60 protein-coding genes and 1 pseudogene (1 of these 61 running past the window's edge) are annotated in these 57671 nt (G+C 29.6%); 42 read left to right on the top strand and 19 right to left on the bottom strand.

The window, feature by feature from the left end; genetic code table 11:
• Both hutG and GIL12_RS02210 read right to left on the bottom strand, forming a co-directional pair.
• A protein-coding gene (hutG, locus tag GIL12_RS02215) for a formimidoylglutamase (protein ID WP_163468683.1) crosses the window boundary here: on the bottom strand, window positions 1-648 show its 5' portion. It extends 249 nt beyond the left edge of the window; 648 of the gene's 897 nt are visible here — the first part of the coding sequence; it begins with the start codon at window positions 646-648; its stop codon lies off the left edge, out of view.
• A gap of 18 nt (window positions 649-666) precedes the next feature.
• Window positions 667-1215, bottom strand: a complete 549-nt coding sequence (locus tag GIL12_RS02210; RefSeq protein ID WP_163468681.1) for a HutD family protein — start codon at window positions 1213-1215, stop codon at window positions 667-669.
• A 234-nt stretch (window positions 1216-1449) separates the two neighbouring features.
• Here GIL12_RS02210 and GIL12_RS02205 point away from each other — a divergent pair, with 234 nt between their 5' ends.
• From GIL12_RS02205 to GIL12_RS02160, 11 genes and pseudogenes are all read left to right on the top strand, one after another.
• A complete protein-coding gene (locus GIL12_RS02205; protein WP_163468679.1) occupies window positions 1450-2130 on the top strand; it encodes a TetR/AcrR family transcriptional regulator in 681 nt (226 codons plus the stop codon).
• Between the two features lie 115 nt (window positions 2131-2245).
• Complete coding sequence (locus tag GIL12_RS02200; protein WP_163468677.1) at window positions 2246-2998, top strand: LamB/YcsF family protein; 753 nt, start codon at window positions 2246-2248, stop codon at window positions 2996-2998.
• A gap of 18 nt (window positions 2999-3016) precedes the next feature.
• Entirely contained in the window at window positions 3017-4225 is a 1209-nt protein-coding gene (locus tag GIL12_RS02195) for an NRAMP family divalent metal transporter (protein WP_163468676.1), read from the top strand.
• A 10-nt stretch (window positions 4226-4235) separates the two neighbouring features.
• Window positions 4236-4919, top strand: coding sequence for a 5-oxoprolinase subunit PxpB (gene pxpB, locus GIL12_RS02190; RefSeq protein WP_163468674.1), 684 nt, complete (start codon window positions 4236-4238; stop codon window positions 4917-4919).
• Window positions 4919-5932, top strand: coding sequence for a biotin-dependent carboxyltransferase family protein (locus GIL12_RS02185; RefSeq protein WP_163468672.1), 1014 nt, complete (start codon window positions 4919-4921; stop codon window positions 5930-5932). Before pxpB ends, GIL12_RS02185 begins: the two co-directional genes overlap by 1 nt.
• 135 nt (window positions 5933-6067) lie before the next feature.
• A complete protein-coding gene (locus GIL12_RS02180) occupies window positions 6068-6373 on the top strand; it encodes a hypothetical protein (RefSeq protein ID WP_163468670.1) in 306 nt (101 codons plus the stop codon).
• A gap of 143 nt (window positions 6374-6516) precedes the next feature.
• Window positions 6517-7416: pseudogene (gene nadA / locus GIL12_RS10200) on the top strand (quinolinate synthase NadA); the annotation flags it as partial.
• Window positions 7405-8619: an L-aspartate oxidase gene (locus tag GIL12_RS10195; RefSeq protein WP_203522486.1), complete on the top strand. Its 1215-nt coding sequence runs from the start codon at window positions 7405-7407 to the stop codon at window positions 8617-8619. The pseudogene nadA and the gene GIL12_RS10195, both read left to right, overlap by 12 nt.
• Before the next feature lies 1 nt (window position 8620).
• On the top strand, window positions 8621-9472 hold the full coding sequence (gene nadC / locus GIL12_RS02170; RefSeq protein ID WP_163468668.1) for a carboxylating nicotinate-nucleotide diphosphorylase: 852 nt from the start codon (window positions 8621-8623) through the stop codon (window positions 9470-9472).
• 25 nt (window positions 9473-9497) lie between these two features.
• Entirely contained in the window at window positions 9498-10028 is a 531-nt protein-coding gene (locus GIL12_RS02165) for a transcription repressor NadR (RefSeq protein ID WP_163468667.1), read from the top strand.
• A gap of 114 nt (window positions 10029-10142) precedes the next feature.
• Window positions 10143-10751 carry a copper homeostasis protein CutC gene (locus tag GIL12_RS02160; RefSeq protein WP_163468665.1) on the top strand — a complete coding sequence of 203 codons (609 nt, stop codon included), beginning with the start codon at window positions 10143-10145 and terminating at the stop codon, window positions 10749-10751.
• A gap of 44 nt (window positions 10752-10795) precedes the next feature.
• Here the strand turns inward: GIL12_RS02160 and GIL12_RS02155 are convergent, their stop codons facing one another.
• Window positions 10796-11812, bottom strand: a complete 1017-nt coding sequence (locus GIL12_RS02155; protein WP_163468663.1) for an aspartate-semialdehyde dehydrogenase — start codon at window positions 11810-11812, stop codon at window positions 10796-10798.
• Window positions 11813-11824: 12 nt separating this feature from the next.
• Complete coding sequence (locus GIL12_RS02150) at window positions 11825-13147, bottom strand: aspartate kinase (RefSeq protein WP_163468661.1); 1323 nt, start codon at window positions 13145-13147, stop codon at window positions 11825-11827.
• A gap of 126 nt (window positions 13148-13273) precedes the next feature.
• On the opposite strand from GIL12_RS02150, the gene thrC reads away from it, so the two are divergent.
• From thrC to pcp, 6 genes are all read left to right on the top strand, one after another.
• Window positions 13274-14755, top strand: a complete 1482-nt coding sequence (thrC, locus tag GIL12_RS02145) for a threonine synthase (RefSeq protein WP_163468659.1) — start codon at window positions 13274-13276, stop codon at window positions 14753-14755.
• Complete coding sequence (gene thrB, locus GIL12_RS02140) at window positions 14752-15627, top strand: homoserine kinase (protein WP_163468657.1); 876 nt, start codon at window positions 14752-14754, stop codon at window positions 15625-15627. The genes thrC and thrB overlap by 4 nt, the downstream gene beginning before the upstream one ends.
• Before the next feature lie 17 nt (window positions 15628-15644).
• Window positions 15645-16082 (top strand): ACT domain-containing protein, encoded by a 438-nt coding sequence (locus tag GIL12_RS02135; RefSeq protein WP_163468655.1) that lies wholly within the window; start codon window positions 15645-15647, stop codon window positions 16080-16082.
• A 172-nt stretch (window positions 16083-16254) separates the two neighbouring features.
• On the top strand, window positions 16255-16941 hold the full coding sequence (locus GIL12_RS02130; RefSeq protein ID WP_163468653.1) for a DUF969 domain-containing protein: 687 nt from the start codon (window positions 16255-16257) through the stop codon (window positions 16939-16941).
• 3 nt (window positions 16942-16944) lie between these two features.
• Complete coding sequence (locus GIL12_RS02125) at window positions 16945-17859, top strand: DUF979 domain-containing protein (RefSeq protein WP_163468651.1); 915 nt, start codon at window positions 16945-16947, stop codon at window positions 17857-17859.
• 9 nt (window positions 17860-17868) lie between these two features.
• Window positions 17869-18510, top strand: a complete 642-nt coding sequence (gene pcp / locus GIL12_RS02120; RefSeq protein ID WP_163468649.1) for a pyroglutamyl-peptidase I — start codon at window positions 17869-17871, stop codon at window positions 18508-18510.
• Between the two features lie 25 nt (window positions 18511-18535).
• Here the strand turns inward: pcp and GIL12_RS02115 are convergent, their stop codons facing one another.
• From GIL12_RS02115 to GIL12_RS02100, 4 genes are all read right to left on the bottom strand, one after another.
• Entirely contained in the window at window positions 18536-19225 is a 690-nt protein-coding gene (locus tag GIL12_RS02115; protein ID WP_163468647.1) for a Crp/Fnr family transcriptional regulator, read from the bottom strand.
• A 65-nt stretch (window positions 19226-19290) separates the two neighbouring features.
• Window positions 19291-20706 (bottom strand): cell wall metabolism sensor histidine kinase WalK, encoded by a 1416-nt coding sequence (locus GIL12_RS02110; RefSeq protein WP_239056033.1) that lies wholly within the window; start codon window positions 20704-20706, stop codon window positions 19291-19293.
• Window positions 20707-20957: 251 nt separating this feature from the next.
• Window positions 20958-21635, bottom strand: coding sequence for a response regulator transcription factor (locus tag GIL12_RS02105; RefSeq protein ID WP_163468645.1), 678 nt, complete (start codon window positions 21633-21635; stop codon window positions 20958-20960).
• Window positions 21636-21676: 41 nt separating this feature from the next.
• Window positions 21677-22525 (bottom strand): phosphate ABC transporter substrate-binding protein, encoded by an 849-nt coding sequence (locus tag GIL12_RS02100; RefSeq protein ID WP_163468643.1) that lies wholly within the window; start codon window positions 22523-22525, stop codon window positions 21677-21679.
• Between the two features lie 188 nt (window positions 22526-22713).
• On the opposite strand from GIL12_RS02100, the gene pstC reads away from it, so the two are divergent.
• The 4 genes from pstC to GIL12_RS02080 are packed head-to-tail and all read left to right on the top strand — an operon-like array spanning window position 22714 to window position 25922.
• On the top strand, window positions 22714-23592 hold the full coding sequence (gene pstC / locus GIL12_RS02095; protein WP_163468640.1) for a phosphate ABC transporter permease subunit PstC: 879 nt from the start codon (window positions 22714-22716) through the stop codon (window positions 23590-23592).
• A gap of 25 nt (window positions 23593-23617) precedes the next feature.
• Window positions 23618-24466, top strand: coding sequence for a phosphate ABC transporter permease PstA (gene pstA, locus GIL12_RS02090; RefSeq protein ID WP_163468638.1), 849 nt, complete (start codon window positions 23618-23620; stop codon window positions 24464-24466).
• 1 nt (window position 24467) lies between these two features.
• Window positions 24468-25217, top strand: coding sequence for a phosphate ABC transporter ATP-binding protein PstB (gene pstB, locus GIL12_RS02085; RefSeq protein ID WP_163468636.1), 750 nt, complete (start codon window positions 24468-24470; stop codon window positions 25215-25217).
• Window positions 25218-25238: 21 nt separating this feature from the next.
• Window positions 25239-25922 carry a PhoU domain-containing protein gene (locus GIL12_RS02080; RefSeq protein ID WP_163468634.1) on the top strand — a complete coding sequence of 228 codons (684 nt, stop codon included), beginning with the start codon at window positions 25239-25241 and terminating at the stop codon, window positions 25920-25922.
• A 43-nt stretch (window positions 25923-25965) separates the two neighbouring features.
• On the opposite strand, the gene GIL12_RS02075 is transcribed toward GIL12_RS02080, so the two are convergent.
• The 3 genes from GIL12_RS02075 to GIL12_RS02065 form a co-directional block, all read right to left on the bottom strand.
• Window positions 25966-26739 carry a family 1 encapsulin nanocompartment shell protein gene (locus GIL12_RS02075; protein ID WP_163468632.1) on the bottom strand — a complete coding sequence of 258 codons (774 nt, stop codon included), beginning with the start codon at window positions 26737-26739 and terminating at the stop codon, window positions 25966-25968.
• 12 nt (window positions 26740-26751) lie between these two features.
• Window positions 26752-27099, bottom strand: coding sequence for a hypothetical protein (locus GIL12_RS02070; protein WP_163468630.1), 348 nt, complete (start codon window positions 27097-27099; stop codon window positions 26752-26754).
• 69 nt (window positions 27100-27168) lie between these two features.
• Entirely contained in the window at window positions 27169-28497 is a 1329-nt protein-coding gene (locus GIL12_RS02065) for an MATE family efflux transporter (protein ID WP_163468628.1), read from the bottom strand.
• 348 nt (window positions 28498-28845) lie between these two features.
• On the opposite strand from GIL12_RS02065, the gene GIL12_RS02060 reads away from it, so the two are divergent.
• From GIL12_RS02060 to GIL12_RS02010, 11 genes are all read left to right on the top strand, one after another.
• On the top strand, window positions 28846-29781 hold the full coding sequence (locus GIL12_RS02060) for an ABC transporter substrate-binding protein (protein WP_163468626.1): 936 nt from the start codon (window positions 28846-28848) through the stop codon (window positions 29779-29781).
• A 198-nt stretch (window positions 29782-29979) separates the two neighbouring features.
• Window positions 29980-30897 (top strand): ABC transporter substrate-binding protein, encoded by a 918-nt coding sequence (locus tag GIL12_RS02055; protein WP_163468734.1) that lies wholly within the window; start codon window positions 29980-29982, stop codon window positions 30895-30897.
• Between the two features lie 40 nt (window positions 30898-30937).
• The gene (locus GIL12_RS02050) at window positions 30938-31786 is read left to right on the top strand and encodes an ABC transporter permease (RefSeq protein WP_163468624.1); all 849 of its coding nucleotides are present in this window, start codon (window positions 30938-30940) and stop codon (window positions 31784-31786) included.
• Window positions 31779-32570: an ABC transporter ATP-binding protein gene (locus tag GIL12_RS02045; protein ID WP_163468622.1), complete on the top strand. Its 792-nt coding sequence runs from the start codon at window positions 31779-31781 to the stop codon at window positions 32568-32570. Before GIL12_RS02050 ends, GIL12_RS02045 begins: the two co-directional genes overlap by 8 nt.
• A 438-nt stretch (window positions 32571-33008) precedes the next feature.
• On the top strand, window positions 33009-33671 hold the full coding sequence (locus tag GIL12_RS02040; protein WP_163468620.1) for a transcriptional regulator: 663 nt from the start codon (window positions 33009-33011) through the stop codon (window positions 33669-33671).
• 64 nt (window positions 33672-33735) lie between these two features.
• A complete protein-coding gene (locus GIL12_RS02035; protein ID WP_163468618.1) occupies window positions 33736-34311 on the top strand; it encodes a 2-oxoacid:acceptor oxidoreductase family protein in 576 nt (191 codons plus the stop codon).
• 1 nt (window position 34312) lies between these two features.
• On the top strand, window positions 34313-34615 hold the full coding sequence (locus tag GIL12_RS02030; RefSeq protein ID WP_163468616.1) for a 4Fe-4S binding protein: 303 nt from the start codon (window positions 34313-34315) through the stop codon (window positions 34613-34615).
• 18 nt (window positions 34616-34633) lie between these two features.
• Entirely contained in the window at window positions 34634-35815 is a 1182-nt protein-coding gene (gene porA / locus GIL12_RS02025; RefSeq protein WP_163468614.1) for a pyruvate ferredoxin oxidoreductase, read from the top strand.
• An 11-nt stretch (window positions 35816-35826) separates the two neighbouring features.
• Window positions 35827-36765, top strand: a complete 939-nt coding sequence (locus GIL12_RS02020) for a thiamine pyrophosphate-dependent enzyme (RefSeq protein ID WP_163468612.1) — start codon at window positions 35827-35829, stop codon at window positions 36763-36765.
• 160 nt (window positions 36766-36925) lie between these two features.
• Window positions 36926-38272, top strand: coding sequence for a Na+/H+ antiporter NhaC family protein (locus GIL12_RS02015; protein ID WP_163468610.1), 1347 nt, complete (start codon window positions 36926-36928; stop codon window positions 38270-38272).
• Window positions 38273-38427: 155 nt separating this feature from the next.
• On the top strand, window positions 38428-39225 hold the full coding sequence (locus tag GIL12_RS02010) for an HAD family hydrolase (protein WP_163468608.1): 798 nt from the start codon (window positions 38428-38430) through the stop codon (window positions 39223-39225).
• 55 nt (window positions 39226-39280) lie between these two features.
• Here GIL12_RS02010 and GIL12_RS02005 read toward each other — a convergent pair whose 3' ends face one another.
• The 3 genes from GIL12_RS02005 to GIL12_RS01995 are packed head-to-tail and all read right to left on the bottom strand — an operon-like array spanning window position 39281 to window position 41225.
• Window positions 39281-40201 (bottom strand): SPFH domain-containing protein, encoded by a 921-nt coding sequence (locus tag GIL12_RS02005; RefSeq protein ID WP_163468606.1) that lies wholly within the window; start codon window positions 40199-40201, stop codon window positions 39281-39283.
• Between the two features lie 18 nt (window positions 40202-40219).
• Window positions 40220-40621 (bottom strand): NfeD family protein, encoded by a 402-nt coding sequence (locus GIL12_RS02000; RefSeq protein ID WP_163468604.1) that lies wholly within the window; start codon window positions 40619-40621, stop codon window positions 40220-40222.
• Window positions 40622-40634: 13 nt separating this feature from the next.
• The gene (locus GIL12_RS01995; RefSeq protein ID WP_163468602.1) at window positions 40635-41225 is read right to left on the bottom strand and encodes a hypothetical protein; all 591 of its coding nucleotides are present in this window, start codon (window positions 41223-41225) and stop codon (window positions 40635-40637) included.
• Window positions 41226-41357: 132 nt separating this feature from the next.
• Here GIL12_RS01995 and GIL12_RS01990 point away from each other — a divergent pair, with 132 nt between their 5' ends.
• The 5 genes from GIL12_RS01990 to GIL12_RS01970 all read left to right on the top strand — a co-directional run bounded on the left by GIL12_RS01990 (window position 41358) and on the right by GIL12_RS01970 (window position 48842).
• Window positions 41358-42743: a TldD/PmbA family protein gene (locus GIL12_RS01990; protein WP_163468600.1), complete on the top strand. Its 1386-nt coding sequence runs from the start codon at window positions 41358-41360 to the stop codon at window positions 42741-42743.
• Window positions 42744-43840: 1097 nt separating this feature from the next.
• Complete coding sequence (locus GIL12_RS01985; protein WP_163468599.1) at window positions 43841-44491, top strand: hypothetical protein; 651 nt, start codon at window positions 43841-43843, stop codon at window positions 44489-44491.
• A 41-nt stretch (window positions 44492-44532) separates the two neighbouring features.
• Window positions 44533-44694, top strand: coding sequence for a hypothetical protein (locus GIL12_RS01980; RefSeq protein WP_163468597.1), 162 nt, complete (start codon window positions 44533-44535; stop codon window positions 44692-44694).
• Between the two features lie 92 nt (window positions 44695-44786).
• The gene (locus tag GIL12_RS01975; protein WP_163468595.1) at window positions 44787-47090 is read left to right on the top strand and encodes a bifunctional dihydroorotate dehydrogenase B NAD binding subunit/NADPH-dependent glutamate synthase; all 2304 of its coding nucleotides are present in this window, start codon (window positions 44787-44789) and stop codon (window positions 47088-47090) included.
• 132 nt (window positions 47091-47222) lie between these two features.
• Window positions 47223-48842: a SulP family inorganic anion transporter gene (locus GIL12_RS01970; protein WP_163468593.1), complete on the top strand. Its 1620-nt coding sequence runs from the start codon at window positions 47223-47225 to the stop codon at window positions 48840-48842.
• 35 nt (window positions 48843-48877) lie between these two features.
• Here GIL12_RS01970 and GIL12_RS01965 read toward each other — a convergent pair whose 3' ends face one another.
• Window positions 48878-49270: an META domain-containing protein gene (locus tag GIL12_RS01965; RefSeq protein WP_163468591.1), complete on the bottom strand. Its 393-nt coding sequence runs from the start codon at window positions 49268-49270 to the stop codon at window positions 48878-48880.
• Between the two features lie 8 nt (window positions 49271-49278).
• A complete protein-coding gene (lgt, locus tag GIL12_RS01960; RefSeq protein ID WP_163468590.1) occupies window positions 49279-50145 on the bottom strand; it encodes a prolipoprotein diacylglyceryl transferase in 867 nt (288 codons plus the stop codon).
• Window positions 50146-50323: 178 nt separating this feature from the next.
• Between lgt and GIL12_RS01955 the strand changes: the two genes are divergently transcribed.
• Window positions 50324-51523, top strand: a complete 1200-nt coding sequence (locus GIL12_RS01955; protein WP_163468588.1) for an FprA family A-type flavoprotein — start codon at window positions 50324-50326, stop codon at window positions 51521-51523.
• 18 nt (window positions 51524-51541) lie between these two features.
• A complete protein-coding gene (locus tag GIL12_RS01950) occupies window positions 51542-52324 on the top strand; it encodes a type III pantothenate kinase (RefSeq protein WP_163468586.1) in 783 nt (260 codons plus the stop codon).
• Between the two features lie 37 nt (window positions 52325-52361).
• Here the strand turns inward: GIL12_RS01950 and GIL12_RS01945 are convergent, their stop codons facing one another.
• On the bottom strand, window positions 52362-52997 hold the full coding sequence (locus GIL12_RS01945; RefSeq protein ID WP_163468584.1) for a GntR family transcriptional regulator: 636 nt from the start codon (window positions 52995-52997) through the stop codon (window positions 52362-52364).
• A gap of 153 nt (window positions 52998-53150) precedes the next feature.
• Here GIL12_RS01945 and GIL12_RS01940 point away from each other — a divergent pair, with 153 nt between their 5' ends.
• Window positions 53151-53957 carry an HAD family hydrolase gene (locus GIL12_RS01940; RefSeq protein WP_239056032.1) on the top strand — a complete coding sequence of 269 codons (807 nt, stop codon included), beginning with the start codon at window positions 53151-53153 and terminating at the stop codon, window positions 53955-53957.
• Window positions 53958-53973: 16 nt separating this feature from the next.
• Window positions 53974-54726 (top strand): exodeoxyribonuclease III, encoded by a 753-nt coding sequence (locus tag GIL12_RS01935; protein ID WP_163468582.1) that lies wholly within the window; start codon window positions 53974-53976, stop codon window positions 54724-54726.
• 23 nt (window positions 54727-54749) lie between these two features.
• Here the strand turns inward: GIL12_RS01935 and GIL12_RS01930 are convergent, their stop codons facing one another.
• The gene (locus GIL12_RS01930) at window positions 54750-55199 is read right to left on the bottom strand and encodes a threonine/serine exporter family protein (protein ID WP_163468580.1); all 450 of its coding nucleotides are present in this window, start codon (window positions 55197-55199) and stop codon (window positions 54750-54752) included.
• Window positions 55196-55969, bottom strand: a complete 774-nt coding sequence (locus GIL12_RS01925; protein ID WP_163468578.1) for a threonine/serine exporter ThrE family protein — start codon at window positions 55967-55969, stop codon at window positions 55196-55198. The genes GIL12_RS01930 and GIL12_RS01925 overlap by 4 nt, the downstream gene beginning before the upstream one ends.
• Before the next feature lie 218 nt (window positions 55970-56187).
• On the opposite strand from GIL12_RS01925, the gene GIL12_RS01920 reads away from it, so the two are divergent.
• Window positions 56188-57534 carry an MATE family efflux transporter gene (locus GIL12_RS01920; RefSeq protein WP_163468576.1) on the top strand — a complete coding sequence of 449 codons (1347 nt, stop codon included), beginning with the start codon at window positions 56188-56190 and terminating at the stop codon, window positions 57532-57534.
• The last annotated feature ends 137 nt before the right edge of the window (window positions 57535-57671 follow it).

The raw sequence follows: 57671 nt of genomic DNA, 5'->3' as shown, positions 1-57671 counted from the left end.
ACTATCACAATATTTTTTCAAACTTTCAATAATAAAATCTTCCCTTTGGTTTTCATCTAAAATTAAAGTATTAAATTCTTTAGCTGTTTCAATTAAACGTTTTGTATTTCCGATACTTTTATATCCAACAATTGAATATAAAACATTGTTGTCATGGTCTAGAATTTCCTTAAAGGAAGTTCCAGAGGTTCTTTCTTTAGAGTATGGTCTTATGTCCAAGTGAGTGTCAAAATTAATTAATCCTATTTTTTTATCAGGATAGGCCTTTCTTATTCCAAGATAAGATCCATAGGCTATGTCATGTCCTCCTCCAAGTCCAATTGGAAAATTTCCTTTCTTTATAACTTCAGCTACCTTATTTGAATATTCCTCTTGGGCAGCTTCTGTGATTTTATTTGATAAATTTCCAAAATCATAAATTTCCAAATTATCTATTTTAGGAAAAGAACCCATTGCCTTTCTAATTGAATCAGATCCATCCTTTGCTCCAACTCTTCCATTATTTCTTCTAACCCCTTCATCTGTGTCATAACCAATGAAACAATATCCAGAATTTTCCTTCATGTCCTTTGCTTCCCTTATTACTTGCCACAGTCTTAAATCTATTTCTTCATCTCCATCATATCTTCCGCTCCATAATGTTTTCATAATCTCTCCCCCTTAAAATTAAAGTTCAACATATCCATAAAATAATTTAGCCCCTAGGGAGGTGTAATTAATTACCTCTCCTTTGAAAATAGCTATACTCCCAGGGTCAAGTACATGGTCCCCAATTTTTATGTTTCCTAAAATACAATATATAAAGGATATGTTATTTTTAGAATCAATGGTATTTATATTATTTTGTGAAATTTCTTTAAAATGAAAGTCTCCCCTTCCATTGTTGTTTATAATTAAATTAAAATCAGTTACCCTTCCCTTGGAATAAGTTGTCCAATCTCCAGAGAATCTGTGAATCTTATAGGGATCAATTGTAACCTCACCATGATCCAAATGTTTTAAGTTCATCTTACCTTGTAAAATAGAAATAACCCTATTCATATTATTAAATTTTGTAAAGGTACTTTCTTCAACTTCAGTTGTAGCAGTGCTAATTCTAAATTTAAAATCTCTTTTTTTAAAATCACAATGTTCAGGATAGATGTATAGCTCTTTGGTTATTCCACCACTCCATTTACTTATAATCCCTTTTTTACCAGGTATTATCTTAAACATATGTCCACCTTCCCTATGAAAAATAATCTTCTAAGTAACACAGTGTCACTTAACTATTTTATGATAGCATTTTATTTTGGAAAAAACAAGAAAAAAATGTAGAAAACAGGGATATAACATATAAAAAATAAATATTATGTATTAATAAGAAACATGCTTTTTTTATTTTAACATTTGTGCTATAATTGTGAAGATTAGAATTATAAAACAATGGGAAAATTCAAGGGGTAATGTATGGATTTTGAGAGAGTTAAAAATGAGGAGCAAAGAAAAATAAGGGTGAAACAAATAAAAGACGCAGCTATCAAGATATTTGACAAGCGTAAATATTTGGACATTACCTTGGCAGAAATAGCCAAAGAGACTAATTTTACAAGGGGGAATCTCTATAAATATGTTTCTTCTAAGGAGGAGATCTATTTACTTGTTATAGCTGATGAATTTGCTCAGTTAGTGGGAGATTTACAGGTTAAGATTTGTAAAAAATTCTCAAAGGAAGTTGAAAATTTTGCCAATATACTTGCATTAACCATAAGTGAACATGAAAGGTTTTTAAAGCTTTATTCAATTTTATATGCCTTTCTTGAAAAAAATGTTTCTGAAGAAAAATTAATAGAGTTTAAGGAGAGTTTTAGTGAAGTTATGAGTGAATTTGTAAAGGTTGTACAAACTGCCTTTCCAGAACTTAATTCAAAAGAAATAAGAAAATTTATAGAGATACTAGGATGTTTTGTAATTGGGTTCTATCCATTGTCTAATCCAGATTCTATTCAAAAAAATGCTTTTATAAAATCCTCAACTGGATATTATCCTTCAAATTTTGTTGAAACTTTAAAGGAACAAATAATTTTTAATTTGAAAAATGTAACTTATTCAGAAAATAAAATATTTTCTATTCCATATAGGTTGGTCTAGGGAAAGCTCTAGAAAGACATATATATTACTGATGAATAAAAACGTTTATATTTAAAAATTATATGGTATAATATTGGAAATTTAATTTAAAATTAAGATTAAGGGGGGCTACAAAATGAAAATTGACTTAAACAGTGATCTAGGAGAAAGTTTTGGAGTTTATAAGATTGGGATGGACCAAGAGGTTTTGAAATATATTTCCTCTGCTAACGTTGCCTGTGGATGGCATGCTGGAGATTCAATGGTTATGGAAAAAACAGTGGCTTTAGCTAAAAAAAATGGAGTTGCAGTTGGTGCTCATCCAGGTTATCCTGATTTAGTTGGATTTGGAAGAAGAACTTTAAATGTTACACCTGAAGAAGTTAAAACTTATGTTAAATACCAAGTTGGTGCTTTACTTGCCTTTACAAAGGGAGCTGGAGTTAGGATGCAACATGTTAAACCCCACGGAGCAATGTATAATATGGCAGCAAAGGACTATAAACTTGCCCTAGCAATAGCCCAAGGGATAAAAGAAGTGGATGAAAATTTAGTGCTAATGGGACTTGCAAATAGTGAAATGATAAGAGCAGCAAAGGATGTTGGTCTTAAAGTTGCAAATGAAGTTTTTGCAGATAGAGCTTACAATGATGATGGAAGTTTAGTTGCAAGATCTCTTCCAGGAGCAGTAATACATGATAAAGATGTGGCAATAAAAAGAGTTATAAGAATGGTTAAAGAGGGAAAAGTTGAAAGTATAACAGGAAAAGATGTGGACATAACAGTTGAATCAATTTGTATACATGGGGATAACCCAGAAGCTTTGGAATTTGCTAAAAATATAAAGGAAGCATTAATAAATGAAGGTATAGAAATATCATCTTTATAAAAAATAGGAGGAATACAAATGACAAAAAGTAATACATCAGAGAAAAAGAAAAAAGGAGCCATAATAGGTGCAGCTTTTATTATGGCAACTTCAGCAGTAGGACCTGGATTTTTAACTCAAACAGCAGTATTTACAGAAAAGTTTGGATCTAACTTTGCCTTTGTTATACTAATGGTAACAATAGCTACAATAATTATTCAACTTAATATTTGGAGAGTTATTTGTGTATCAGGAATGAGAGGACAAGATATTGCAAATAAAGTTCTTCCAGGACTTGGATATGTTGTTGCATTTTTAGTTGCATTAGGTGGACTTGCTTTTAATATAGGAAATATTGGAGGAGCAGCTCTAGGATTAAATGTTTTATTTGGTTTAAATACAACAGTTGGAGTTCTTATTTCAGGAGCTTTAGGAGCATTTGTATTTTTACAAAAAGATATGGGTAATATAATGGATAGACTTACAAAGGTTTTAGGAGCTATGATGATAATAGTTATGACCTATGTTGCTGTGTCTTCAAACCCTCCAGTTGGAAGAGCTTTACATGATGCAGTTTTACCTGAAAGTTATGGGGCACTTACTTTTTCAATTATAACTTTACTAGGTGGTACTATTGGAGGATACATTACATTTGCAGGGGCTCATAGACTTGTTGATGCAGATACTAAGGGAATTGAAAACTTAGGGAAAATTAATCAAAGTTCTATTTTAGGTGTTTCAGTTGCATCAATAATTAGAGTTATGCTATTTTTAGCAGTACTTGGAGTTGTTTCAACAGGATTTAAATTAGATCCATCTAATCCACCAGCATCAGCTTTTAAAGCAGGGGCAGGAATAGTTGGTTATAAAATATTTGGACTAGTAATATTCTCAGCAGCTTTAACATCTATTGTAGGAGCAGCTTATACATCAGTTTCTTTCTTAAAAACTTTATCAAAAACAGTTATGAACAATGAAAAACAATTTATAATTGGATTTATTGTTTTTTCAACTGCTGTAATGGCATTTATTGGAAAACCAGTTGTACTTCTTGTTCTTGCAGGATCTTTAAATGGTTTAATTTTACCTTTAACTTTAGGAGTTATACTTTTAGGTTCTAAAAAGAAAGAAATAGTTGGAGAATACAAACATTCTCAATTACTAACTGTTTTAGGATGGATAGTAGTTGTAGCAAGTGGATATGCAGGAGTGCTATCTTTACAAAATATTATGAAAATATTTGGTTAGGGGGAAGAATATGAAATTTTTAAAGGCTGGAGATTCAGCTTTAGTTATAGAACTAGGAAATGAAATATCTCCTGTAATTAATTTTAAACTAAAGAAAATAACAGAATTTTTAGATAATTTAAATAAACAAGGAATTAAGGATTTGTTACCAACATATAGATCTATAATAGTTTATTACAATCCCTTGTTGGTTTCCTTTGATGAAATAAAAAATATAGTTGAAGAAAATTGTAATTTTGAAAATGAAAAAATAGATGAAATAGAAAAAGAAATAGTTGAAATACCTGTGCTTTATGGTGGAGAGTACGGACCTGACCTTGAAAATATTGCTAAACATAACAATATAACAACAGAAGAGGTTATAAAAATCCATACTTCAGGGGAATACTTAGTATATATGTTAGGGTTCACACCAGGATTCCCATATTTAGGGGGAATGTCTAAGAAAATTGCAACACCAAGACTTAAGGAACCAAGAACAAAGATTCCTGCAGGATCAGTTGGAATAGCAGGGGAACAAACAGGAGTTTATCCAATAGAAAGCCCTGGAGGTTGGCAGTTGCTAGGAAGATCTCCTCTTAATTTCTTCAATCCAAATAGTGATAAGCCTTTTCTTTTAAAAGCAGGTCAATACATTAAATTTGTTTCTGTAACAGAGGAAGAGTACTTGAAATTAAAAGGGAAGGAGGACTAATGGAAACTTTAAAAATTACAGATAGTGGACTTTTAAGTTCTATTCAAGATTTAGGAAGATATGGATACCAAAGATATGGAGTTTCATGTTCTGGTGTTATGGATGAGTATGCTGCTAAAATAGGAAATAAGTTAGTTGGAAATAATGAAGGTGCTGCAGTTATAGAAACTACATTAAAGGGTATTTCAGGGAAATTTTTAACAGATACTATGATCTCTGTAACAGGTGGACAATGTGATGTATTTTTAAATGGGGAAAAAATAGAGTTGTGGAAATCTCACAGTGTTAAAGCAGGGGACATTTTAAAGATGGGATTTTGTAAATCTGGTCTTAGAAACTATATTGCTTTTTCAGGGGGAATAGATGTACCAGTTGTAATGAACAGTAGATCAACTAATTTAAAGGCGAAAATTGGTGGATTTAAAGGAAGAAAACTTATGGTAAATGATGTAATATGTTCCTTTGAAAATTTAGCCAAAACAGAAATAATGAAGTTAGATGAAAACCTTATTCCACAAAATTCAGGGGAAATAGAAGTTAGAGTTATATTAGGACAACAATGTGATTATTTCACAGATGCTGGTATTAAAACTTTCTTTAATGAGACATATACAACTACCCAAGATGGGGATAGAATGGGAATTAGATTAGCAGGTGCAGAGGTTGAGCATATTAAGGGAGCAGATATAATTTCAGATGGTATAACATTTGGAGCTATACAAATTCCTGGAAACGGTCAACCAATAATAATGATGGCAGATAGACAAACAACAGGGGGATATACTAAAATTGGTAATGTAATATCAGTTGATTTACCAAAATTAGCCCAAGGTAAACCTGGAACAAAGGTAAGATTTAAAGAGGTTTTTGAAAATGAAGCTATTAGATTAATGAGGGAAAATGATGAGTTAATTAATAGTGAAAATTCCTATGAAATAGAAGGTAAGAAAAAAGTCTACTCAATAGTACTTCAAGGCAAAAAAGTACAAGTGGAAATAGAAAGAATTAAATAAAATTGAAAGAAACAAGTACAAATAACCATAATTCATTTGACAAAATCATATACTGGTTATATACTCAAACTGAAGAGCATTAACATTGCACTCCGTTTAATTATTTTTTATTATTTATTTAATAGGAGGGAAAATATGAAAAAAAGTAAAATGTTAGGTTTGGGAATATTTGTAGCTTTTCTTTTAGTTGGTTGTTCTAATATGTATAATAATGATAAAGAAGAATTAGGAACAATGATGATGAAGGATCAAAGTGGTCAAATGATGATGGTTAAAGACAGCAAAATGATGATGCAAGATGGGAAAATGATGATGGTTAAAGACAAAGATGGAATGATGCATAAGGTAATGATGAAAGATGGAAAAATGATGATGGATGACAATGGAACAATGTCTGAAGTAATGATGAAAGATGGAAAAGTTTATAAAGCTGGATATTAAAAATAAAATTTAAATATAATAATGGAAAACACCCTTAGGGGTGTTTTTTTCATATTGATAAAAAAAAATAAATATGCTATACTCAGTTTGTGACAAGACACATGTATACTCACAAAACAATGGAAAGTGGAGGGTAGATTTAAATGGATATGAAACTTGAAAAGATTAGGAGATTAAAAAAAGAAAAGGGTATTGTAATATTAGCCCATTATTATGTGGATGAAGAGATCCAAAAAATTGCAGATTATATTGGAGATTCCTTTTATCTTAGTAAGATTGCCAAGGAGTTAAAGGAAGATAAAATAGTATTTTGTGGAGTTTCTTTCATGGGTGAAAGTGCTAAAATATTGAGTCCAGAAAAAACAATATATATTCCAGAAATAGAGGCTAATTGTCCAATGGCACATATGGTTGATAGGGATGAAATAACAAAAATGAGAAATAAATATGAGGATTTAGCTGTTGTTTGTTATATAAATTCAACAGCTGAAACAAAGGCTTTAGTTGATGTTTGCGTAACTTCTTCCAATGCAGAAACTATAATTAGATCCTTACCTAATAAAAATATATATTTCATACCAGATAAAAATTTAGGAACTTATTTGTCAAAGAAAATACCAGATAAAAATTTCATATTTAATGAAGGCTATTGTATAGTTCACGCAAGTGTTTTAAAAGATCAAGTATTACATATGAAAAAGAAATATCCAATGGCTAAATTTTTAGCTCATCCTGAATGTGAATATGAAATTTTAGAGCTAGCAGATTATATTGGAAGTACTTCTGGAATTATTGATTATGCTGCTACTTCCCCATATGAAGAATTTATAATAGGAACAGAGGCAGGGATATTGTATAAGTTAAATGAAAAAGCTCCTAATAAAAAATTTCATTTAGTTAAGGAAGATTTTTATTGCAAAAACATGAAAAAAATCACAGTGGATAAATTATTAAGTGTATTGGAAAATGAAGATTTAAAAGTTGAACTACCAAGGGAAACTATAGAAAAAGCATCCTTATCCCTAGAAAAAATGTTAGAACTAGGGGAAAAAAACATATTCACAGAGGAGTATGATTTAATAGTTGTGGGAACAGGTGTTGGAGGTTGTTACTCAGTTTTAAATTCCAGTGAAAACAAGAAAATATTAATGATAACCAAAGCTAAGTTAGAAGAAAGTGACTCTTATTTGGCCCAAGGGGGAATTTGTGTTTTAAGGGATGAAAAGGACTATGACAGTTTCTTTCAAGATACTATGAAGGCTGGGCATTATAAAAACAATAGGGATTCAGTGAAAGAAATGATAGAAAACTCCCCTAAAATAATAGAAGATTTAGTATCCTACGGTGTAGATTTTAAAAAAGTTAATGGGAAGTTTGCATATACAAGGGAAGGTGCCCATTCAAAGGCTAGAATACTTTACCATGAGGATATAACTGGAAAGGAAATAACAAGGAAACTACTTAAAAATGTAAAGAAGAGAGAAAATACTCTAATATTAGAAAATACAACTTTGGTTGATATAATTTCAAATGACAATGCATGTTATGGTGCCATATTAAAAGATACAAAGAATAAAATTCACAGGGTATATTCTAAAAATGTTATATTAGCCTGTGGGGGAATAGGGGGAAATTTTGAAAATTCAACTAATTATCCTCATTTAACAGGGGATGGAATAAAAATTTCTGAAAAAAACAATATCAAATTAAAAAATTTAGACTATATTCAAGTTCATCCAACAACTTTATACTCTAAAAGCAAGGGGAGAAGATTTTTAATTTCAGAATCTGTAAGAGGTGAAGGAGCCCTTCTTTATAATGCACAGGGAAATAGATTTGTAGATGAGCTTATGCCAAGGGACTATGTTACAAAGGAAATTTTAGCTCAAATGGAGAAAGATAATTCAAAACATGTGTGGTTAGATATGAGACCAATAAAAAAAAGAGGTATAAATTTAGAGGAAAGATTCCCAAATATATTGAAAAAATGTAAAGAGGAAGGCTATGATCCAAATAAAGAATTAATACCAGTGGTTCCAGCTCAGCATTATTTTATGGGGGGAATAGAAGTTGATTTAAATAGTAAAACATCAATGTCAAACTTATATGCAGTTGGGGAAACTAGCTGTAATGGTGTGCATGGGGAAAATAGGTTGGCTAGTAATTCCCTACTTGAAACATTGGTTTTTTCTAGAAATGCAATAAGAAATATTGAAAATAAAACATTAACACAAGAGGGGAAATAATATGGATATAATTACAGAAAATTTAAATGTGGACAACCTTATTTTACTTGCTTTAAGGGAAGATATATCTTCAGAGGACATAACTACAAATTCAATAATAAAGGACAATATTCTAGGAAGAGGACATTTAATTGCAAAGGAAGATGGAATTTTAGCTGGAATAGAAATATTTAAAAGAGTATTTAAATTATTAGATGAAAATATAGAGTTTAAAGTTAATTTTAAAGACGGGGATAAATTACAAAAGGGTCAAATAATATGTGAGATTACAGGGGATTTAAGGGTTATTCTTTCAGGGGAAAGGGTGGCTTTAAATTATTTACAACATATGAGTGGTATTGCAACTTATACAAATGATGTGGTACAATTGTTAAAAGGAACAAGTATTAAATTACTTGATACAAGGAAGACAACTCCAAATATGAGGATTTTTGAAAAGTATGCTGTTAAGGTGGGAGGTGGATACAATCATCGATATAATCTATCTGACGGGGTATTAATAAAGGACAATCATATTGCAGTTGCAGGAAGTATAAAATCAGCAGTTGAAATGGCAAGAGCATATGTTTCCTTTGTGAAAAAAATAGAAGTGGAAGTTGAAAATTTGCAAATGGTAGAAGAGGCAATTGAAGCTAAAGCTGACATTATTATGCTTGATAATATGGATGAATTTACAATGAAAAAAGCTGTTGAAATTATAGGTGGTCGTTGTAAAACAGAGTGTTCAGGAAATATTACAAGGGAGAATATACTTAAAATATCCAAATGTGGTGTTGATTTTGTTTCAAGTGGAGCAATAACTCATTCAGCTCCTATATTGGATATTTCCTTAAAAAATCTTCAGAAATTGTAATATATATTAAAGGTTGGGAGATATTATGATTGGAAATGAAAGACGTGAGAAAATAGTAGAGTTAATAAAAGATTCACAAAAACCCTTATCAGGAACTTATTTATCAAAGGTTTTAGGAGTGAGTAGACAGATAATTGTTCAAGATATTGCTCTTTTAAGAGCTTTGGATTATGAAATTATTTCAACTTCTAGAGGTTATTTAATTACCAGTTTAACTTTAGATATATCAGAGAGAGTGATAAATGTATTTCATACAGATACTGAAATTGAAGACGAATTAAATACAATAGTGGATATAGGTGGAATGGTTGAAAATGTTTTTATTGATCATAAAATATATGGACATTTAGAAGCAAAATTAAATATAAGCAATAGAAGAGAAATTAAAGAATTTTTGAAAAAAATAAATTCAGGTGAAGCAAAACCCCTTAAAAATTTAACCTTTGGGAAACATTCCCATACAATAAGAGCAAAGGACGAATACACCTTGGATCTAATTTGTGAAGAACTTGAAAAAAAGGGATATTTAATAGATAATAAAAAGATAAACTCTTAATAATATTAAGAGTTTATCTTTTTTTTGTTGAAAAAAATTGCTAATTTATCATTTATAATGTAAAATAGAAGTAAGCAATTATATTTATGACATATATAGATAGGAGGGAATGCAATGATAAAAGAAGTTTATGCAGGCTCTTTTTTAGAGGCAAAGTTGGCAGAACAAAGAGGGGCAGATAGGATAGAACTTTGTGATAAAGTAAAAGAAGGGGGAACAACAGCATCTTATGGTATTATAAAGAAATGTGTTGATTCATTAAAGGTTCCAATTTTTGCGTTAATTAGACCAAGGATAGGTGACTATGTATATTCATCCTATGAAATAGAAATTATGAAGGAAGATGTAAAACTTTGTAAAGCAGCTGGAGTAGATGGAATAGTAATAGGTTTTTTAACAAATGAAAATAAAATTGATTATGATACATTACAAGAGTTTATAGATTTAGCTCTACCTATGGAAGTTACTTTTAGTAATGCTATAGATGAGTTAGAAGACCCAGTAAAAGAAATTAAAAAATTAAAAGCAGTTGGAGTAACTAGGATATTATCCTATGGAAAGGAAGAAACAGCTTTACTTGGAAAGGATCTTTTTAATAAGATGATACAAGAAGCAGGTAAGGATATTCCTATAATTGTTGCAGGTAGGATAACAAAGGATAATTTACAAGAGGTAGCAAGTAAGATAAAATCTTCAGAGTATCATGGAAGAAAAATAGTATAATAAAAAGAGTCAATTTTTTAAATTGACTCTTTTACTGTATTGTATTAGTTTTTATTTTTAATTACAAGTTCTGCAATTTGAATTGCATTAGTAGCAGCACCTTTTCTTATTTGATCCCCACAACACCAAAGAGAAAGACCTTTATTGTCATCTCTACTCATATCACGTCTTAATCTTCCAACGAAAACTAAATCTTGATCACTTGTGTCTAGAGGCATAGGTAGGCTTCCATTATTTTCTGTTTTAATGTATTTAACGCCTGGAGAATTTTTCAAGATATCTTCAGCTTCTTCTATGGAAATATCATCATGGAATTCAAGGGTAATAGATTCTGAATGACTTCTGTATACAGGAACTCTAACACAAGTACAGTTAACTTTTAACTCTTTATTTTCTAATATTTTTCTACCTTCATTTTGGAATTTCATTTCCTCAGAACTGTATCCCATATCATTGAAGCCTCCAATTTGTGGTATAAGGTTATAGGCTATTTGATGAGAGAAAACCTTAGGAGTAACCTCTTTATTTTGAGAAATATTTTTAACTTGTTCATCTAATTCTGTTATTCCACCAGCTCCAGCACCTGATACTGCTTGGTAAGTTGAAACTATAACTCTTTTTATTTTGTGGTGTGCATTTAATTTATTAATTGCAACTAATCCAATAATAGTAGCACAATTTGGGTTTGCAATAAGACCCTTGTGATTTTTAACAGCTTCAGGATTAACCTCAGGAACAACTAAAGGAACATCTTCATCTAATCTAAAGGCACTACTGTTGTCAACTACAACACATCCTTGTTCAATTGCTGAAGGTATAAGTTCAATTGCTAGTTCATTTGGAGAAGCTCCAAGTAATATATCAATGTTTTTAAATACTCCCTTTTTAGCCTCTTCAACTTTATATTCCTTACCATTAAATTGAATCTTCTTATCTACACTTCTAGCACTTGCAAAAAATCTAATTTCATTAATGGGAAAATTTCTTTCCTCTAGCAGTTTTATCATTTCTTGTCCAACTGCCCCAGTAGCTCCAAGTATTCCAACGTTATATTTTTTCATTCTTATCTCCTTTTATACAATAAAATTATTATAAATTACGTTAATACATTTTTCAAAATTTTCATTTGCCACTCCAATAATTATGTTTAATTCATCTGAACTTTGGGATATAACCCTAATATTTACACCATTATTTCCCATAGCTGCAAAAAGCTTTCCAGAAGTGCCAGGTTTATGAACCATATTTCTTCCAACTATAGCAATAAGACTTATATCTCTAACTACTTTAATTTCAATTGAATTACATAATTTTTTTGTGTCTGCAATTATTTCATACAAATATTTTTCCAAGTGTTCACTGGATAATATTAATGAGAAATTATCAATTCCAGATGAAATATGCTCAATATTTATTTTGTATTTTTTTAATACCTCTAGTATATTTAAAAGTGAATTAGGTTCTTCACTCATAGGATACTTATATATTGAAAGTATTGAAAAATCTTTTTTCCCTGCAATACCAGTAATTGGAGAAATACTATGCTCTTCTAAAATCTCATAATTATTGTTTACAATCATAGTTCCAGGGTTATCAGGTTCATTGGTATTTCTTATATTTATTGGGATATTAGCCTCTTTAACAGGGGCAACAGCATTAGTATGAAGTACATTAGCTCCCATATATGAAAGCTCCCTAAGCTCGTTATATGTAATAAAATCTATTTTTTTAGGTTGATCAACTATTCTAGGATCAGCCATTAATATTCCAGATACATCAGTCCAGTTTTCATAGACACTGGCATTTATAGCACGGGAAATAATGGAACCTGTAATATCAGATCCTCCCCTTGAAAATACTTTAATTTCCCCATTTGGAAGGGATCCATAGAAACCAGGTACTATTATCTTTGAATTACATTTAAATACTTCTTCAATTGCCCTAGTTGTCTTTTCAATATTAATATTTCCATTAAAATTAAAAAATATAATATCCTTTGCATCTATAAAAGTATAACCAAGGTATTCAGCAAGAAGTTTAGCATTTAAATACTCACCTCTACTTATTAAATAATCCTTGTTCATTCCCTTCTTCATTTTAGATTTAATTTTATCAAATTCTTTTCCTAAATTCAACTTTAAATTTAATTCTTTTTTTATTTTAGCATATCTATCCTCAATATGGACAAACATTTTTGTATATTCCACAGAATATTTTAAATGGGCATAGGAAAGATATAGTAAGTCGGTTATTTTATTGTCCTCTGAAAATCTTTTCCCAGGTGCAGATGCAACAGTTATAACTATACTGCTGTCCCTTAATATAATATCTTTGACTTTTTTAAACTGATTGGCGTCAGCTAGAGAAGAGCCACCAAATTTTGCAACTTTTATCATAAGTATTCTCCCTTTGTCCCTAAAATTTTAATAAATTTATGTTTTTTCAATAAAAACACTTGTATTTATGTGAAAAACATTATATCATGGCAAGTAACTAAATGCAATATACTTTGGAGGGAATTTATGAAATATAATTATGAGAGTACAAGAAATAAGAAAATAAAATGCCTGGCTTCTGAAGCAGTGGCAAAGGGCATAGCTCTAGATGGTGGATTATTTGTTAGAAATGATATGGATTCTTTAAAGATAGATTTAAAGGATTTAGTTGGTAAATCTTATCTTTATATGGGAAAGAAAATTTTATCCCTAATGCTAGATGACTATACAACAGATGAAATAGATGAACTAGTTGAGAAAGCCTATGACAGTAAATTTTCAAATGATGAAATTACTCCAATAAAAAAAGTTGGAGATGACTTTGTTCTGGAATTATTCCATGGTCCAACTTCAGCCTTTAAAGATATAGCCCTTTCAATATTACCTCATTTACTAAAAAAATCCTTGGAAAAAAATAATATAAAGGAAGAGATTCTTATTCTAACTGCCACTTCAGGGGATACAGGGAAGGCAGCACTGGAAGGATTTAAGGATGTTCCGGGAATAAAAATATTAGTAATATACCCAAACAAAGGTGTAAGTAAAATTCAAGAAAAACAAATGAGGTCTCAAGAGGGTGAAAATACTTATGTTTATGCTATAGGTGGAAATTTTGACGATGCTCAAAGCCAAGTGAAAAAAATATTCACAGATAATGATACTAAGGAAGAATTATTAAAAAGAAATGTTAGATTATCTTCAGCTAATTCCATAAACATTGGAAGACTTGTACCTCAAATGGTATATTATTTCTATTCTTATATGAAACTTGTAAGTTTAAATGAAATATCCCTTGGGGAAAAAATTAATTTCACTGTTCCCACAGGAAATTTTGGAGATATATTAGCTGGATATTACGCAAAACTATTAGGACTTCCTATAAATAAATTAATTTGTGCATCCAATGAAAATAATGTTCTTTGTGACTTTTTAAAAACAGGGGTTTATGACAAAAATAGAGATTTTTACAAAACTATTTCCCCTTCAATGGACATATTAATTTCAAGTAATTTAGAAAGATTACTTTATCACATAAGTGGAAATGACAATGCATATGTAAATTCTCTAATGAAAGAGTTAAAGGAAAATGGGAAATATGAAATAAGTGAAAATATGAAAAAGAGCATTGGAGAAATTTTCCAAGGGGGATATTCAACAGATGAGGAAACAGAGGAAGAAATAAGAAAGATATATGAAAAATATTCCTATGTTTTAGATCCCCATACAGGAGTTGCCTTTAATGTAATGGAGAAAAATAGAGAAAAGGGATGTAAGAATGTGGTTTTAGCAACAGCAAGCCCTTATAAATTTAGTAAGTCTGTGTATAATTCTATTTTTAAAGATGAAGAAACTAAAGATGTAGATGAGTTTCAAATAATGGAAGATTTACATGAGAAAACAAAGGTTGAAATTCCAAAGAATCTAAAAAATTTAAAAAATAAAAAAGATATTCACACTGGTGTAATAGATAAGGATAAAATAAAAGATACTTTTAAGGTGATATTATGATAACAATAAGAGTACCAGCAACTACTGCAAATATTGGCCCAGGATTTGATTCCCTAGGTTTAGCCTTTAAACTATATTCATATTTTTCCTTTGAAGAAATACCAAGTGGAGTTGAAATTATAGGGTGTGATGAGGAATATAGAAATGAGGAAAATCTTGTGTATATTTCCTTTATGAAAACTTTGGAAAAATTAAATGCCAATGTAACAGGAATAAGAATAAAAATAGAAAGTAATATTCCAGTTTCAAGAGGTCTTGGAAGTAGTGCTTCTTGTATAATAGGTGGAGTTATGGGAGCAAATGAAATATCAAAAAGTGGTCTTTCTAAAATGGAAATTTTCAATATTTCAAATGAAATAGAGGGACATCCTGATAATATTAGTCCAGGGATATTTGGTGGATTAACAGCTTCCCTAGTTAATGAGAATATTCCCTATTTTACAAAATATGAAATAGATAGGGAACTATCATTTTGTGCCTTTATACCTGATTTTAAACTTTCCACACAAGATGCTAGAAAAGTTTTGCCAAATATTGTATTATATACTCAAGCAGTGCACAATGTTTCTAGAACAGCAGTTTTACTAAAATCCTTAGAAAATGGGGATGTTGATTTAATAAAAATAGCCCTTGAGGATAAACTTCACGAGCCCTATAGAAAAAGTTTAATAGGAGAATATGATGAAGTTAAAAAAATATGTGAAGAAAATAAAGTAGTTGGATTTTTTATAAGTGGTGCAGGTCCAACTTTAATGGGAATAATAAATAATAATACAAATAATCTTAAATTAAAAGAAGAAATGTCCAATTTAAAAAATAATTGGACAGTGAAAAAATTAGAAGTTGATTTTCACGGGGCTTTAGTTTTATAAAATGTGTGGGAGGGGAAATGAAGGATAAATATTTAATAGTTAGTAAAAAAATACTTCCAGATTATTATGAAAAGGTTATAGAAGCTAGGAGAATACTAGAAGAGGGAAAAATAAAAAATGTTAGTGAAGTTGTTAAAATGGTTGGAATAAGTAGAAGTACATATTATAAGTACAAGGACTATATATTTTTACCATCAAAAAGCACAATAGGGAGAAAGGCCCTTGTTTCATTAATGTTAGAACATAAAAGGGGAGTTTTATCAGATGTTATAAATTATTTGTCAGTTGTTAATGGAAATATTATTACAATAAATCAAAATATGCCTATTAATGATTCTGCCTCAGTAATAATTTCTTTGGATATTTCTGATATAAACATTCCCATAGAGGAAATAATTATAGGATTAAAGGATATCCCAGATGTTATATCAGGAAAATTAATTTCTCTAGAATAAAAACAAAAAAATATTAAATTTTAAATCCTCCAGTTCTTTACTGGGGGATTTTTCATTGGTAAATAATATTTCTTTAAATGTAAAATATATTACAAAACTTTTTTAGAAAATATTGTATGATAAGGACACGAAAAGTAAGATTTTGTTTTTAAAAAAAGGGGGGGATTAACTTATGGTCACATTAAAACTTATAGGAGTTATTATTATAATTATAGGATTCCTATTAAAATTGGACACAATAGCTGTTGTTATTGTTGCTGGAATTGCTACAGGTTTAGTTTCTGGAATTGATTTTATTGATATTTTATCAACACTTGGAGATGCCTTTGTTAAAACAAGGTATATGACAGTATTTCTTTTAACCCTTGCAGTTATAGGAATATTAGAAAGAAATGGACTAAAGGAACAAGCTTCTAAATGTATTGGGAAATTGCACTCTGTAACATGTGGGAAAGTTCTAAGTTCATATATGATTATAAGAACATTTTTAGCAGTATTATCCCTTAGGTTAGGAGGACATATACAGTTTATAAGACCACTTGTTTATCCAATGGCCATAGGAGCTGGGGAAAAGAAGCATGGAGAATTATCTCAAAATGAAAAAGAAGAAATTAAAGGTGTTGCCTGTGCTATAGAAAATTATGGAAACTTTTTTGGACAAAATGTATTTGTAGCCAGTGCAGGGGTATTGTTAATAGTTGGAACTCTTCAAGAATTAGGAATAAAAGTAGCACCCTATGCAGTTTCCAAGGCAGCTATTCCAATTAGTATATTGGCAGTTATTTTTTCTGCAATACAAAATCATTTTTTAGAAAAAAAATTAGCTAAGAGAGAAAAAAAAGTTGAAATTGGAGGATAAAATATGAAAAATACAATTCTTGAAATTATGTATATATTAACAGGTTTAGTGGCAATATGTGCAGGGGCCTATGCCCTAGCTGATAAAGAGCATAAAAAGAAATTTGGTACAGGGGCATTTTGGATTATATTTGGATTTATTTTCATTGTAGGAAAAATGATTCCCTCTTATATTGTTGGGTTGTTACTAATACTTATGGGATTATTAACAGTTTTTAATAAGGTAGGAGTTGGATCTCAAGAAAATTCTACCAGTGAATATAGAGCTAAAAAAAGTGAAATTATAGGAAATAGGTTGTTTATTCCAGCTTTATCAATTGGGGTAAGTGCCTTTGCTGTTGCTCAGTTTACTAGTTTAGGTGGATTAGTTGGACTAGGAGTAGGATCTCTAGTGGCTTTGATTCTTTCCTTGGTAGTTACAAAGGAACATCCAAAATATTTAGGTTATGAAAGTTCTAGAATGTTACAACAAATGGGTCCATCAACAATACTTCCACAACTTTTAGCTGCCCTTGGAGCATTGTTTACCCTATCAGGTGTTGGAGAGGTTATAGCTAATTTAATGAGCTCAATAGTTCCTGAGGGGAATATTCTAGCAGGGGTTATAATTTATTGCGTTGGAATGGCTGTATTTACTATGATTATGGGAAATGCCTTTGCTGCCTTTGCTGTTATTACAGCAGGTATAGGATTGCCATTTGTTTTTTCCCAAGGGGCAAATCCAGCAATTGCAGGTTCCCTAGGTCTTACAGCAGGATATTGTGGAACATTATTAACACCAATGGGAGCTAATTTTAATATAGTTCCTACAGCAATTATGGAAATGAAAAATAAAAATGGAGTTATAATAGCACAGGCACCAGTTGCAATAGCTCTATTGTTTATTCACATTGTACTTATGTATTTTTGGGCATTTTAAGGAGGAAAAATGAAATTACTTATTACAGGATTTGATCCATTTGGAAATGAAAAAATAAACCCAGCTTGGGAGGCAGTAAAACTTTTACCATCAAAAATAGAAGGTGTGGAAGTTATAAAACTTCAAATTCCTACAGTTTTTAAAGAATCTATAAATAAGGTTTTAGAAGGAATAAAGGAATATAAACCAGATGTTGTTCTATGTGTTGGACAAGCAGGGGGAAGATACGATATAACAGTTGAAAGAGTTGCAATTAATTTAGACGATGCTAGAATAAAGGATAACAAAGGAAATCAACCAATAGATGAACCTGTATATCCTGGTGGAAAAAATGCATATTTTGCAAGTCTTCCAATAAAGGCAATGGTTGAAGAAATTAAAAAAAATAATATACCAGCTTCAATTTCAAATACAGCAGGGACATTTGTATGTAATCATGTAATGTATGGGTTACTATACAATATAGAAAAATCTTCCCTAGTAAAAAAAGGTGGATTCATTCATGTTCCATTTATTTTAGAACAAGTATTAGATAAAAAAGATACACCATCTATGGATTTAAACACTGTGGTTAGAGGGTTAGAAGCTGCAATTAAAGGACTATATGAAAATGATCAAGATAAGAAAGTAACAGGTGGGAAAGAATTTTAGACTAAAATAAGAAAGAGTGTAAAATTTAAGATTTTTTTACACTCTTTCTATAGTTTATTAATTTAGGAACAGATAAAATTTTTATAAGCTTTCTTTTTGTTACAATTAGATTTTTTTCCTGTAGCTTTGTTAAGATTTTAGTAACTCCTATTCTTGAAATATTCAATGCATTTCCAATATTTTCATGGGTGTATCCCAACACTTCCACATTCTCTTCTTTATTAGGCTCTCTAATAACAGCTATTCTAATTAAAAACTCCAATATTCTTTCTTCATTAACATAAAATTTATTAAAGCTCATTTGAAAAAGAGCTAGATGATATTTTCTAGACATACTGTGTATAAAGTATGGATAATAATTAGGATGATCTAGAAGAATTTTATCTATTTCATTTTTATTAATTTTACATATTTTAACATCAGTGATAAAATATAGATTATAACTTTCAGGTATTTGAGAAAAAATCTCAAACTCACCTAAAATTTCCCCAGGGCATAGGGTGTAAATAAGTTGCTCATCACCATTTTCTTCACATAGAGAAATTTGAACCTCTCCAGATACAACTATGTACAGTGAGTCTACAACATCAATGGATAAAATATTTTGTTTTTCATAGGAAGTTATTTTTCCATATGGAACTAGAACATTTAAGAAAAAATTTCTCATGTTATTTTGTTTATCTAAATTAAATATTACAGAATATTCTTTATTCATTAACTTGTCTCCCTTTTATTATAATTATATGAATTATAACATAATTTTAGTTGGGAGTTTAAATTTTATTTTTTTATTTCTATTTTAAATGTGGATCCTTTATTTTCCTCAGATATTACAGAAATTTCACCATTTAATTGTTCAACAAGAGCCTTAACTATTGAAAGGCCAAGACCAGTTCCACCTAAATTAGTGGTTCTAGCCTTATCAACCCTGTAGAATCTATCAAATATTTTATTTAATTTATTTCTAGGTATTCCAATACCATTATCTTTTATTTCAAGTACATAGTGAGTATAACTTTCTTTTAGGAATATTTCACTGTGTGGAATTTTAGAATTATTGTATAGAATGCTGTTTTCCACTAGATTTTTTAAAATAGTATTAAGTTTCTCAAAGTCACTTACAATATTAATTAAGCCGTTTTGGACATTAAATGAAACCTTTGCATTTTTATTTAGTATTATCATGTGCAATGATTTCCTAAGGGACTTTTCCAAATCTTCAACAGAAAAAACCCTTAAATTTAAAGAGGGATAATTTTCAATTTTAGATATATTTAAGAAATCAGAAATAATGTTTTCCAATTTATTAACATTGTGATTAACAGTTTCTAAAAATTCCCCCTTCATGTTTTCAGGTGCATCCTCTAGGGCTATTAAATATCCCTTTATATTTGTTAAAGGGGTTTTTAATTCATGTCCAACATTATTAATGAACTTCTTTTGAAATTCAATTGTCTTTTTTGTTTTGGTTATATTTTTTATAGTAATTAAAAATCTATTTTCATTTTTAATATTTTTAACAGATACAATAAAGTATTCTTTAATAGGAAGAATGTATACTTCCTTTGAAATGTTTTTCTTTGTGCTTAAACTTTCCTTTATAATATTAACAATTTCAATGTACTTAACAGCTTCTAAATACTTATCCTTCCCCTTTAATATTAAATAATCTAGAGAGTCATTTTTAATAATAAAATCACCATTTTCATCAATTAATCCAATGAAGGAATCCACAGATGTAATAACATTATTTAAAATCTTTCTTTCAATGTCCAAGCTTGCTATATTTTCCAAATTTATATGCTGCCATTCCTTTAATACATTCCAAAATTCAAGTAGCCAAGCTTCATCCTTTAATGTTTTTGAATTTAGTTTTTCCCCGTGTATTAAAAAAGTTTTCATTTTATTTATTTTATTGTAGAAATCCCTTTTAATATAGTTCTTATAGAAAAAATGAACTGAAAAATTTAAAATAAGGAAAAATATTATTAATATTCCTGAAAATAGTTTCAGTTGATACAGCTGTTTGCTATAGTCCCCTGAGGTTCTTAAAATATAGAATTCATTATTAATATTTTTAAATCTAAGGGCGTAATAGGCATAGTTTAAACCTAGGGTTTTGCTTTTTCTAATGGAAAATCCTTCTCCTAGGGTGATAGCTTCTTTTATTTCTTCTCTGTTTCTGTGATTATCCATAAAATGTTCATTGTCTTTGTTTTTAGAATCATAAATTACAGTTCCCTCATTATTTATAAGGGTGAAACGAATTTTAGATTTATTAAATAAGCTAGTATAACTTTCATAGGGATTTTTTTCAGCAATTGTTTTTATAAGAAAAGCATCCTTTTGTAAATTTTGTTTTTCAATATTTTTATAGAGATTGGATAAAATTTCAGAATTAAAAAAAACAAAAATCAGTTGTAAAAATAAAATGACAATTAATGTAATTATTTCTTTTCTTCTAATTTATAACCAACTCCTTTCACAGTTTTTATGTATTTTGAAAAAGTAGGAAGTTTATCCCTGAGTTTAGAAATGTAAACATCAACAGTTCTATCCCCAGGGTAATAATTACTTTTCCAAATATTATCTAATATTTTTTCCCTTGTTATAACTAAATTTTTATTTTGTATAAGAAAACTAAGTAAATCATATTCTTTTTTAGAAAGCTCTATTTCATGTTCCTCAGAAATAACAATATGTTCCTTTGATTTAATAACAATATCCTTAAATATAATATTGTCATTTAAATGATCATCAGCTGATTTAAGGAGTTTCTTTGTTCTAAGTACTAGCTCTCTAGGGTCAAATGGTTTTTTTAGGTAATCATCAGCTCCTATTTCAAGACCTGTTAAAACATCATCAATGTCAGTTTTAGCAGTTACCATAATTATTTTAGGATGACCATAATCCTCTGGAAGTGTTTTTATTATTTTAGTAAAATTAGTTCCATCTATTCCAGGGATCATTAAATCCAAAATTATAGCATCATAATGATTGTCCTTTAATAATTTCAATCCTTCTAGTCCATTTGATGTTTTATCAACTTGGAAGTTTTCCTTTTTTAAAAAGTAATATATTAAATTTTGTATTTCCAAGTCATCCTCAATAATTAGTATTTTCATAAGAAAGTCTCCTTGTTTTTTTCTTTAATTATACCACAAGATTATAATCCCTTAGGTATAAATCCTTCTTTTTTCACAATTTCTTGTCCATCCTTAGAAGTTGCAAAATCAACAAGTTCATTAATTTCAGTTTCTTTATCTGAAGCTGTAGGTACATACCAGTATACTGCTCTAGCTATTGGATATGATTTATTAGAAACATTTTTAACAGATGGAGTTATTCCATCAACTGCTAAAGAGTGAACTGTAGTATCCATGTAACCCATACCTATGTAACCAATTGCATTTCCATTACTTTTTACTTCTTGTTTAATAGCTTGGTTAGAAGGTGCATATAAAGTTTTAGGCCCATATTCCATACTGTTTTTCTTACCTTCTCTTATAATATGTTCCTTAAAGAATTCATGAGTTCCAGATGAAGAGTCTCTAGATAAAACTACTATTGGACTGTCATTTCCTCCAACATCCTTCCAGTTTGTAATTTCTCCTCTAAATATTTCCCCAAGTTCCTTTGAATCAATTTCTTTAATAGGATTATCATTATTTACTATTACTGTTATTCCATCATATGCAAGAACAATTTCTTTAATGTTTAAATTTTCCTTCTTTGCTTGGTCATACTCTTTACCTTTCATACTTCTAGATGCCATTGCTATATCAGTTGTTTTATTAAGTAATGCTGATATTCCAACTCCAGATCCTCCACCAGTAACTGCTATCTTAGTATTAGGATGAGTTTTCATATATTTTTCAGCTATTCCTTGTGATACATTAAGTATTGTATCAGATCCCTTTAATTCTATAATTGTTGATTTTTTTCCTCCACACCCTGTAACTAATGCTCCCATAACTAAGCAAACACCTAATAAATTTCTTTTTTTAATTTTCATATTTCCTCCTAAGTTATATTTTGTTTTTCATATTACAACTATAATATTTTCTTGTTAAAAGCCTATGAAAATAGAGTAAAGTTTATGTAAATAACATTTAACACAAAATTTACATTAGGTTAATATTAAATTAACAAAGGAGATATATAATGACGTAAATAAAATATAAAATAATGTAGAGGTGAAAAATGAATGAAATAAGAAGGTTAAAGGATAAGATCATGAAAAAATTCCTTTTGGGAATGGGAATATTAAATATTGTAATAATATTTGCAATGTTTTTATTTATATTTATTAATGGATCAAAATTTTTTACAGGTTATAGTGTATCTGATTTTTTATTTGGAAGAAGCTGGATATCCCTTTCAGGTAAGTTTGGTTTTATTCCATTATTAGTAGGAACTTTTTGGGTAACTATTATTGCAGTTATAATTTCAGTGCCCCTTGGAATACTAATAGCTATATATATTGCAGAGTATGCTCCCAAAAGGATTAAATCAATGATGAAAATAATAATAGAAGTTATGTCAGCTATACCATCTGTTGTACTAGGTTTCATAGGACTGTATATTTTATCTGGTCCTATAAAGAGAATGTTTTCCCTAAACAGTGGTTTAACTGCTTTAACAGGGGGGATAATGCTTGCTTTCATGGCCTTTCCCACAATAGTTTCAATGACTGAAGATTCTTTAAATGCCAATGATATTTCCTATAAAGAGGCATCTCTTGCCCTTGGAGCAAGTAAAACAGAAACTATATTTAATGTTTTAGTTCCAGCTGCCTTTCCAGGAATACTTGCAGGTATAATGCTTGGCTTTGGTAGGATAGTTGGAGAAACACTAACTGTTTTAATGATTACAGGAAACGCTCCAATAATAGCAAAAAGTCCCCTGTCATCTGTTAGAACTTTAACAGCGACAATTGCAGCAGAAATGGGAGAAGTAGTTAAAGATAGTTCCCACTACTATGCTTTATTTGCAATTGGAATTGTGCTATTTATAATAAGTTTTATTACAAATACTTTAGCAGAACATTATGTTACAAAATCTAGAAAATTAAGAAATTAGACATCTATTAAAAAGTGAGGTAAATATGATAATTATAAAGGATACAGGGGAAAAAGTTTTTAAAGTGTTTATAAATGCTATTGGGTTACTTTCAATAGTTCCAGTAATATTAATTCTTTTCTTTATTACTGTAAAGGGTGTGTCAGCTATTAACTTTGATTTTATATTTAGTATGCCAACAAATGGAATGAGGGAAGGGGGAATATTTCCTGCAATAGTTGGAACTATATATTTAACCCTTGGAACAATTATATTTGCTGTTCCCTTTGGGATATTTACAGGTATATATTTAGTTGAATATGCTAGGGAAAGTTTACTTAAAAGATTTATAAATTTAACAATTATTAATTTAGCTGGAATTCCAAGTATAATATATGGTCTTTTTGGAATGGCCCTATTTGTAATCTTTTTAAACTTTGGATCATCTATTTTATCAGGATCTTTAACTCTTGGAATAATGTGCTTGCCAGTTATTATAACTGCAGTGAGAGAGGCTCTATTAAATGTTCCAAATAGTTTAAGGGAAGCATCCCTAGCACTAGGTGCAACTAAATGGGAAACAACAATGAAAGTTGTTTTACCAGCAGCAAGTCCTGGAATTTTAACAGGGATAATACTTAGTATTTCAAGGGCAGCAGGGGAAACTGCTCCAATAATGTTTACAGCAGTTGCCTTTTATTTTCCTTTCCTACCAACTGGAGTGCTAGATAAGGTAATGGCTCTACCATATCATTTATTTGTAATTTCAACTCAAGTACCAAACATGCCCCTTTCAAATATGTATGGAACCTTGTTTGTACTTGTGTTTATAACAGTTGGATTTAATTTGTTAGGGGCATTTATTAGAAATATTTATAAAAATAAAGGAGAATAAAATGGATAGAATAACAATAGAAAACTTTAATTTTTATTATGGAAAGTTTCAAGCAATAAAGGATATAAGTATGAAGATACAAGAAAAAAAAGTTACAGCTTTAATTGGTCCTTCAGGTTGTGGGAAATCAACATTTTTAAGGTCTATTAATAGAATGAATGACCTTATTTTAGATATTAAATATGAGGGAAAAATATTTTTAGACAGGGAAAACATTTTAGACAGGGATTTTAATGTAACAGAACTTAGGAAAAAAGTTGGAATGGTATTTCAAAAACCAAATCCATTTCCAAAGAGTATATATGAAAATATAACTTACGCACCTATTCTTCATGGGGAAAAAAATAAGAAGGTTTTAGATGAAATTGTGGAAAATTCCCTTAAAGAGGTTGCCCTGTGGGATGAGGTTAAGGATAAGCTACATGAATCTGCATTGAAATTATCAGGGGGTCAACAACAAAGACTTTGTATAGCAAGGGCAATATCAATTAAACCAGAGATTTTATTAATGGATGAGCCAACTTCAGCCTTAGATCCAATATCCACAACAAAAATAGAGGAGTTAATTAGAAAGTTATCTAAGGATTATACAATAGTTATTGTAACTCACAATATGCAACAAGCTTCAAGAATATCAGAATATACAGGATTTTTCTATCAAGGGAATTTAGAGGAGTTTGATAAAACAGAAATAATATTCACAGCACCAAATAACAAAAAAACAGAGGACTATATTACAGGAAAATTTTGATAAATAATTAGGAGGAGAAATATGAAGAATCTGCAAGAAAATTTAAAAAATTTAAATGAGCATTATTTGGAAATGTTAAAAAATTTAAATAGGATGTTAGATATAAACATAGAGATGGTTCAAGGGGGAAAAAATATATCTAGTTTATATGGAGAGTGTTTAGTTGTGGAAGATATTATAAATGCCTTTGAAGTTAGTTTAAAGGAAAATTCAATAATAGCCATAGCTAGATTTCAACCAGCTGCAAAAAATTTAAGGGAATTAGTTATGTTAATTGACGGGGGAAGGTTAATTGAAAGAATGGGAGATATTTTAAAAAAGAATATTAAAATATTAAAGGAAATAAATGAGGAATCTCCCCAGTTAGCAGAGGATGTTAATAGGGTACTGTGTCCATATATTAAGGAAATAAAAAATGTTTACGAGGTTTATATTTCTTCTTTTATAAATGGAAATGAAACTTTACTCTATGAACTAATAGTTGCTGATGAAAAAATTAATAGGGAAGCTAATAGGATAATGAGTGAAATGGGTAATTGTATGAGGGAAAATAATGATAATATAGATAGCCTTATAAAGGGTGTTATACTTACAAAAAAATATGAAAGATTTGCAGATCATATTATTCATTTGGTTATAGATTTAGTATATATTTTAAAGGGTGAAAATTTAAGGAAAAAGGAATTATTAGAAAAGGAAAATTAAAAATGCCGTTAAACGGCATTTTTAATTTTAATATTATTTATTATTATTCTAAGATAATGAACAAATCCTTATCTAAGATTCTAAACACAAGACTTTCAGTTATAAATAAAGTAACTTCTCTACTTGTGTGATTTTGGTAACCTATTGAAAAATCATTTCCCACAGAAATTTCAAAATTCTCATTTTTATGTGGAATTAAAATTGTTTTTGGAATAAACTTACTTATTATAATATCTCCTTGTATAAGTTCTTTTATTCTTTTTACAAGGGGAATATGACTTTCTATGGAATTTAATTTAACCCAAGTATCATAGTTAACTACTAAGTCCAAAGTGTCAGAACTGTATTTATCCTTAAGTACTATAATAGCTTTGGATATATTTGTTAAAATTTCCTTTGGAGTGTCTCCTATTTTCATTGGAGGATTATTACAAGAATCAAGCAATCCTTTAATATTATCTAGTCCCTTGTATATTAATTCTTCTTCAAATTTACCAGATTCAAATACTGCCTTATCAAGATTATCTAAATCTATATTAGTATCTCCTCTATTTAGATTATCAAGTTCCCATCTGTTTAAAGTAAAGTTAAATCTAGTTTCAATTAATGGCAACACATGGTAAACTCCATATTCTGTATCATTTGCTTTTTTTATATTTATTTTTCCTGTAAATATTCCCTTTGAATCACCTACATTTTTAATACTCATAAATTTTCTAGCAGAGATAACTTTTAATAAAATTTCCTTTGTTCTTTCATTTAAAACTTCCCAAGCTTTATCAGATATTGGGGCCATATTTTTATTTAGATTATTCATAAACACTCTCCTTTACTTTAAAAAAATATTATCAGAATCTTCCTTTTCTTCCTTTGGTTCTTCTTCCTTAGCATCAGCTTGTGACTCTAAATCCAAAAGAGATCCCTTGGTAAATAGATAGTCTGCAGCTTCCTTTTCAAATGCAGGCATATTTCTCCTTAACCATTCAAATAGCATTACAGCGTGTTCTGTTTCCTCATCTCTGTTGTGTTCTAAAATGGATTTCAATTCAGTATCACCGCAGACATCTGCCCTTTGATTATACCAGTCAATAGCTTCAATTTCTTCTTTTAAACTGTTAAGAGCTCTAGCTTGATCTTTAACTTTGCTACTTAAATTAACTTCATGATATTGTGCCATATCTATCTTCCTCCTTTAACTACATTATACCTTAAATATACGACTAAATTATTTAAAAGTCAACCTTCATTAGCTCAATTTATATTTTTTTATAGATAGAAATTTTTTAAGAAAAGGGACACTAGCTATACTTGTTGCAAAATCTGCAAAGGGCAAGTTCAACCATACTCCATCAATGCTTAAAATATCAGGGAAAACAATGAAAGCCACAGCACCAAATCCAAAACTTCTAGATATTGAAAGGATAACTGATATAAGGGGCTCATTAATAGCTTGAAGGTAAGCTATATTTATACAATTAAATCCAAGACAAGATATTGATATTGAATAAAGGATGAAACCTCTAGTGCAAGCAGCTAACATAGTTGGATCCTTTGTAAATATACCAATGATATTATCAGATAAAGTAAATACACTTATTAGAGAAACAATTGAAATAATAAAAGTTAATTTATGTGCTATTTTAAAGGCTTCCTTTATTTTTTCCAAATGTTGTTTCCCGTAGTTGTAGCTTATAATTGGTTGTCCTGCTTGGGCAAGACCTAAAAATAACATTCTATAAAACATAAAGGCATAAGCTACAATGCTGTATGATGCTGCAGCAAAAACTCCTCCTATTTTCATAAATTCAATATTTAATAATATAGCAATAACCCCAGCTGAAAATTCCAACATAAAAGATGGAAATCCAATTAAAATTATAGAATTAGTTAAATGAAAATCTATTTTTTTATTAAACTCAATTTTAAAAGTAGAACCTATAAAATGTGTGAAAAGATAAAGAGCTGACACAATTTGACTTATTGCAGTGGCAGTGGCTCCCCCTTCTATTCCCATATTAAATTTAAAAATAAAAATATAGTCTAAAACTATGTTTATACACGCCCCAATAACAGTTGAAAGCATTGCTTTTTTAGGGTTACCATCATTTCTAACAATGGCATTTAATGACAAGGATAACATAAGAAAAAGTGCAGCCCCTGTACATGGATATAAATATCCTTTAATTAAAGGTAAAATTTCATCGTTACCTCCAAGAAAATATATTAATGGATTTGTAAATTTAAAGACTAAAAGAGCAATGAAAAAATATATAACTAAATTTAAGAATATAATGTGGGTAAAACATTTGTTTTGATATTCCACATCATCCTTCTTAAAAGAAATTAAAGTTGCCCCACCTATTCCAAGCATAAAACTAACAGAAGTACCTAGGGTTAAAATAGGGTATCCTATGTTAACAGCAGCCATAGCAGCACTTCCCACACCTCTAGCAATAAAAATACCATCTATAATAGTATACAAAGAAATTACAAGCATACTTATGATAGAAGGTATGGCAAATTTCACAAAAAGAGAAAAAATAGAGTCCCTTTCTAAATCAATTTTTTTAGTCATTTTTCATCACATTTCCTTTTAAAATTTTTATCATTCAGACCATAGTACAGCAAAGAAAAAAAATTGCAATAGTTTTTTTATATTTTTTTTTATTCCCTTTGCAAACAGTTGGTATTAAAGACTTTACTCCTAGATGGTTACAGGGTATATTTCACTTTTGGAAATTAACATTTTTAAAGTGAACATAAAAAAATTTTTTATAAAATTTGTTTAAAAAAGTCTAAAATTTAAACATAAATTTAAACAAAATAAATTAAACAAATAATGATTGTAAAAAAAGTTGCAATTTAGTGTGTAAATGTGTTATCATAGATAAAATCAAATAATTTCAATGGGGAGATGAACAATATGAAAAAAATATCAATGTTAATAATAGCAAGTTTGTTTATTTTTGGATGTGGAAAAAAAGAAGCTGCAAATAAGAAAAAAATAAATATAGGAATAACACAAATAATCGAACATCCAGCTTTAGATGCTGCAGTTGTAGGATTTAGAGAAGCTCTAGAAGATGGGGGCTATACAGAAGACAAAGTAAACATAGAAATTCAAAATGCCCAAGGGGACTTTGGAGTGGCTCAAACTATAGCTTCAAACTTTGTTCAAAGTAAAAAGGATTTGATCTTAGCTGTATCAACTCCATCAGCTCAATCAGTATTTAATGCAACAAAGGATATTCCAATATTAATAACTGCAGTAACAGATCCAGTTGCAGTTGGTTTAGTTGGGGATAACATAACAGGAACTAGTGATATGCCACCAATGGAAAAACAAGTTGCTCTAATGAAGACTTTACTTCCTAAAGCTAAGAAAATAGGTTTCTTATATAATACAAGTGAAGAAAATTCAAGAGTACTTTTAAAGAAAATGAAAAGTATAGCAGAACCTTTAGGTTATGAAATTGTTGAAAAGGGTGTAACAAATATAAATGAAGTAGGACAAGCAGTTGATGTTTTATTAGGTGAAATAGATGTACTATACACACCAAGTGATAATGTTATAACTGCATCTATGAGTTTAATTTCAAATAGAGCTGAAGAAAGAAATATTCCTATAATTACATCAGACGCAGCACAATTTAAAGCTGGAGCCTTGGCAACAGAAGCTCTTAGTTTTAGAAATTTAGGATACCAAACAGGGGAAATGGCAGTTAAAGTTTTAAATGGGGAAAAAATAAGTGATATGCCAATTGAAACTTTAGAAGATACACAGCTAATGATAAACAAAGAAATGGCTAAGAAATTTAACGTAATTATTCCAAAAGAACTAATGGATGAATTAAATTAATGATATATACGAACAACAAAAATAACAATAAATAAAAAAAGTTATTGGTAAATAAGTAATTTTTAAAAAAATATCAAAAAAAGTAGAACAAAAGAATAAAAAAATTGTTATCTATAAATAATGCCCTAACAATGGTATCATTATTCCATACAAAATAAATCTTTAGGGGTGATAATAATGAATATAATTAGGAAAAATATAAAGAAAATAGGAATAACTTTACTAGGAGTTATGATATTAGCAGCATGTGGAAAGGAAAGTTCCACTAATAATAAAAAAATAAACATAGGAATAACACAAATAATTGAACATCCAGCTTTAGATGCTACAGTTGCAGGATTTAAAGAAGCTCTAGAAGATGGTGGCTATACAGAAGACAAGGTAAACATAGAAGCTCAAAATGCCCAAGGGGATTTTGGAATAGCTCAAACTATAGCTTCAAACTTTGTTCAAAGTAAAAAGGATTTGATCTTAGCTGTATCAACTCCATCAGCTCAATCAGCATTTAATGCAACAAAGGATATTCCAATATTAATAACTGCAGTAACAGATCCAGTTGCAGTTGGTTTAGTTGGAGATAACATAACAGGAACTAGTGATATGGCTCCAGTTAATAAGCAAGTTGAGCTAATAAAAGCTTTGCTTCCAAATACTAAAAGAATAGGAGTTGTATATAACACAAGTGAAGAAAATTCTCAAATTTTAGTTAAAAAATTAAAAGTTGAAAGTGAAAAATATGGATACAAAGTTGTTGAAAAGGGAGTAACAAGTGTAAATGAAGTTGGTCAAGCCCTAGATGTTTTGTTAAAAGATGTTGATGTACTTTATACTCCAACAGATAATTTAATTGTTGCTGCAACACCTTTAGTTTTATCAAAGGCAAATGAGGCAAATGTACCAGTTATAGGTTGTATAGAAGATCAAGTTATCCAAGGAGCCCTAGCTACAGAAACATTAGATTACAAACAATTAGGATATCAAACAGGGGAAATTGCAGTAAGAGTATTAAATGGAGAAAATCCTAAGGATATTCCAATTGAAACACAAAGGGATACAAAATTATTAATAAACAAAGAAGTGGCAGAAAGATTAAACATTAATTTCCAGCTGAACTAAAAAATAGAGCACAAATGATGTAAGGGGAAAGGGTGATAGGATGTTAATTGGTACTTTAGAACAGAGCTTAATATTTGCAATAATGGTTATGGGTGTATATATATCCTTTAGGATATTAGACTTTCCTGATATGACAGTTGACGGAAGTTTTCCACTAGGAGCATCAATAGTTGCAAGTTGTTTAGTAAAAGGAATGAATCCAGTATTAGCTTTGTTACTAGCTGTAGTTGGTGGAAGCATAGCAGGATTTATAACAGGATATATAAATGTTAAATATAAAATAGCAAACTTACTTGCTGGGATAATAGTAATGACAGGTCTTTACAGTATTAATATAAAAATAATGGGTAGATCTAATATTTCTTTATTCACAGTGAATCATTTGTTTACTTTACATATTAATAAACTATTACTAATAAGTATAATTGTAATTTTATGTAAATTATCTTTGGACTTTTTATTTAAAACAAAATTTGGATTTATATTAAAGGCCCTAGGGGACAATGAAACTTTAGTTGAAACTTTAGGTGTAGATAAAAGTAAATTGAAAATATATGGATTAGTAATATCCAATGGAATAGTTGCTTTGTCAGGTGGACTATATGCTCAATATCAAGGCTTTGCAGATGTTGGGATGGGTACTGGAACAATAGTAACAGGTTTAGCTTCAATTATCATAGGTGAAACAATAATAAAAAATAGAAGAAAATTTACATTAACTACAACAGTTATAGTTGGAACTATTATTTATAAAATAATAATAACTTTAGCTTTAAAAATTGGATTCAATGCAAGTGATTTAAAATTAATATCTGCAATTATAGTAGTTGTAATTTTAGCTTTGAAAAATAATAAAATGTTGAAAAAAGGGGGGATCAAGAATGCTTAAATTAAATTCTATAACTAAAACTTTCGTATCTGAGTTAGGTACAAGGAAGAAAGTTTTCAATAATTTAAACTTAGAAATAAACAAAGGTGAGTTCATAACAGTAATAGGAAGTAATGGAGCTGGAAAGTCAACTCTTTTGAATCTAATAATGGGAAGTATAGAACCAGACTGTGGAAATGTGTGTTTAGAAGATAAAGACATAACAAATTTAAAATTCTATAAAAAAAATAATTTCATATCTAAGGTTTACCAAGATCCTAAGGTTGGAACTGCTCCTTCTATGACAGTTTTTGAAAATTTATCAATGGCTGACAATAAGGGTAAAAAGTTTAATTTTACAATTGGTTTAAACCACAAGAGAAAAAATATATATAAAAAACTTTTAGAGGAATTGGATCTAGGAATAGAAAAACAATTGGATACAGAGGTTGGATTATTATCAGGGGGGCAAAGACAGTGTTTAGCTCTTTTAATGGTAACTTTAAACAAACCAAAATTATTGTTGCTAGATGAGCATACAGCAGCTCTTGATCCTAAAACATCTAGAATAATTTTAGATAAAACAGATGAGATAGTTAGAAAAAATAACATTACAGCTCTAATGATAACTCATAATTTAGAAGATGCAATTACTTATGGGGACAGGCTTATTATGCTTCATGAGGGTCGTATAATTTTAAATGTTTCAGGAACAGAAAAACAAAATTTAACAACAGAAAAATTATTAGAAAAATTCCAAAATGCAAAGGGGCAGTTAGACGATAAAAGCGTATTTGCTGCATAATTAAATTTAATAAAAAACAATTTTTTTTAAATGGAAAGGAAGGAGAAAGTATATATGACTATACTACAAAGTATAATATTTGTTATAAATATAATAATTACAATAATAATAATAAGCATAATAATTATATTAGAAAAAACAAATAATATTCTAAGTAGTACAAAAAATATATCTAACTTCCATTTGGGATACATTGGCCAAGCTTGAAAAATGTATATATAATTAAATTGGAATTGAAATTATTTAAAAGGTAATCTTAGAAAATTAAGATTACCTTTTTTATTTTGTTTACAACTTTAATAATAAAAAACATAGGAGGAATTTATGATAAAAAAAATATCACAGTGATAAAAAAATTATTGACAATTTTAACAAAAAGAGGTATCCTTTTGTTGTGGAGATTATAATATTAACATTTAGTAAAAAAAGAGGTAGATAATGACTAAAGCGGAACATATTTTACAAAAATATATAGTTATAGGGGAATTTATATCCAAGTGTTTTGGGGAAAATGTGGAGGTTGTTCTACATGATTTAAGGGATATAGATCATTCAGGTGTGAAGATTTTTAATAATTATGTAAGTGGAAGAAGCGATGGAGCTCCAATGACAGAGTTTGGTCTTAATTTACTTGAAACTGAAATATTTAAAAATGAAAATTTTGTTATGAATTACAAAGGAGTTACAGGGGGGAAAATTCTAAGATCTTCAACTTTGTTCATAAAGGATGACAAGGAAAATCTTTTAGGCATGCTTTGCGTAAATGTGGATATTACAAAATATCTTACAATGAGTAAAGAATTAAATGATTTAGCCTATTATGGAATTAGAAAGGAAGACTTGGAAAAACCAACTATAGTTGCAGATTTCCCAAAATCTGTAAAGGAGATGATAAATGCATCTCTTTCAAGTTATTTAACTAAAAATGGCTATGACTGGCAAAGACTAAATAAAGAAGAAAAATTAAATGTTATAAAAAAGTTAGATAGTAAGGGTATATTTAATTTAAGAGGTGGAATATCAGAAGTTTCAGAATCTTTAAAAATTTCAGAACCTACAGTATATAGATATTTAAACACTATAAAGAAAATGGAAAGTTAGGAAGTTATTAATTTGTTGTATTTTGTATGATTTATATATAAAAGATAGTAAAGGAGACGAAAGGATGAAAGAAGTAGTAGAAATTAGATGGCATGGTAGAGGTGGACAAGGAGCAAAAACAGCATCACTTCTTTTAGCAGATTCTGCTTTTAGTACTGGTAAATATGTTCAAGGATTTCCTGAGTATGGTCCTGAGAGAATGGGAGCTCCAATTACAGCATATAACCGTATATCTGATGAAAGAGTTAGAGTTCATTCTAACATTTATGAGCCTGAGTTTGTAGTTGTAGTTGATGAAACATTACTTTCAAGTGTTGATGTTACAAAAGGATTACAAGAAAAAGGAGCAATAGTTATTAATACTCCTAAATCCCCAGATGAAATTAGACCTTTATTAAAGGGATACAAGGGAGGAGTTTATACTTGTGATGCAAGAAAAATATCTGAAGAATGTTTAGGTAAGAATTTCCCTAATACTCCAATGCTAGGGGCAATAGTTAAAATAAGTGGAGTTCTTGATGAAACTCAGTTTATTGAGTCAATGGAAGATTCTTTTAAACATAAATTTGCAACTAAACCAGAAGTGCTTAAGGGAAATATGGAAGCTTTAGTACGTTCTATGAAAGAGGTGAAGAAATAGGATGAAAAATAAAAAAGGTGTAGCTATAGAAGAAACAATGTCTTGGAAAGATATAACTCCAGGTGGAGTAGTTTATGAGTCAGGAAGTGCAAAACATTTTAAAACAGGTGACTGGAGATCAATGAGACCAGTATTTATTGCTGATAAATGTAAACGATGTTTATTGTGTGCTCCAGTTTGTCCAGATTCTTCAATTCCAGTTGTAGATGGAAAAAGATTAGATTTTGACTATGATCACTGTAAAGGTTGCGGGATTTGTTATGAAGTATGTCCCTTTGATGCAATAGAATTTGTTAAAGAATAAAGTTAGGAGGAAAAATTAATGAGTATAAAAGAAAGAATGTCAGGTAATGAAGCTATAGCCATTGCTATGAGACAAATAAATCCAGATGTAATGCCAGCTTTTCCTATTACACCATCAACTGAGATACCTCAATATTTCTCACAATTTGTTGCTAACGGACAAGTTGATACTGAATTTATTCCAGTTGAATCAGAACACAGTGCTATGTCAGCAGCTATAGGAGCTGAAGCAGCAGGTGCAAGAACCTTTAGTGCTACTTCTTCTTGTGGATTGGCTTTAATGTTTGAAATGCTATATGTAGCAGCTTCATCTAGATTGCCAATAACTTTAGCTTGTGTTAACAGAGCTTTGTCAGGTCCAATAAATATCAATGCAGATCATAGTGACTCTATGGGTGCAAGGGATGCAGGTTGGATTCAAATATATAGTGAAACAAATCAAGAAGCCTATGACAACTTTATACAAGCTGTTACAATAGGTGAAGATCCAGAAGTTCAATTACCAGTAATGGTTTGTCAAGATGGATTTATTACTTCCCATGCAGTTGAAAATATTGAATTGTTAGATGATAAAACAGTTAAGGATTTTGTAGGGGAATATGCACCAGAAGATTACTTATTAAATGCAGCTAGACCAATAGCTCATGGACCTTATGATATTGAAAAATACTATATGGAACATAAAAGACTTCAAGCTCAAGGAATGATCAATGCTAAGGAAGTTATATTAAAAGCTGCAGAAAAATTTGAAAAAATTTCAGGAAGAAAATATGGATTATTTGAAGAATATAAATTAGATGATGCACAGGTAGCTATTGTAGTTTTAAGTTCAACAGCTGGTACAGCAAAGGAAGCAGTGGATGAATTAAGAGCTGCAGGTAAAAAAGTTGGAGTTTTAAAACTAAGAGTATTTAGACCTTTCCCAATGGAAGAACTAGCAGATGCTCTTAAACACATTGATATGGTTGCAGTTATGGATAAATCAGAAGGATTCTCAGCTTGTGGTGGACCAGTTTTTGCAGAAACTAGATCAGCTTTGTATGATGTGGTAAACTCTCCTAAAATAGTAAACTATGTTTATGGTCTAGGTGGAAGAGATGTAACTATCGATCATATAAAAGGAATTTTTGAAACTTTACTAGCTGAAAAAGATAGTAAAGAGACTTTGGAAACATATAGATTTCTAGGTGTAAGAGAATAGGAGGAAATTCAATGGCATATAATTTTAAAGAAGTAATGAGTAAGCCTGAAAGATTAACTGGTGGGCAAAGAATGTGTGCTGGTTGTGGAGCACCAATAGCAGTTAGAACAGTCTTAAGAGCTTTAAAACCAGAAGATCACGCAGTTATATGTAGTGCTACAAGTTGTTTAGAAGTATCTACATTTTTATATCCATATACAGCTTGGACAGATTCATTTATTCATTCAGCATTTGAAAATGCTGGGGCAACAATAAGTGGTGTTGAAACAGCTTATAAAGTATTAAAGAAAAGAGGTAGAATTAAAGAAACATTTAAATTTATTGCATTTGGTGGAGACGGTGGAACATATGATATAGGGTTCCAATCATTGTCAGGGGCTATGGAAAGAGGTCATGATATGGTTTATGTATGTTATGACAACGGTGCTTATATGAATACAGGTATCCAAAGATCATCAGCTACTCCTCACTATGCAGATACAACAACAACTCCAGCAGGAACAGTTATTCCAGGAAAAGTTCAAGTACAAAAGGACTTAACTGCAATAATGGCCGCTCATAATATACCTTATGTTGGACAATCTACTTTAATTGGAAATATGAAGGATTTATATGAAAAGGCTGAAAAAGCTATATATACAGAAGGTGCAGCATATTTATCAGTAATGGCACCATGTCCAAGAGGATGGAGATATAGTTCAGAAAAAATTATGGAAATTTGTAAGGCAGCAGTTGAAACTTGTTACTGGCCATTATATGAAGTTATAGATGGAGAATGGAAACTTTCTTATAGACCAAAAACAAAATTACCAGTTACAGAATTCTTAAAGACTCAAGGTAGATTTAAACATCTATTTAAAAAAGGAAATGAGCATTTATTAGAACAATTCCAAAAAGAAGTTGACATTAGATGGGCGAGATTATTAAAAAGATGTGGAGAAGAATTATAAAAATATAGAAATATGAAAAATACTATATAAAATATGAATGGAATATGATATAATCTTTCAAATAGTAAATTTGTTTTTTGTAGGAAAAAAATAATAATATATATAGGTCTTCATTATAGGGAGACCTATGTATATGTATTTACTATTTAAAGGGGGGTATATGGAAGAGAAGAAAAGTAGTTTTTTAGGGTTGGTGCCATTTATAGTTTTTATTTTAATTTATTTAGGAACTGGGATTATTCTTAAAATGAAAGGTGTTCCAATGGCCTTTTATCAATTACCAGCACCAGTTGCTATATTTGTAGGTGTAATAGTAGCATTTTTAATATTTAAAGGTAATTTAACAGAGAAATTTGATTGTTTCCTTAAGGGATGCGGAGATCAAGACATTTTAATCATGTGTATAATTTATTTATTAGCTGGTGCCTTTGCAACAGTTTCTAAAGCAATGGGTGGGGTAGATTCAACAGTAAATTTTGGATTAACTTATATTCCCCCTCAATTTATCGCAGCAGGAATATTCATAATAGCAGCTTTTATTTCAACAGCAACAGGAACATCAGTTGGATCAATAGTTGCAATAGGACCAATAGGTGTTGGACTAGCTCAAAAAAGTGGAGTTCCAATGGCCTTTGTAATGGCAGCTTTAATAGGTGGAGCTATGTTTGGAGATAACTTATCAGTTATATCAGATACAACTATAGCAGCCACAAGAACTCAAGGTGTTGAAATGAGAGATAAATTTAGAGTTAACTTAGTAATTGCAGGAATAGCAGCAATTATTACTTTAGTTCTATTGGTTATATTTGGTAAACCTGAAGTAGTTCCAGAAGTTCAAGAGTATGCTTATTCTCTAATAAAAATAATTCCTTATATTTTAGTATTAGGACTATCTCTTGTTGGAGTAAATGTATTTGCAGTTCTTACTTTGGGAATAATGGTTTCAGGAATAATTGGATTTGCCTATGGTGAATTTACATTACTTGCCTATGCAGGAGAAATTTACAATGGTTTTAAGGGTATGAATGAAATTTTCCTATTATCTTTATTAACAGGAGGACTTGCTGCTCTAGTTAGAAGAGCTGGAGGTGTTCATTGGTTAATAGAACAAGCTTCAAAAATGATGAAAGGTAAAAAAAGTGCAACTTTAGGAATAGGAATGCTAGTTGGACTAATAGATGTAGCTGTTGCAAATAATACAGTTGCAATTATTATTAGTGGACCAATAGCAAAGAATATCAGTGAAGAATACAAGATAGATCCTAGAAAAACTGCCACAATACTAGATATTTTTTCTTGTGTAGGACAAGGAATAATACCTTACGGGGCTCAAATGTTGATTCTTTTAAGTTTCACAAATGGAGCAATTAGTTTTCTAGATGTATTCCCATTATTATGGTACCAAGGATTATTATTAATCCTTACTTTAGTTTCAATATATATTCCATTTTCAGATATGTATTTAAGAAAACATCCTTGGAATTTTGAAACAGGTAAGGCAGAATAAATATAAGTTTAAAATGAGTTTTTACTTATAATCACATTAGTTTGTAAAAAGAGAGAAAGTTCCCGTTCTCTCTTTTTTTCTTTCCAAGTTGAAAAAATAATGAAAGTATACTATACTATATTAAAAGAAATAGAAATAAATTCTAAGGAGATAGTATGATAAAATTAATAGCTGTTGACATGGATGGAACATTACTTAATGATAAAAAACAAATAGATGACAGATTTTGGAAATTGCATGAGAAATTAACAGAAAAGGGTATATATTTTTTAATTGCAAGTGGAAGACAATACTATAATATATTTGAATATTTTAAGAATTTAGAGTCTAATATTATAATTCTTGCAGAAAATGGTTCCATTGTAATGGAAAATGGAAAGGAATTATTTTCAAAATGTTTACCTAGGGAAGATGCAATAAAGTTAATTGAAATTGGAAGAACAATTCCCACAGGACATGTAATTTTTTGTGGAAAGAAAAAAGCCTATATTGAAGACACAACTCCTGAATTTATAGAACAATTGGAAAAATACTATAAAAGATACGAAGTTGTGAAAGATATTACAAAGGTTGACGATGAGGCTTTAAAAATAACTGTTTGTGACTTAACAGGTGCAGAAAAAAATGCTTATCCATATTATGAGAAATATTGTGATAAATACAAGGTTGCAATTTCTGGAGAAATTTGGGTAGATGTTGTGGATAAGGATATTAACAAGGGACTAGCTTTGGGAAAATTACAAGAAAAGTTAGGAATAAAAAAATCTGAAACAATGGTTTTTGGAGATTATTTAAATGATTATGAATTAATAAAACAAGGGGAATATTCCTTTGCAATGGACAATGCTCATCCTGATTTAAAGGCTATTGCCAAATACAGAGGTGGAGATAACAACGATGCAGGGGTAATTAAAAGTATAGAAGAATATGTCTTTGGAAATAAGATTAAATAAATAAAAAGAAGTGTATCTTGGGATACACTTCTTTTTTAATGCACGTTACTTACTATTATTTTTTAACAGTTTTAGTTATAGTTTTAACATCAGGAGTTGAGTTAGAAACTGCAGTAAATGCAGTTGCAAGATTAGCTACACCTTGAAGTTCAGAAGGAATAATTATTTTTGTTGCCTTTCCATCTGCCACTTTTTCAAATGTTTCCATAGCTTTTAGTGATAAAACCTTGTCACTTGGATTAGCATTAGTTAATAGTGTTAAAGCTTCAGCTTTAGCAGTGGTTAATTCTATTAGAGCTTTAGCTTCCCCTTCAGCAACTCTTACAGATGATTCCTTAGATGCTTCAGCTCTTAGGATAGCAGCAGCTTTTTCCCCTTCAGCAACTAAGATAGCTGATCTTTTATGACCTTCAGCAATTATAATTGATTCTCTTTTTTCTCTTTCTGCTTTCATTTGTTTTTCCATAGCATCTTGAATTGCTGCTGGAGGCATAATGTTTTTCAATTCAACTCTGTTTATTTTTATTCCCCAAGGATCAGTAGCTTCATCTAAGATAGCTCTCATTTTGGTATTTATAATATCTCTAGAAGTTAAAGTGGCATCAAGTTCTAAGTCACCAATAATGTTTCTAAGTGTTGTTGCAGTAAGATTTTCAATTGCATTTAATGGACGTTCAACTCCATAAGTATATAGTTTAGGATCAGTGATTTGAAAATAAATAACTGTATCTATTTGCATTGTTACATTATCTCTTGTGATAACTGGTTGTGGTGGAAAATCAATAACTTGTTCCTTTAAAGAAACTTTTCTTGAAATTCTATCAACAAATGGAATTTTAAATTTTAATCCAACTTGCCAAGTAGTTAAGTAACCTCCTAATCTTTCAATTACATATGCACGGGATTGAGGGACAATCCTAATATTAGTTATTATTAGTAAAATTACCACCAAAATCAATAAAAATGTTATAATCATATATTCCTCCTTTAAACCTTAAGCTTTTTTCAAAACTAATTTGTTACCTTCGTATTTTTCAACTATTCCATAGTCCCCTACTTGCAATGCTTCATCACAAATAGCTTTCCAATGCTTTCCATCAAGTTTTACTTCATATATGTTTTCATTTGAAACCTTAAGAACTTTTACCCTTTGACCAAAAATTCTCTCATCAATTGGATTTTTTTTACTGGTAATTTTTTTCACAATTGGTTTTGTTAAAACCAACAGTACTAAACTTAGCCCTATAAAAATATAAAATTCATAAAGAAGATTATTAATACGTCCAGATAAAAGGGTTAAAACCATTGCAGAAATAGCAAACCAAATACTTACTAATGCTGGGAAAGAAACTTCAATTATCACAAAAACAATAAATAATGCAAGCCAGATAGCCATATATTCCTCCTTATTAGTTTAAATCAAATTTAAGAGCAGCTCCTAACATAATTCTATCGCTTTCAACATCATATTTAGAATGAGTTTTTTTGTTATTAAGCTCTCCTGTATTTACTTTATAAGCAATTTCTATTGATAATTCTTCTATTTCTAGTCCAAATCCTAAAGAATAATAAAGACCATTTTCATAGGAAAAATTTTTATTATCATTTAAGTCATTAAAAGAATAACCTAGGTCTCCCTTTAAGTATGGAGTCCATTGTCCAGTTCTTAAACCTGGAAGATCAACTTTAATAGTTGCGTACAAAGGAGCAGAACACATTTCAGGTAAAGAATCTCCGTCGTATCCAATGTCATATTTAAGGCTTCCATTCCATTGGTATCCTATACCAAGACCAGCTTCTACACCATTTGAAATTTCTTGTGTCTTTTCAATATAAAATCCGTAAGCAGCCTCATCAATATCATCTTTTACTTTATCATTTTGTTCAATTTGGTATGTTGCAAAGGGAGTAAATTCACCTTTAAAGTAAATACTATTATCCCCAGTAGCTCCAAAAGAAAAAGTAGAAAGTGCAAAAAGTCCAAATATTATGTTTCTCATAAGAATCCTCCTAATAAATTTTTAAGTTTGTTATATACTTGTATTATACTATTTTTTTGTAAAAAATGCAGAAATAAATTAAGATAAAATATGCTATAATAAAAGTAAACGTTTATAAGAAAGGATGAGAAGATGATAAATAAAAAATTATTAAATAAAATTTTAATGGAAGCTCTATCCACAGGGGGAGATTTTGCAGAAATCTTCATAGAAAAAAAGAGAGTTAGTAGTCTTTTTATGACTGAAGGAAAACTAGAAACATCAAATTCTGGAAAAGATTTTGGTATGGGAATTAGGATATTTAAAGGAGTTTATTCTGTTTATGGATATACTAATAATATGGAAGAGGACAGTTTAATAAATTCAGCAAAAAAATTATCTAAATCCATAGAAGGAATAAAGGAAGATGTAAACATTGATTTAAATGAAGTGAAGTTTCAAAATATAAATGAAATTGAAATATATCCTGAGGATGTAAAGAAAAGTGAAAAGGTTCATATAATGAGAAAGGCTTACAATGCAGCTAAAAATTATGATTCTATTATAAATGAAGTGAGAGTTTCATATTCAGATGTGAAACAAGAGGTAATAATTGCAAATAGTGAAGGGTTATACACTGAAGATGAAAGAATTAGAAGTAGAATAAGTATTGAAAGTATAGCTGAAGAAAATGGAGAAATGCAAACTGGAAGAATGAGTCCAGGTGCTTCAATGGGATTTGAATTTCTAAGGGATTTAGATGTTGAAAGTTATGCTAGAGAAGCTTCAAGAATAGCTAAAACAATGCTTTATGCAGATTATTGTCCAAGTGGAAAAATGCCAGTAATAATTGATCACAAATTTGGAGGAGTTATCTTTCACGAAGCATGTGGTCATGGACTAGAAGCTACAAGTGTGGCCAAGGGAAACTCTATATTTGCTGGGAAAATAGGAGAAAAAATAGCAAGTTCCCTTGTAACTTTTGTTGATGATGGAACTTTAAAAAATGAATGGGGAAGTTTAACAGTTGATGATGAAGGTACTAAAACTAGAAGAAACATTCTAATTGAAAAGGGAATTTTAAAGGGATACATGATTGACAAACTAAATGGAAGAAGAATGGGAATGGAATCCACAGGAAGTGGAAGAAGGGAATCTTATAAATATGCTCCCACTTCAAGAATGACAAATACATTTATTTTAAATGGGGAATCAACACTTGAAGAAATGATAAAAAGTACAAAAAAAGGACTGTATGCAAAATATATGGGAGGGGGATCAGTTAATCCTGCCACAGGAGATTTTAATTTTGCAGTTATGGAAGGTTATTTAATAGAAGATGGGAAAATAACAAAACCTGTTAGAGGAGCAACTTTAATAGGTAATGGTGGAGAAGTTTTAAAGGAAATTGACATGGTTGGAAACAATTTAGGATATGGACAAGGAATGTGTGGTTCAGTTTCTGGAAGTGTCCCAACTAATGTGGGGCAACCCTCTATAAAAATTAGGAACGTCTTAGTTGGTGGAAGAGAAAAGTAGAGAATACACAAGAAAATAATTAAATAATATAAAGCTGTCGACCTCTAACAGTGTAAAAATTATATGGAAAAATAGAAAAATTTAAGGGGTCGACAGAAATAGGATTATTATGCTATAATTTTAATGAGGTTATAAGTATACCTCTTTTAATCTAACCAGTGTGGAATGTAAATTTGTTACAGAACCAGTTGTTACAGAACCAGCTAAAAATTCTTTTAATCTAACCAGTGTGGAATGTAAATACTTCTTCTATTATCTTATAAATTTCATAGATTTTACTTTTAATCTAACCAATGTGGAATATAAATTTAGATACACAATTAATGTTATGGCGGAATAAATAGTTTGACTTTCAAATTATTCTGTGATACTATTATCTTGTGGTGATGGATAGTTTCAATTATAAAAGTCCTAATTTTTAATAAACTTTAGGATCTCCTTTCTTAACATTGATTTATAAAAAAAAGAAAACCTTTGAATAAAATGGTTTTCTTTTTTTATTCTTTAAATTAATAAATTCTAGAGAGAATACTAGAATAAGTATGAACTATTCCATAGATAATGGAATTATTTAATTAATACAAACAAATAGTTTGACTTTCAAATCTTTTTATGATACTATTTCTTTGTACAAAATAAATCAAATTTTGTTAACTCTTCTGTTCTAGTCAAACTAAAGAGTTTCCTACCCTAAACTTTAATCAATAAAAAAAGAAAGCCTTGAAAAATTAAAGGTTTTCTTTTTTTGTTTTAATAAAATTAAAATCTTATGCCTTTTAATTTAAATGTTTTATAATGGTAAATTAAAATAAAATTATGAATTAATATAAATAAAACAAAAGATTGTCAATTGAAATGAAATAATAACTTAAGTTAAAAAAGCAAAGAATAATCTTTAATGACATGAAAATAAAGGATGTTATAAATAATTAAATAAAAAAAAATTGTAATTTTGTGATATAATCTAAATGCTTAAAATAAAGGTAAATTTTAAGATACAAATCTTTGAAAATGAAAGTATTTGTGTAACAATTGTTAATAGCAATCAATAAGAAAAAATAGTTGGAGGAAGATAATTTATTTAAAGGAGTTTAGAAATGTCAGAATATATTTTTGAGAGGTTATCAGTAAAAGTAAATGGAATAGAAAAATTTTATAATGTTCCTAAAATTAATGAGTGTCCCCATTGCCATAATGGAATTGCACCTTATGTACTTACAATAAGCGAAACAGATATGGAAACAAGGACATTTGTCATAATAGCTCAATGCCCCAGATGCAGCAAATATTTTATAATGGCTTATAAACTACCCTTTGGTACCAAAATTCCCCAACCAATAGAGTATAAAATTACAAACAAAATAAACTATAAAGATTATACAAAGGAATTAAAAAAAATTTCAGAAAGATTTGTAGAAGTTTACGGACAAGCTTTAATATCAGAAACATATAATCTTTATGAAATAGCTAGTATAGGTTTTAAAAAATCAATTGAAATTCTAACAAGAGATTATTTAATAAATTTTAGAAAGGAAAATAAAATAGAAATTTTAAGACTCTCCTTTAAGGATATTTTAAAAAAAATACCAGATTCAAAAATTGTAGATTTAGCCATGTCCTTTAATTGGAGTGAATATGTTGAATTTAGTGATAATTTTTTAGATAAAAAAGATATAGAAGATATGAAAAAATTTATTGATATTTTTTCCAAATTTATAATTTATAGTTATTCAGTGGAAAAATGGTAGGTTTTCAATATAAAATAGATAAAATTTAGGAGAATATAAATATGAAAATGAAAGTAGCTTCAATGGTGGTAATAGCAGCTGGTTTGGTCTTTGCTGTTCTTGGATTTTTAAGTAATGATAGGAAAAAAAGAATACTAGGGGGATTAATTTTATTATTTCTAGCTATGGGGATAGGAAAAGACTTAGGTTGGTGGTTAAATTAATTTTGTTATCTAAGCAAATTATGATATAATCATAAAAATATAAAAAAATGTTAATAAAATTAAATACAAGAAGTTTATATAGAGGAGGAAAAATGTTTAAAATACTAAAAAAAGAATGGTTAAGTGAAAAGATATGTCTTATGGAAATAGAGGCTAAAAAACTATCCTCTTCTGCTAAACCAGGACAATTTCTAATTGTTAAAATAAACGAGTTTGGAGAGAGAATACCTTTAACTATTTGTGATTATGATAAAATTAAAGGAACAGTTACTATAGTTTTCTTTGTAGTGGGGAAAAGTACAGAGGAAATGGCAAAATTAGAAGAGGGAAATTATTTCCAAGATGTTGTGGGACCCCTTGGAAGAGAAAGCGAGTTCTTACATGAAAATATTGAAGAACTAAAGGACAAAAAAGTTTTATTTATAGCTGGTGGAGTTGGAACTGCTCCAATTTATCCTCAAGTAAAATGGTTCAATGAAAATGGATTAAAGGCAGATGTTATAATAGGAGCTAAAACTAAAGATGTAGTTATATTGGAAGATAGAATGAAAAAAGTTGCAGAAAATGTTTACATTGCAACTGATGATGGAACTTATGGATATAAGGGACTAGTAACAAATGTATTAGATGACCTTATTAAAAACAAAGGAAAACACTATGACTATGTTGTTGCAATAGGTCCTATGATAATGATGAAATTTGTATGTATAAAAACAAAGGAATACAACATTCCAACTGTTGTAAGTTTAAATACATTAATGGTTGATGGAACAGGAATGTGTGGAGCTTGTAGAGTTAGGATAGGAAATGAAATAAAATTTGCCTGTGTTGATGGGCCAGAATTTGATGGACACAAGGTTGACTTTGATGAGGCAATGAGAAGACAATTAATGTATAAAACTCAAGAGGGAAGAGATTCTTTAGTTAAAGAAGATGGAGCTACTCACTCAGCAGATGATTGCCCAATGGGACATGATCATGAAGATCATGAAGAAATACAAGTTGAAAACATTAAAAAACCAAAGGGAAGAGTTCCTGCAAGGGAGCAAGATCCAAAAGTAAGAGCAACTAATTTTAAAGAAGTTACCTATGGGTATAATTTACAAGAGGCAATGGAAGAAGCTTCTAGATGTCTAAATTGTAAAAATCCCCTATGTGTTTTAGGATGTCCTGTTTCAATAGATATTCCTGGATTTATCCAAGAGGTTAAAAAGGGAAATATTAAAGAGGCTGGAAAAATTCTAATGAAATATACTTCTCTTCCTGCAGTTTGTGGTAGAGTTTGTCCACAGGAAGTTCAATGTGAAGGAAAATGTATACTAGGAATAAAAGGGGAACCTGTAGCAATAGGTAAGTTAGAAAAATTTGTAGGGGATTATATGTTAAATAACCCTATAGACATAGAAGTTTTAGAAAAAAATAATAAAAAAGTTGCAGTTGTTGGTAGTGGTCCTGCAGGGTTAACAGTTGCTGGAGATTTGGCTAAAATAGGTTATGATGTGACAATTTTTGAAGCTTTACACAAAACTGGTGGAGTTTTAACATATGGTATACCTGAATTTAGATTGCCAAAGGATGATGTTGTTCAAAGGGAAATAGAAAATATTAAAAAACTAGGAGTTAAAATTTCAACAAATGAAATAATAGGAAGAACAACTATTATTGAAAAACTTTTAGATAAAGAAGGTTTTCAAGCTGTATTCATAGGTAGTGGAGCAGGACTTCCTAGATTTATGAATATACCTGGGGAAAACTTAAATGGAGTTTTTTCTGCAAACGAATTTTTAACTAGAGTAAACTTAATGAAAGCATACAAGGAGGAATATAGAACACCAGTAAGAATAGGTAAAAAAGTAGCAGTTATTGGTGGAGGAAATGTTGCAATGGATTCTGTTAGAACTGGTAAAAGACTAGGTGCAGAGGCTCACATTGTATATAGAAGAAGTGAACAGGATTTCCCAGCTAGATTAGAGGAAGTTCATCATGCAAAGGAAGAGGGAGTTATAATTGATGAATTAACTTTACCAAAGGAAATTCTAGGGGACAAAGATGGAAATGTAATTGGAATGAGATGTATTAGAACAAGACTTGGGGAAAAGGATGCCTCAGGAAGAGCTTCATTTATTGAAGTTGAAAATTCAGAATTTATAATGGATGTGGATACTGTAATAATGGCTTTGGGAACTTCTTCAAATACATTAATCCCTTCTACAACTAAGAATTTAGAGATTAATAAATGGAATGGAATAATTGCTGATGATAATGGACAAACTTCAAGAGCTGGAATATTTGCAGGGGGAGACGCAGTTTCAGGTGCAGCAACAGTTATTCTTGCAATGGGAGCTGGTAAAAAAGCAGCAGTTGCAATAGATGAATATATACAATCAAAAAAATAAATTTAATGGAAAAGCTATCTTTAGATTTTGAAGATAGCTTTTTTTGTTATAAAATAACTTTTAAAAATCCTTATAAAGTAGTATAATGGCATAGTTTATTCAAAAAATAAAAAAGGGAGAGGATACAGGGAAATGATAGGCTATACACCAAAATTATTAACAGCTTTAAGGGGGTATTCAAAGGAAGAATTTATAAAGGATATTATAGCAGGGGTGATAGTTGCCATAATAGCTCTACCTTTGTCAATAGCTTTAGCTTTAGCTTCAGGGGTTGGGCCAAAGGAAGGACTTTACACAGCAATAGTTGCAGGTTTTGTAATTGCAACCTTTGGAGGATCAAGGGTTCAAGTTAGTGGGCCAACAGCAGCATTTGCAACTATAGTTGCAGGAATAGTTGCAACTAAGGGTATGGATGGGCTAGTTGTGGCCACTATACTAGCAGGGATTATTTTAATACTTATGGGAGTATTTAAAATGGGGATATTAATAAAATACATTCCATACACAATAGTAACAGGTTTTACAGCAGGTATTGCAATAACAATTATTATTGGACAAGTTAAGGATTTCTTAGGTTTAACTTTTAAAAATTCACCTATAGAGTCCCTAGACAAAGTATATGAAATTATTTTAAACCTAAGTACTCTTAAAAAGGAAAGCCTGGGAATTGGAATTTTAGCATTAATTATTTTAATTTTTTGGCCTAAAATAAATGAAAGAATACCAGGGAGTTTAGTAGCTGTAATTTTCACAGCTTTAATAGTTAAAGTTTTAGATTTAAATATAAATACCATAGGTTCACTGTACAATGTTTCAGCAAGTTTACCAACATTTAAACTACCTACAGTTAGTATAAATATGATAACAGAATTATTACCCAGTGCCTTTACAATAGCTATATTAGCCTCAATAGAATCTTTGCTATCATGTGTAGTTTCAGATGGAATGATAGGGGGGAAACATGATTCTAATTCAGAATTAATAGGTCAAGGTCTTGGAAATATAGCTTCTGGATTATTTGGTGGAATACCAGCAACAGGTGCCATAGCAAGAACAGCTGCAAATGTTAAAAATGGAGGACGTTCCCCTATTGCAGCAATGGTTCATGCAATAGTATTGTTTCTAATTTTAGTTATTCTAATGCCCTATGCAGCTTTAATACCAATGGCAACAATTGCAGCAATTTTATTTATAGTTGCATATAATATGTCAGGGTGGAGAGAATGTGTTGGTATTTTAAAAAGAGCTCCAAAATCAGATATAGCCGTATTTTTAATGACTTTCTTATTAACTATTGTCTTTGATTTAGTTATAGCAATAGAAGTTGGATTAATCTTAAGTTCTCTATTATTTATGAAGAGAATGGTTGATGAAACAAAGGTTCGTCGTTGGACTGAAACTGAAATGGATACAGAAAATTTTCATAATATTCCAAAGGATATATTAGTTTATGAAATTGAAGGACCAATGTTTTTTGCAGCAGCAGAGACATTTTTAAAAATATTACCTGATAAAAATACAAGGGTAATAATTATTAGAATGCGTTCAGTTGGAGCTATAGATATTTCTGTAATGAAGGTTATAAAGGGATTTATCAATAAATGTAAAGAGGATAATATAAAGATAGTTATTTCAGATATTCAACCTCAACCTTATAGAGCCCTATTAAAAGCTGGATATGTTGAGAAAATAGGTGCAGATAATTTTGTTACTAATATTAACAGTGCCCTTGAAAAGGCAAAAAAATTATAAAAGAAAAGGTTGTTACATAGTAACAACCTTTTTTATTAATCTTTAATTTCATTAAACAATAATTTTTTTCCATTGATAGTTTTTAAAACTAACTGTTCTTTGTAAAAATAAAAGGAATTAACTTCACCTAAAGAATTTAAGTAATCAATTTCAGCATTCATTGCCTTAGTTGGACCACTCATTAATGTAGAACCAATGGCGTCAAATTTAAGATTATTTCCTTGAACTTCATATTTTCCAAAATAATTATTAACTCCAGAATATCCAAAGAAATTATCCTCTGCAAAGTTAAGGGAAATTTTATAATCTTTAGAAGAAGAACTTAAAACATAACTTTTTCCCAAGATTTTTTTATTTGGCACAGATTTTAAAGATGAACATCCTATAAGGGATAGACCTAAAACAATGGATAGTAAAACTTTTTTCATACATCCTCCTAATTTTTATTTTTTTTGTTTATCTTATATATTAATAAACTAGATATAATTATTAATACAACACTTATTACATGGGGGGCTCTAAATCCATAAAACATTAGATCTTCAGCTCTAAAGAAACTAACAAATGTTCTAATAATACTGTAAATTATTATATAACTACACCACAATGTTCCAGTTTTATAATTCTTTTTTCTTAAAAAGAACCAAAGGAATAAAACTCCAATTAAATTTAATACAAGTTCATATAACATTGCAGGATGCAAAGGTAAATTTGGAAATTCAGTTCCAGCAGGGGAAGAATTTGGAAAAACAAGTCCCCAAGGTACAAGCTCTTTAAATGCTCCCTTTCCATCAACTGACAAAGAATTATAGTAGTTAAACCATTCATAAAATTTTGGTTTCAATGTGAAAATATATTTTAAAGGGGTAAAAGTTGGAACTCCATAGATTTCTCCATTCATAAGATTACCAATTCTACCAATAGCCTGTCCAAGAAGAAGAGGGACAGCTACACAGTCTCCTAAAAGAAGAGGATTTAGCTTTTTTATACGACCATATATACAAGTTCCAATGATACCTCCTAAAATACCACCGTGAATGGCCATACCACCCTTCCATACAGCTAAAATATCCCCAGGATAAGCAAGATAATAATCTAAGTTAAAAATCACATAGTATATTCTTCCTCCAATCAATCCTGATATCATAGCAATAAATGCATAATTTTCTATTGCTTCAGGGGAAAGACCTTTTTTCTCTCCATATTTTTTTGCAATTTCAATTCCAAGTAAAAAAGATATTGCATACATAAGACCATAATAAGTTATTTTAATTTTTCCAAGTGAAAATAGTATAGGGTTCATTTTATCTCCTTTAAAGTTTATACGTATTTAATATAATATATCCTAGATTATATCATTTTATGGTTAATATTTGAATTATTTAAAAAAATAGTAGAAAAATATTGTAAAAAATTTTAAAATGATATAGAATTTACCTAAGTGTAAAGGAAATTTGCTTAATACTATAAAGGGGGATTAGATGAATTTGAGGAAAATAATAGGAAAAGATATATATTGGATAGGGGTAAATGATAGAAAAACTGAAAGATTTGAAAATTATTTACCATTACCTCACGGGGTAACATATAATTCTTATATAATAGATGATGAGAAGGTTTGCTTAATAGATACAGTTGAATCAGGATCAAGTATAGAGTTTTTAAATAAAGTAAAATATGTAATAGGTGACAAAAAAATTGATTATTTAATTGTTAATCATATGGAACCAGATCATTCAGGGGCAATGGAAGAAATTATAAATTTATTTCCAGAAGTTAAAATAGTGGGAAATAAAATGACTTTAAGAATGATAAAGGCTTTTTATCATGATTTTGATGAAAGTAAATTTTTATGTGTAAATGAAGAGTTTGAATTGGATTTAGGAACTCATAAATTAGGTTTTGCAACTATTCCAATGGTACATTGGCCAGAATCAATGGTAACTTACGATAAAACAGAAAAAATATTATTTTCAAATGATGCCTTTGGAGGTTTTGGAACTTTAAATGGAGGGCTATTTGATGATGAAGTTGATTTTAATGACTTTAGAGCTGAAATGAGAAGATATTATGCAAACATAATAGGAAAATATGGAATGCAAGTAAATAAAGCTATTTCAAAGTTGTCACAGTTGGAAATAGACTACATTTGTCCATCTCATGGTCTTTTGTGGAGAAATAAAATTCCTGGAGTTATTAAACTTTATTCTGATTGGGGAAATTTTATTCCTGAAGAAAAGGGAGTTATAGTAGCCTATGGAAGTATGTATGGGAATACAGAAAAAATGGCAGAAATAGTGGCTAAGGAATTATTTAGATGTGGAATTAAAAATGTTAGAGTATATGATGTTTCTAAAACAGATTCCTCAGTAATTATAGGGGAAGTTTGGAAATATCAAGGACTTATCCTAGGAAGCTGTGCTCACAATGGAGCTGTTTATCCTAAAATGATACCACTAATATCAAAATTAAATAACTATGGAGTTAAAAATAGATATTTAGGAATATTTGGAAATATGATGTGGAGCGGTGGAGGAGTTAAAGGTTTAGAAAAATTTGCACAAGAAACAAAGGGAATTGAAAAAGTAGGAGAATCAGTTGAAGCAAAGGGAGCTCCAACTGAAGAGATAATAACTAGATTAAAGGCCCTAGCTAAAGAAATGGCTGATAAAATTTTGTAATAAAAGTGAGGATAATTAATGTATATAGTTTTTGATGTGGGAAACACTCATATGTGTACCAGTATACTTAGAAATGACGGGTTTGTTTTGGAAACTTTTAGAAAGTCAACTGATGAAAAAACTACAGAGGATGAATTTTTTACTTTTTTTAAAAGTATGCTTGAGGTTAATGAAATTCAAATAGATGAAATAAAGGGAATGATGGTTTCATCTGTTGTACCTATGGTAACTCAAATGTTGAAATTTTTTGCAAAAAAATATTTTAATATTGACATATTCATAGTTGATATGGATAAACATTTACCCTTTGTCTTTGAAGAGGGAAACAATTCAAAGGGAATGGGACCAGATAGAATAATAGATATAGTACAAGCTCTAAAGGAATATCCAGATAGGAATCTTATTATATTTGATTTTGGGACAGCTACAACCTATGAAGTTTTAAAAAAGAATGTTTATATTGGTGGGGGAATATTTCCTGGAATAAGAACTACTTTTAATGCATTATTTGGAAGAACTGCAAGAATTCCAAAGGTTGACTATTGTGAAATAGATACTGTTTTAGGAAAGGATACAGTTGAACAAATTCAATGTGCAATATTTAACGGATATATAGGGCAAGTTAAATATCTTATTGAAAAAATAAAAGAGGAAGTTGGAGAAGATTTCTTTGTAATTGCAACTGGTGGTCTTAGTAAAATAATGGGAGAAAAGGTAGAGGAAATAAATATTTGTAGTTCTAGATTAAGTATTAGAGGAATATACACTTTATACAAAATGAATGAAAAAATAAACAAATAAGATAAAAGACCTTGGCTTTAGGCCAAGGTCTTTCTTATTAAAATAGTAATCCAAGATAATAAATATATGAATTTTCTATATGTTCTTCAAAGGCTTTAATAGCTTCTTCCTTTTTTCCTTCTAATATTAAATCAATAATATGAATATGTTCATCATTTGATGTATATATTCTTTCCATACTTCTCTTATCAAAGGAAATTTTTCTTACTCTAATAAGGTGTTCAAATGTTGTGTTCATCATAGATTTTACAAATACATTGTCAACAGAATTTAAAAAATATAAATGAAGATCATTATCTAATTTATCCCTTTCCTCTTGAGATAGAGAGTTATAAACTTCAAATCTTTTTTTAAAAATTTTTAATTTTATTTCTGACAGATTTGAAAAAGCCATTTTTAAAATAATTGGTTCAAAATTCTTTCTAGCTTGGAAAATACTGTTTAACATATTTTCATCAACTTGAGTTACAAACATTCCTTTTCTAGGTAAACTTGTAATCCATATTTCAGATTCTAGTCTTGCTAGAGCTTCTCTAATAGGGGTTCTACTAACATCAAGTAGTTCACTTAGTTTCTTTTCCTCTAAATAGTCTCCAGGTTTAAAATCAATATTCATAATTTTATGCTTAATAAGGTCATAGGCCTTTTCTTTTAAATTTAAATAACACCCCATACATTCCTCCTCTAAAATGTAGCCTTTTTATAAAAAAGACTACCCCTAGTATACAATTAATAAATAAAAGTATCAAGGAAAAATTTTAAAAATATAGAAGAAATTTTAATAATATGGTAAAATTATACTATAAAGTTTAAGAAAAGAGGGATCATGAAAAATAAAAATATAAAATTAGTAGTTACAGATTTAGATGGAACCTTTGTAAATAAAAATAAAGAGGTTAGTGAAATAAACAAAAAAGCAGTAAATACTTTAATAGAAAAAGGTATAGAATTTGTAGTAGCTTCAGGAAGGGATTATACTAGTATAAAGGACTTAACAAGGGATATTACAAATATAAATTACTATATTTGTTTAAATGGAGCTAAAATTTATAAGGATGGGAAAATAATTTATAAAAAAACAGTGGACAGGGACATTTCCCTTGATATTTTACAAAGAGCCACTAAAATGAATATAAACTATAGTGGAACAGCAGGAAAGGATATCTGCTATTCTCAACTTGATACAGAATATTATAAGGAATTTGCCCTTGAAAAAAGAAATTTTAATTTTATTTCAAATGAGGACAAAAAAAATGTTGTTGTAAGGGATTTTGAGAAAATGGTTTTTTATGGGGACTTAAATTATCTAAAAAATTTAAGGGACTATGTGGAAGATAAGTACTCAAATGTTGTTAATGTATTTGTTTCAGGGGATAATATAATGGATATTGTAAATATTCAATGTAACAAGGGAAATGCCTTGAAGATAGTATCAGAAGATTGTAAAATTCCCCTTGCTAATATAATGGCTTTTGGAGATAATGAAAATGATTTAGCAATGCTAGAGGAAGCAGGATTACCAATAGCTGTTAAAAATGCAAAGGACGTAGTTAAAAACAAGATCAAAGAAAGAACAGATTCCAATGAAAATAGCGGAGTTGGAAATTACTTGAATAAATATTTTAACTTATAAATTACTAGGAGGGAATATGAAATTTATTTCATGGAATGTGAACGGGATTAGAGCTTGTGTAAAAAAAGGATTTTTAGATTTTTTCAATGAGGTAGATGCAGATATATTCTGTCTTCAAGAAACAAAATTACAAGAGGGACAAATTGATTTAGAACTTGAAGGTTATTATCAATATTGGAATTATGCAGAGAGAAAAGGTTATTCTGGAACAGCACTTTTTACAAAGAAAAAACCTTTGAAAGTTACATATGGAATGGACATAGAAGAACATGATAAAGAAGGAAGAATAATCACAGCAGAATATGAGGATTTTTATTTTGTAACTATATACACTCCAAATTCTAAAACTAAATTGGAAAGATTAGAATATAGAATGACTTGGGAAGATGATTTTAAATCATATTTGAAAAATTTAGAAAAATCAAAGCCAGTTATTTTCTGTGGTGACTTAAATGTTGCTCACAAGGAAATAGATTTGAAAAACCCCAAGGCAAACAAAAAAAATGCAGGATTTACAGATGAAGAAAGAGGAAAATTTACTAATCTAGTGGAAGATGGATTTATAGATACCTTCCGTTATTTCTACCCAGATGCAATAGAACAATACTCTTGGTGGTCTTATAGATTCAGTGCAAGAACAAGAAATGCAGGGTGGAGGATAGACTACTTTATGGTTTCTAAAGCTTTGGAAAATAGATTACAGTCAGCTAAAATTCACAATGAAATCCTAGGGTCAGATCATTGTCCTGTGGAAGTTGTAATTAAATAAACAAAAAACAGTAAATTTAAAATTTACTGTTTTTTTATTCTTTCTATTCTTTTTTTTCTTAAGAGATACAGTCTAAATATTTCAGAAACAGTTAGGAACCCTAGAATAATTGCCCCACAAACAACAATAGTTTCTGTACCTTTTTGTAAAGCAAGATCATATTTTTCATTTAAAAGATAAAACATTGTATAATAGGCTCCTCCCCCTGGAACAAGAGGGGTTAATGTTGGAATTAAAGCTGAAGTAACAGGGGTTTTAAAGTATATTGCAATTAATTGGGATACAAATGTTATCCAAGCTCCAGCTAGAAAAAAGGAAACTCCAAGGGAAAAACCAATTTCTTTAGTAAATAAATATATTACCCAACCAATTCCCCCTCCAATAGCAGACCAGAATGCAATTTTTCCCCTAACATTAAATATAATTGTAAAACCAATAACACTTAAAATTGAAAATATAAATTGAATTATCAATAGATAACACCTCCCATTAAAGTGAAAATCTTGAAAACAAGTCCAACTCCAACAGAAAGAGATGTGGCAACCATGATAACTTCCATTAATCTAGAACTTCCAGCTATTAAATCCCCTGCAATAAAATCCCTCATTGAATTAGCAAAGGCAAGACCAGGAACTAAAATCATAAGGCAACCTACAATAATAATTGATGTTTTAGTGGTGTATCCTAAATAAGTTGCTGTACATGCAACAGTTGTACAAGCAGCACTACCTGCAATATTAACAAGAACCCCATTAATATTGTATTTGTTAAAAAGTGAAGTGGCCAAACTTAAAAATAATCCTCCAAATCCCCCAATAATTGCTTCAGGTTTTCCCCCTCCAAAAACAATACCAAAGGAGATTCCAACAATAACACATCCAATTACATATCTATGAAATTCCAAAGAATAATTGTCATTTATCTTTAAAATTTCCCTGTAAAAATCTTTGTAAGTATGTTTGTCTATCTCATTTGTAAGTTTGTTAACCAAATGAAGTTTTTGTATGTTTAAGTCCCTAGCCTTTATTCTAGTTACCTTGGAACGATATTCCTTGTCTCTTCCAGAAAGAGATACAACTATGCAAGTTAAAGTGGAAAATGTCTCTACAGTATATCCAAAATGTTGTCCAACATTGCAGATTATCTCTTCAGTTTTGTAAACTTCAGCTCCATTTTTTAAGTATAACTTTCCAACAAAAGATACAAGTTCCAAAACTTCATATTCGCTACATTTGTATCCCATAATATCCTCCAATTATAATTAATTTTGTATAATGTTTAATACCAATTAATTATATCAAAAAATAAATAGCAATACTATACAAAATTATTAAATTCACTAAAAATTAAATAAGATTGACTAATTAAAGAAAAAAGGTTAATATATATAAATGCAAGGAGATGGGCGACTTTAAACAACCCATATACTTGCTATTTTTATTGTTAAGGAAAGGAGAAATAATGAAAAAAATAAATAATAAATTCATTAAGTCATTAATGATATTAGCAGTACCTATAATATTACAAAATTTAATTACAGCTTCCTTGAATCTTTTAGACAATGTAATGGTAGGACATTTGGGAGTTTCTGAAATAGCATCAATTGGTCTTGCAAATCAATATTATTTGTTATTTTTTATGACTATTACAGGTTGTGCCTTTGGATCAGGAATATTCATGTCACAGTTTTGGGGAAGAAAAGAAATAAAAAACATAAAAAAATATTTAGGATTATCTTTAATTTCAGCAGTTGGTTTTTCAATATTATTTGCCATAGGTGCAATGGTATATCCTAAGTATATAATTAGAATATTCACAAGTGATGCTAAAGTAATATCCCTAGGTGTTGGATATTTAAAGTATGTATCTTTAAGTTATATACTAACAGCTATATCTGTTAGTATTCAAACTTGTTTAAGAAGTACAGGACAAACATCCCTTCCTATGAAAGGAAGTATTATAGGATTATTTTTCAATGGAATACTCAATTATATATTTATTTTTGGGAAATTAGGTGTACCTCCAATGGGAGTTTCAGGAGCAGCAATAGGAACAACCTTTGCAAGGGGAGTTGAATTATTTTATTTAACTTATATGATTTATTCTAAGGACAATGTAATTAAATCAACTTTAAAGGAATTATTTGGATTCTCAAGTTTTATGATAAAATCCTATATACAAAAGGCTACCCCTGTAATTGCAAATGATTTTTTATGGATACTAGGGATGACTTTTTATTCTAAGGCCTATGCATTACTAGGTGTTGAAGCAATTGCCACTATGCAAATTGCTTTAATAATGAATAGTTTATTTTTAATATTTGGCCAAGGAATTGCAATAGCAGCGTCAATAATGATAGGAAATAATATAGGTAAGGGTATGTCCTTTAAAGAAATAAAAAAAGATGCCTATAATATTTCTATTTTTACCATAAGCATGGGGATAATAATAGGATTAATATTCTTTTTAATAGCTCCATATATTACTCTTTTATTTAAAGTAACTAAAACAGTTGAATACAATGTTGTTTATATAATAAGAATAATGTCTGTGGTACTTCCAATTAGGTTCTTTGGAGTTCTACAAATTATAGGTACATTTAGAAGTGGAGGAGACGTACTATATGCTATTTACACAGAAATGATGAGTTTATGGGTAATTGGTATTCCTCTAGCTTTCTTTTCAGCAATATATTTAAAGGCTGATATAAGGATTGTTTATATGTTTGTTTGTGCTGAAGACATAGCAAAAATATTCTTTATTATTCCTAGACTAAGGTCAGGAAAATGGATAAAAGTTATAATATAAAAAGCTCCCTAAGTGTAGTGCACCCAAAATCTTAGACAAATAAGATGGAGGGTGCATTTCTTATGTCCAAATTAACAAATAAACAAAAAATAGAAATTTATGAAAGAAGGTTGAAAGGAGAAACAGTAAAATCTTTA

This window comes from Fusobacterium sp. IOR10 (genome assembly GCF_010367435.1).
Classification (GTDB): domain Bacteria; phylum Fusobacteriota; class Fusobacteriia; order Fusobacteriales; family Fusobacteriaceae; genus Fusobacterium_B.
Note: the sequence above shows the minus strand (reverse complement) of the source record. Positions and strands in the feature narration are given on the sequence as shown.

Bases quoted from the DNA above. Each gene is read 5' to 3' on its own strand.
- GIL12_RS02210 (WP_163468681.1), bottom strand. From the start codon at position 1,215: ATGTTTAAGATAATACCTGGTAAAAAAGGGATTATAAGTAAATGGAGT.
- GIL12_RS02205 (WP_163468679.1), top strand. From the start codon at position 1,450: ATGGATTTTGAGAGAGTTAAAAATGAGGAGCAAAGAAAAATAAGGGTG.
- GIL12_RS02200 (WP_163468677.1), top strand. From the start codon at position 2,246: ATGAAAATTGACTTAAACAGTGATCTAGGAGAAAGTTTTGGAGTTTAT.
- GIL12_RS02195 (WP_163468676.1), top strand. From the start codon at position 3,017: ATGACAAAAAGTAATACATCAGAGAAAAAGAAAAAAGGAGCCATAATA.
- pxpB (WP_163468674.1), top strand. From the start codon at position 4,236: ATGAAATTTTTAAAGGCTGGAGATTCAGCTTTAGTTATAGAACTAGGA.
- GIL12_RS02185 (WP_163468672.1), top strand. From the start codon at position 4,919: ATGGAAACTTTAAAAATTACAGATAGTGGACTTTTAAGTTCTATTCAA.
- GIL12_RS02180 (WP_163468670.1), top strand. From the start codon at position 6,068: ATGAAAAAAAGTAAAATGTTAGGTTTGGGAATATTTGTAGCTTTTCTT.
- GIL12_RS10195 (WP_203522486.1), top strand. From the start codon at position 7,405: ATGTTAGAACTAGGGGAAAAAAACATATTCACAGAGGAGTATGATTTA.
- nadC (WP_163468668.1), top strand. From the start codon at position 8,621: ATGGATATAATTACAGAAAATTTAAATGTGGACAACCTTATTTTACTT.
- GIL12_RS02165 (WP_163468667.1), top strand. From the start codon at position 9,498: ATGATTGGAAATGAAAGACGTGAGAAAATAGTAGAGTTAATAAAAGAT.
- GIL12_RS02160 (WP_163468665.1), top strand. From the start codon at position 10,143: ATGATAAAAGAAGTTTATGCAGGCTCTTTTTTAGAGGCAAAGTTGGCA.
- GIL12_RS02155 (WP_163468663.1), bottom strand. From the start codon at position 11,812: ATGAAAAAATATAACGTTGGAATACTTGGAGCTACTGGGGCAGTTGGA.
- GIL12_RS02150 (WP_163468661.1), bottom strand. From the start codon at position 13,147: ATGATAAAAGTTGCAAAATTTGGTGGCTCTTCTCTAGCTGACGCCAAT.
- thrC (WP_163468659.1), top strand. From the start codon at position 13,274: ATGAAATATAATTATGAGAGTACAAGAAATAAGAAAATAAAATGCCTG.
- thrB (WP_163468657.1), top strand. From the start codon at position 14,752: ATGATAACAATAAGAGTACCAGCAACTACTGCAAATATTGGCCCAGGA.
- GIL12_RS02135 (WP_163468655.1), top strand. From the start codon at position 15,645: ATGAAGGATAAATATTTAATAGTTAGTAAAAAAATACTTCCAGATTAT.
- GIL12_RS02130 (WP_163468653.1), top strand. From the start codon at position 16,255: ATGGTCACATTAAAACTTATAGGAGTTATTATTATAATTATAGGATTC.
- GIL12_RS02125 (WP_163468651.1), top strand. From the start codon at position 16,945: ATGAAAAATACAATTCTTGAAATTATGTATATATTAACAGGTTTAGTG.
- pcp (WP_163468649.1), top strand. From the start codon at position 17,869: ATGAAATTACTTATTACAGGATTTGATCCATTTGGAAATGAAAAAATA.
- GIL12_RS02115 (WP_163468647.1), bottom strand. From the start codon at position 19,225: ATGAATAAAGAATATTCTGTAATATTTAATTTAGATAAACAAAATAAC.
- GIL12_RS02110 (WP_239056033.1), bottom strand. From the start codon at position 20,706: ATGGATAATCACAGAAACAGAGAAGAAATAAAAGAAGCTATCACCCTA.
- GIL12_RS02105 (WP_163468645.1), bottom strand. From the start codon at position 21,635: ATGAAAATACTAATTATTGAGGATGACTTGGAAATACAAAATTTAATA.
- GIL12_RS02100 (WP_163468643.1), bottom strand. From the start codon at position 22,525: ATGAAAATTAAAAAAAGAAATTTATTAGGTGTTTGCTTAGTTATGGGA.
- pstC (WP_163468640.1), top strand. From the start codon at position 22,714: ATGAATGAAATAAGAAGGTTAAAGGATAAGATCATGAAAAAATTCCTT.
- pstA (WP_163468638.1), top strand. From the start codon at position 23,618: ATGATAATTATAAAGGATACAGGGGAAAAAGTTTTTAAAGTGTTTATA.
- pstB (WP_163468636.1), top strand. From the start codon at position 24,468: ATGGATAGAATAACAATAGAAAACTTTAATTTTTATTATGGAAAGTTT.
- GIL12_RS02080 (WP_163468634.1), top strand. From the start codon at position 25,239: ATGAAGAATCTGCAAGAAAATTTAAAAAATTTAAATGAGCATTATTTG.
- GIL12_RS02075 (WP_163468632.1), bottom strand. From the start codon at position 26,739: ATGAATAATCTAAATAAAAATATGGCCCCAATATCTGATAAAGCTTGG.
- GIL12_RS02070 (WP_163468630.1), bottom strand. From the start codon at position 27,099: ATGGCACAATATCATGAAGTTAATTTAAGTAGCAAAGTTAAAGATCAA.
- GIL12_RS02065 (WP_163468628.1), bottom strand. From the start codon at position 28,497: ATGACTAAAAAAATTGATTTAGAAAGGGACTCTATTTTTTCTCTTTTT.
- GIL12_RS02060 (WP_163468626.1), top strand. From the start codon at position 28,846: ATGAAAAAAATATCAATGTTAATAATAGCAAGTTTGTTTATTTTTGGA.
- GIL12_RS02050 (WP_163468624.1), top strand. From the start codon at position 30,938: ATGTTAATTGGTACTTTAGAACAGAGCTTAATATTTGCAATAATGGTT.
- GIL12_RS02045 (WP_163468622.1), top strand. From the start codon at position 31,779: ATGCTTAAATTAAATTCTATAACTAAAACTTTCGTATCTGAGTTAGGT.
- GIL12_RS02040 (WP_163468620.1), top strand. From the start codon at position 33,009: ATGACTAAAGCGGAACATATTTTACAAAAATATATAGTTATAGGGGAA.
- GIL12_RS02035 (WP_163468618.1), top strand. From the start codon at position 33,736: ATGAAAGAAGTAGTAGAAATTAGATGGCATGGTAGAGGTGGACAAGGA.
- GIL12_RS02030 (WP_163468616.1), top strand. From the start codon at position 34,313: ATGAAAAATAAAAAAGGTGTAGCTATAGAAGAAACAATGTCTTGGAAA.
- porA (WP_163468614.1), top strand. From the start codon at position 34,634: ATGAGTATAAAAGAAAGAATGTCAGGTAATGAAGCTATAGCCATTGCT.
- GIL12_RS02020 (WP_163468612.1), top strand. From the start codon at position 35,827: ATGGCATATAATTTTAAAGAAGTAATGAGTAAGCCTGAAAGATTAACT.
- GIL12_RS02015 (WP_163468610.1), top strand. From the start codon at position 36,926: ATGGAAGAGAAGAAAAGTAGTTTTTTAGGGTTGGTGCCATTTATAGTT.
- GIL12_RS02010 (WP_163468608.1), top strand. From the start codon at position 38,428: ATGATAAAATTAATAGCTGTTGACATGGATGGAACATTACTTAATGAT.
- GIL12_RS02005 (WP_163468606.1), bottom strand. From the start codon at position 40,201: ATGATTATAACATTTTTATTGATTTTGGTGGTAATTTTACTAATAATA.
- GIL12_RS02000 (WP_163468604.1), bottom strand. From the start codon at position 40,621: ATGGCTATCTGGCTTGCATTATTTATTGTTTTTGTGATAATTGAAGTT.
- GIL12_RS01995 (WP_163468602.1), bottom strand. From the start codon at position 41,225: ATGAGAAACATAATATTTGGACTTTTTGCACTTTCTACTTTTTCTTTT.
- GIL12_RS01990 (WP_163468600.1), top strand. From the start codon at position 41,358: ATGATAAATAAAAAATTATTAAATAAAATTTTAATGGAAGCTCTATCC.
- GIL12_RS01985 (WP_163468599.1), top strand. From the start codon at position 43,841: ATGTCAGAATATATTTTTGAGAGGTTATCAGTAAAAGTAAATGGAATA.
- GIL12_RS01980 (WP_163468597.1), top strand. From the start codon at position 44,533: ATGAAAATGAAAGTAGCTTCAATGGTGGTAATAGCAGCTGGTTTGGTC.
- GIL12_RS01975 (WP_163468595.1), top strand. From the start codon at position 44,787: ATGTTTAAAATACTAAAAAAAGAATGGTTAAGTGAAAAGATATGTCTT.
- GIL12_RS01970 (WP_163468593.1), top strand. From the start codon at position 47,223: ATGATAGGCTATACACCAAAATTATTAACAGCTTTAAGGGGGTATTCA.
- GIL12_RS01965 (WP_163468591.1), bottom strand. From the start codon at position 49,270: ATGAAAAAAGTTTTACTATCCATTGTTTTAGGTCTATCCCTTATAGGA.
- lgt (WP_163468590.1), bottom strand. From the start codon at position 50,145: ATGAACCCTATACTATTTTCACTTGGAAAAATTAAAATAACTTATTAT.
- GIL12_RS01955 (WP_163468588.1), top strand. From the start codon at position 50,324: ATGAATTTGAGGAAAATAATAGGAAAAGATATATATTGGATAGGGGTA.
- GIL12_RS01950 (WP_163468586.1), top strand. From the start codon at position 51,542: ATGTATATAGTTTTTGATGTGGGAAACACTCATATGTGTACCAGTATA.
- GIL12_RS01945 (WP_163468584.1), bottom strand. From the start codon at position 52,997: ATGGGGTGTTATTTAAATTTAAAAGAAAAGGCCTATGACCTTATTAAG.
- GIL12_RS01940 (WP_239056032.1), top strand. From the start codon at position 53,151: ATGAAAAATAAAAATATAAAATTAGTAGTTACAGATTTAGATGGAACC.
- GIL12_RS01935 (WP_163468582.1), top strand. From the start codon at position 53,974: ATGAAATTTATTTCATGGAATGTGAACGGGATTAGAGCTTGTGTAAAA.
- GIL12_RS01925 (WP_163468578.1), bottom strand. From the start codon at position 55,969: ATGGGATACAAATGTAGCGAATATGAAGTTTTGGAACTTGTATCTTTT.
- GIL12_RS01920 (WP_163468576.1), top strand. From the start codon at position 56,188: ATGAAAAAAATAAATAATAAATTCATTAAGTCATTAATGATATTAGCA.